Origin of the sequence: Amycolatopsis saalfeldensis (assembly GCF_900110575.1) — a bacterium.
GTDB classification, from domain to species: domain Bacteria; phylum Actinomycetota; class Actinomycetes; order Mycobacteriales; family Pseudonocardiaceae; genus Amycolatopsis; species Amycolatopsis saalfeldensis.
Window position 1 is genome coordinate 112,540 of record NZ_FOEF01000022.1, and the last position, 57,671, is coordinate 170,210.

Consider the following 57,671-nt stretch of genomic DNA (forward strand, 5'->3'; position numbering starts at 1 on the left):
CGCTCGTGCCGCCGCCGCGCGCCACCACCGGCGCGCCCCGCTCACGCGCCGCCGCGACGGCGGCGATCACGTCGTCCACCGTCTCCGGCAGCACCACGCCGAGCGGCACGTGGCGGTAGTTGGACGCGTCGGTGGTGTACAGCGCGAGCGTGGCGGTGTCGGTGAGGATCTCCACACCCCCATTCAAGACACTCCGTCAGACCGCCGCCGTACGCACCCCGCCGAGACGACGCCGGGACAACGCCGCCGCCTCCGCGAGCGGCGTCGTGCCACGGGCGGCGGAATCGGACAACAAGGCCGAGACCACGTCGCCGATCGCCGCCACCCGCGCGGCCGCCGTGGCGTGGTCCAGGCCCTCGACCTCCCGCGCCACGGTGTAGACGACGCCGCCCGCGCTCGCCACGTAATCGGGCACCCAGACGATGCCGCGCGCGGCCAACGATGACGCCACGCCGTCGTCGACCAGCTGGTTGTTGGCCGGGCCCACGATGAGCGGCGCGTTGAGCACGGTGTCCGTGCCGAGCACCCCGCCGACGGCCGCGGGCACCAGGATGTCGGCGTCGAGTGCCAGCGCCTCGGCCGGCTCGGCCCAGGCGTAGCCGAGGTAACGGGCGTCCGCGCGGGCCCCCTCCGTCACGTCGGAGACGGTGACCTCGGCGCCGGCGTCGGCCAGCCCGCTCGCGACCAGCCGCCCGACCGAGCCGAACCCGCACACCACCACCCGCCGTCCGGCCGGGTCCGGGGTGCCGAACACCGCCCCGGACGCGGCCCGCAGCGCGGCGAGCACGCCCTGTGCGGTCGGGCCGCTGGACGAGCCGATGCCGCCCGCGGATTCCGGCAGGCAGAACGCGGGCGCGCCCTGCTCCCGCAGCACCAGCATGTCCTCGGGACCGGTGCCGATGTCTGGCCCGGCGAGGTACTGGCCCTCCAGCGAGGCGATCAGCTCGGCGTGGTCGAGCAGCACCGCGTGCCGCTCCTCCGCATCGAGTTGCTGCCCGGGCCGCAGGGCGATCACGCTCTTGGCGCCGCCGAAGTCCATGCCCGCGACGGCGCACTTGTCCGTCATCGCGGCCGAGAGCCGGAGCACGTCACGCTCGGCCTCGTCCAGGCCGGCGTAGGCCTTCATCCGGCAGCCGCCGAGCGCGGGCCCGAGCGCAGTCGAGTGGATCGCGACCATCGTGGTGACGCCGGAGCGACGGCCGCGGCGCACCACCAGCCGGTCGTGGTCCCAGGGCAGGGGGTGGACGGTCATCGAGGTCACCTTCCGCATGTCCGACACTGTCTGCCGGATGAAGTTAGAGTCGTGCCCGGCGATTTCGGGTCGGCGGCGAACATAATTCGGCAGCGGAGGCGACAGGGACGTGCTGGACGAACTTGATTCGGCGATCGTGCGGCTGCTGCAGGAAGACGCCCGGCAGACCAACCGCGACCTCGCGCGGAAAGTCGGCATCGCGCCGTCGACCTGCCTGGAGCGCACGCGGCTGCTGCGCGAGCGCGGGGTGATCCGGGGCTACCACGCCGAGGTCGACCTCCCCAGCCTCGGCCGCTCGGTGCAGGCCATGGTGTCCGCGCAGGTGCGCCCGCTCAGCCGCGCCGTGATCGACGCCTTCCAGCGGTCGATGGCGGAGCGGCCGGAGGTGCTTTCGGTGTTCGTGGCGGCGGGCAGCGACGATTTCCTGATCCACGTCGCCGTGCGCGACATCGACCACCTGCATGCTTTCCTGACCGACCGGCTCGCCCTGCGCAAGGAGGTGGTCGGGTTCCGCAGCTCGATCATCTTCCGGCACCTGCGCAAGTCCACCGTGGAAGAGCTGCCGATCGGCCGTCCGGCGGAGAACCCCTGAAAAGACGCGACATCACCCGGGAAAACACAGGAAATGCCCGGATTCGGGGGTGAGCGGGGCGAAACTGTCGGTGGTCCTTGTTCTACTGGACCACGAAAGCCCGGACCACGGAAACGAGGTACCGCTGTGACTGCCGAACTGAAAGACACCGAACTGAATCATCGTGAGCGGGCCACCCTGGCCGCGGTGGCCGCCGGGCGCGCGCAGATCAGCTGCAGCTGTGAGCCGGACCTGTTCGTCGACGGCCTGAGCTGCTGCGACCAGGGCACCGCCCGCCGGCTGGCCCGGCTGGGCCTGCTCGAACCCGTCTCGGCGGGTGCCCACGGGGAGCGGGTGCTCGCCGTGCTGACCGCCGCCGGAATGGCGGCCCTGAACGAGCCGGGCACGATCGTGGCCGCCTAGCGCCGGGTTCGGAAAACCCGTTGGCCGCCGGGCCCGCGCCCGGCAGCATTACCGGGATGGACGTGTTCCTGGAAACGGAACGGCTGATTCTGCGCCGCTTCACCGGCGAAGACGCGGATCTGCTGTTCGGCCTCTACAACGACCCCGCCGTGATGCGTTATCTCAATGGCGGCGCCCCGGCCGACCGGGCCGAGATCGCCGCCGTTGACCTCCCGGCATTCCTGGGCTATCACCCCCGTTTCCCCGGTTACGGCTTCTGGGCCGCGCTCGACCGGGAGCGTGCGGATTTCCTGGGCTGGTTCCACTTCCGCCCGCAGCCGGGCGACCCGGTGGACGAACCCGAACTCGGCTACCGCCTGCACCGCGCGGCCTGGGGCCACGGCTACGCGACCGAAGGCTCCCGAGCCTTGCTGGCGAAGGGTTTCACCGACCTGGGCGCGAACCGCGTCACCGCCGCCACCCTCACCGTCAACCAGGGCTCACGGCGCGTCCTGGAGAAGGTCGGCCTCCGTTACCTCCGCACCGTGCCAGCCGACGGGCACGACACCGCCGAAGGCGCCGAACACGGCGTGCGCGAGTACGCCATCACCCGCGCCGAATGGGCCGCATTGCAAGATCGACCGCAACCCTGACGCCCGCCGCGTCAGACCGAGCGCACCCATTCCTCCCCCAGCCGGGTCAGCACCGCCTCACCGCCGGTGAGGTCCGCGAGCCAGGCGGCGAACGGCGCCTCCTCGTCTGTGCCGAGGCCGACCTCGAAGTGGGCGGTGGCGTCGAAGCGGGTCTCGTTCAGCGTGTACGACGACGAGCGCAGGTCGTTCTCCAGCCGGCCCGCGCGGGTGTAGTCCACCTCGACGTCGACCAGGCGCAGCCGCCGGTACTCGACCACGCCGACCGCGTCCAGGGCTTCCGACACCGCCTGCCCGTACGCGCGGATCAGGCCGCCCGCGCCCAGCAGCACGCCGCCGAAGTGGCGGGACACCACCGCGACCGTGTCCGTGACCCCGCGGCGCCGCAGGACCTCCAGCATCGGGATGCCCGCGGTGCCGGCGGGTTCGCCGTCGTCGCTGGAGCGCTGGGTGCGGCCGTCCGGGCCGAGGACAAACGCGTGACAGTGGTGGCGCGCGGCCGGTTCGGCCTTCCGCCGGGCCGCGATCGCCTCGCGGGCAGCGGCTTCGCCGGCCACCGGGGCGAGGGCGCAAAGGAAGCGGGAGCGCCGGATCTCGATCTCGTGCAGTCCCGGACTCGGCACGGAGAGATAACGATCAGTCATCGACGGCTCGCCTCATGCGACCAGTCAACCACCCTCGTCGCGCGCATGAGCGCCCGGTCGCGGCGGCGTTTCACCAGCTCAGCGCGGGTGCCGTCCGATCACCGGGAGAGAAGGCCCGACATATGGGAGTACCCCGGGGGGCGTCAACGTAAGCGTGGCATTTCCCACCCGGGCCCGGCGACGTATGTCGATTACAGCGAATTCACACTATCGTCATAAGACCCGGCGAACCCGGGAGTAACACCACGCGCCCGGCCCGCCCCCCACCACACCGGCTGACCGCACCCAGCGCGTGGGCTGCACCGACCACTGTTCGGCCGCCCAACGGCGTGTGGCCCGTGAATAACCCGCAGCCCGATCGACGACGACCGGGCTGGGCCGTCCCGCCTGGCTCTTCCCTCGCGCGAGCAGCAAGCTCCCGCGAGAGGGCAACGGGCGAGCCCGCGGCGAATTCCTTCCCCCGACTGACCATCGCGGTTCCGGACCACTTCGTTAACCGGTTCACTGTCGAACCATCCGATGGAGTGAGTACCGGGCGCGCCAACGCCTTGGGAGGCGGCCAGCCGTGACCCACCGTGCCAGTTCCGGTTCCAGCACACCGGCCCTCGCGGGTCTGTACGACCCTTCTTACGAACACGACGCCTGCGGGGTCGCGTTCGTCGCCGACCTCGCCGGCCGCCGCGATCATCAGATCGTGGCGAAAGCCCTGGTCGCGCTCAGGAATCTGGAGCATCGCGGGGCGCGAGGCGCCGAACCGGACACCGGTGACGGCGCCGGCCTGCTGATCCAGGTGCCCGACGCGTTCTACCGCGAGGTCGCCGGCTTCACGCTGCCCGAAGAGGGCGCGTATGCCGTCGGCACCGCTTTCCTGCCGCAGGACGAAAAACGCCGCGGCCGCGCCATGACCACCATCGAGCGGATCGCCGCCGAGGAGGACATGCGCGTGGTGGGCTGGCGCGAGCTGCCCGTGGACACCGCGCACTGCGGGCCCACCGCCGCCGAGACCATGCCGCACTTCACGCAGCTGTTCCTGGCCGGGCGCCGCCACAACCGCGAGGGCCTCGCCCTGGAGCGCGCCGCCTTCTGCGTGCGCAAGCGCGCCGAGCACGAGCTGGTCGACGATGACGTGTACTTCCCGTCACTGTCCTCGCGCACGATCGTCTACAAGGGAATGCTCACCGAGGGTCAGGTCGAGCGGTTCTTCCTCGACCTGACCGACGAGCGCGTGACGAGCGCCATCGGCCTCGTGCACTCCCGCTTCTCCACCAACACCTTCCCGTCGTGGCCGCTCGCGCACCCGTACCGGTACGTGGCGCACAACGGCGAGATCAACACCCTCAAGGGCAACCGCAACTGGATGGACGCCCGCGAGGCGCTGCTGGAGACCGACCTCGTCCCCGGCGACCTCAAGCGGATCTACCCGGTGATCACCCGCGGCGCCAGCGACTCCGCCTCCTTCGACGAGGTGCTGGAGCTGCTGCACCTCGGCGGCCGGTCCCTGCCGCACTCCGTGCTGATGATGATCCCGGAGGCCTGGGAGAACCATCAGGAGATGGACCCCGCGCGCCGGGCGTTCTACGAGTTCCACTCGACGCTGATGGAGCCGTGGGACGGGCCCGCGCTGGTCGCGTTCACCGACGGCACGCAGATCGGCGCGGTGCTCGACCGCAACGGCCTGCGCCCCGGCCGCTACTGGGTGACCGACGACGGCCTCGTGGTGCTCGCCAGCGAGGTCGGGGTGCTGGAGCTGGACCAGTCCACGATCGTCCGCAAGGGCCGGCTGGAGCCGGGCCGGATGTTCCTCGTCGACACCGCCGAGGGCCGGATCATCGAGGACGAGGAGATCAAGAGCGAGCTGGCCACCGCGCACCCGTACGACGAATGGGTCGACGCCGGGCTGCTGCGCCTGGAAGACCTGCCCGAGCGAGACCGCGAGGTGCCGCTGCACGCCGCGCTCGTACGGCGCCAGCAGTCCTTCGGCTACACCGAAGAAGAGCTGGAGACCATCCTCGAGCCGATGGCCCGCACCGGCGCGGAGCCGATCGGCTCGATGGGCAACGATTCGCCGCTCGCCCCGCTGTCCACGCGCTCGCGGCCGTTGTTCGACTACTTCATCCAGCTGTTCGCCCAGGTGACGAACCCGCCGCTGGACTCCATCCGGGAAGAGCTGATCACCGCGCTCGGCACGCAGATCGGCGCGGAGCCGAACCTGCTGGAGGCCGACGCCGCCTCGTGTCGCCGCATCGTGCTGCCGTTCCCCGTGCTGGACAACGACCAGCTGGCGAAACTGGTGCACGTCAACGACGACGGCACACTGCCGGAGTTCCAGGCCGTCACGGTGCTCGGCCGCTACAACGTGCACGGCGGCGGCGAAGCGCTCGTACAGCGTCTCGACGAGATCCGCAGCGAAGTGTCCGAAGCGATCGAGGACGGCGCGCGGTTGATCGTGCTGTCGGACCGCGGCGTCGACGAGCACCACGCCGCGATCCCTTCGCTGCTGCTGACCGGCGCGGTGCACCACCACCTGGTCCGCGAGAAGACGCGCACGCAGGTCGGCCTCATCGTCGAGGCGGGCGACGCGCGCGAGGTGCACCACATCGCGTTGCTCGTCGGTTACGGCGTGGCCGCGGTGAACCCGTACCTGGCGATGGCGACGGTCGAGGAGATGGCGCACCAGGGCCTGATCCCGGGCGTCACCGGCAAGCAGGCGACCACGAACCTGATCAAGGCGCTGGGCAAGGGCGTGCGCAAGACGATGTCCAAGATGGGCGTCTCCACCGTCGCGTCCTACACCGGCGCGCAGATCTTCGAGGCCGTCGGGCTGGGCGCCGAAATCGTCGACACCTGTTTCACCGGAACCACTTCACGGCTCGGCGGCGTCGGGTTCGACACCATCGCCGACGAGGTCGAGCAGCGCCACCGCCGGGCCTTCCCGGCCGACGGCGTCCGCCCCAGCCACCGTGAGCTGGAGACCGGCGCGGACTACCAGTGGCGCCGCGAGGGCGAGCCGCACCTGTTCAACCCGCAGACCGTGTTCAAGCTGCAGCACTCCACGCGCAGCGGGAAGTACGAGGTCTTCAAGGAGTACACGAAGGCCGTCAACGACCAGTCGGAGAAGCTGCAGACGCTGCGCGGGCTGTTCGACTTCAAGTACGGCGAGCGGACGCCGGTGCCGATCGAGGAGGTCGAGCCGGTCTCGGAGATCGTCAAGCGGTTCGCCACCGGCGCCATCTCCTACGGCTCGATTTCGATGGAGATGCACCAGACCCTGGCCATCGCGATGAACCGGCTGGGCGGCAAGTCGAACACCGGCGAAGGCGGCGAGGACGCCGAACGGCTGTACGACCCCGAGCGGCGCTCCGCCGTGAAGCAGGTCGCGAGCGGCCGGTTCGGCGTGACGAGTGAGTACCTGGTCAACGCCGACGACATCCAGATCAAGATGGCGCAGGGCGCGAAGCCCGGTGAAGGCGGGCAGCTGCCCGGCGCGAAGGTGTACCCGTGGATCGCGAAGACGCGGTACTCGACGCCGGGCGTCGGCCTGATCTCCCCGCCGCCGCACCACGACATCTACTCGATCGAAGACCTGGCGCAGCTGATCCACGACCTGAAGAACGCCAACCCGGCCGCGCGCATCCACGTGAAGCTCGTGTCCGAGGTCGGCGTCGGCACGGTCGCGGCCGGGGTGTCCAAGGCGCACGCGGACGTGGTGCTGATCTCCGGTCACGACGGCGGGACGGGCGCTTCGCCGCTGTCGTCCATCAAGCACGCCGGCGGCCCGTGGGAGCTGGGCCTGGCCGAGACCCAGCAGACCCTGCTGGCGAACCGGCTGCGCGACCGCATCGTGGTGCAGACCGACGGCCAGCTCAAGACCGGCCGTGACGTGATGATCGCGGCGCTGCTCGGCGCCGAGGAGTTCGGCTTCGCGACCGCGCCGCTGGTGGTTTCGGGCTGCATCATGATGCGCGTCTGCCACCTCGACACCTGCCCGGTGGGCGTCGCGACGCAGAACCCCAAGCTGCGGGAGAAGTTCAGCGGCAAGGCCGAGTACGTGGTGAACTTCTTCCAGTTCATCGCGCAGGAGGTCCGGGAATACCTGGCGGAGCTGGGTTTCCGGTCCATCGCCGAGGCCGTGGGCCACGCCGAGGTGCTCGACAAGCGCCAGGCCGTCGACCACTGGAAGGCGGCCGGGCTGGACCTGTCGCCGATCTTCCACGTGCCCGGGCTGGCCCCGCGCGCGGCGCGCCACCAGCAGGTGGCGCAGGACCACGGGCTCGACAAGGCGCTCGACAACACGCTGATCCAGCTGGCCGAGGGCGCGCTGTCCTCGGGTGACAAGGTGCGGCTGGAACTGCCGGTGCGCAACGTCAACCGCACCGTCGGCACCATGCTCGGCTCGGAGCTGACCAAGAAGTGGGGCGGCGAGGGCCTGCCGGACGACACGATCGACGTCACCTTCACCGGCACCGCGGGCCAGTCGTTCGGCGCGTTCGTGCCGAAGGGCATCACGCTGCGGCTCTACGGCGACGGCAACGACTACGTCGGCAAGGGTCTTTCCGGCGGGCGGCTGATCGTGCGCCCGGCGAAGGAGGCGGTCATCGCCGCCGAGGAGCACATCATCGCGGGCAACGTGATCGGTTACGGCGCCACCAGCGGTGAGATCTTCATCCGGGGCAAGGCGGGCGAACGGTTCTGCGTGCGCAACTCCGGCGCGCTGGCCGTCGTCGAAGGCGTGGGCGACCACGGCGTCGAATACATGACCGGCGGCCGGGTCGTGGTGCTCGGCGGGGTCGGGCGCAACTTCGCGGCCGGCATGTCCGGTGGCATCGCGTACGTGCTGGACCTGCCGGTGCACCGGGTGAACCCGGAGATGGTCGACATCGACCCGCTCGACTCCGAGGACGCCGACTTCCTGCGTGAAACCGTCGAAAAGCATTACAACGAAACGGAGTCCGCGGTCGCGCGCACGCTGCTCGCCGACTGGGACGCCGCCGTCGACCGCTTCGGCAAGGTCATGCCGAAGGACTACAAGCGTGTGCTCGCCGCTCAGGTGCAAGCCGAGCGGGATGGGCGTGACGTGAACGAGGCGATCATGGAGGCCGCACATGGCTGACCCCAAGGGCTTTCTGACCACCACCCGCGAAGAGCCGAAGCGGCGTCCGGTCGATCTGCGGCTGATGGACTGGCGTGAGGTCTACGAGGACTTCGCGTCGACGAAGCTGGAGAAGCAGGCCGGGCGCTGTATGGACTGCGGCATCCCGTTCTGTCACCAGGGCTGTCCGCTGGGGAACCTGATCCCCGAGTGGAACACGTTGGTGTGGCGGGAAGACTGGCAGGAGGCGGCCGAGCGGCTGCACGCCACGAACAACTTCCCGGAGTTCACCGGCACGCTGTGCCCCGCGCCGTGCGAGACCGCGTGTGTGCTGGGCATCAACGACGACCCGGTGACGATCAAGCGGGTCGAGATCTCCATCATCGACCGGGCCTTCGCCGAAGGCTGGGTCACGCCGCAGGTGCCGATCGCGAAGACCGGCAAGAAGGTCGCCGTGGTCGGCTCCGGCCCGTCCGGGCTCGCAGCGGCGCAGCAGCTGACGCGCGCGGGCCACAGCGTGGTGGTCTTCGAGCGGGCCGACAAGATCGGCGGGCTGCTGCGTTACGGCATCCCCGCGTTCAAGATGGAGAAGCACCGGCTCGACCGGCGGATCGAGCAGATGCGGGCCGAGGGCACGGAATTCCGGACCTCGGTGGACGTCGGCGCCGACCTCACGGTGGACGAGCTGCGGTCGTCCCACGACGCCGTGGTGCTGGCGGGCGGCGCGACCGCGTGGCGCGACCTGCCGATCGACGGCCGTGAGCTGACCGGCATCTACCAGGCGATGGAGTTCCTGCCGCCGGCGAACCGGGTGGCCGCGGGCGAGCTGGACGTCTCGCCGTACTCCGCCGAGGGCCTCGACGTCGTGGTCATCGGCGGCGGCGACACCGGCGCGGACTGCGTCGGCACCTCGCACCGCCAGGGCGCGAAATCGGTGACCCAGCTGGAAATCATGCCGCGGCCGCCGGAGTCGCGCGCGGACGCGCACCCGTGGCCGACGTACCCGATGATCTACCGCGTCTCCTCGGCCCACGAGGAGGGCGGCGAGCGGCTGTACTCGGTGAACACGCAGGAGTTCCTGAGTGACGCCGACGGCCGGGTGCGGGCGCTGAAGCTCGTCGAGGTCCGCAACGAGGGCGGCAAGTTCGTCCCCGTCGAGGGCAGCGAGACCGAGCTGCCGGCCCAATTGGTGTTGCTGGCCATGGGTTTCCTGGGCCCGCAGCGCGAGGGCCTGATCGAGGACCTCGGCGTGGAGCTGGACCAGCGCGGCAACGTCGCGCGGGACCAGGACTTCCGCACAAGCCTCGACAACGTCTTCGTGGCCGGCGACATGGGCCGCGGCCAGTCGCTCATCGTCTGGGCCATCGCGGAAGGCCGCTCCTGCGCCGCCGGCGTCGACTCCTTCCTCACCGGCCGCGGCTTCCTGCCCGCCCCGATCGCGCCGACGGACCGGCCGATCTCCTGAGTTTCGGGCGGGTGCGTCAACGGTGCCGCACCCGCCCGATCTTTTTGCCACCCCTCAATCACCGAGCGAAACCGTTATTGCGCTATCCGGGTGAATTCCCGACGTAGGTGGCATCTGCGATACCACTGAGCGCAACCTGGAACCAAGGGAGGAACACCGCCGGTCGCCGAGGGGGCTCGGGTGCCGGTGGTGGCCGCCGGCACGGCGGGAACGGGGAGGGGACCCTGGCATGGCTGTCGATCTGACCAGCACTCTGGCCTGGACCACGGCGAGCGGTGACGCCGCCACGATGCTCGACGAGCTCCAGCCCAACATCCTGAAGGCGCACGCCCGCGATCACTTGTCCGTGCTTTTCCTGCGGTTCGGCGAAAACCGGAAGGACGCGGCCGCGGCGAAGGGCTTCCTGGCGGCGCTGGCGAACCAGCAGATGAAGTCCGCGAAGACGCAGCTGCAGGAGATCAGCGCGTTCAAGGCCGCGGGCACCGGGGGAACGCCGTACGTGGGGGTCGGGCTGACCGCCGCCGGGTATCACGCGCTGGGCGTGAAGCAGGTGCCGCAGGACGAGTCGTTCCTGCGCGGCATGCGTGACCCGGCGACGCGGCAGAAGCTCGCCGACCCGCCGCGGTCCACGTTCGATCCCGGCTACCACGGTGAGATCCACGCCGTGGTCCTGATCGGCGACGCCGCCGACGGCGCGATGACCGCGCGCCGCAACGAGGTGCTGGCCCTGCTGCCGGATTCCGTCACCGTGCTGGCCGAAGAGGCGGGCCTCGGCCGGACCAACTCGCGCGGCGAGGGCATCGAGCACTTCGGTTACGTCGACGGCCGCAGCCAGCCGCTGTTCCTGGCCGAGGACGTGGACGCGGAGAAGAACTCCACCGACGGCATCAACGTCTGGGACCCCTCGGCCCCGCTCTCGCAGGTGCTGGTCGCCGACGTGGCGGCGCCGGACCCGGCCGTGCACTTCGGCAGCTACTTCGTCTTCCGCAAGCTGGAGCAGAACGTGCGGCGGTTCAAGCAGGCCGAGCTCGACCTGGCCGGCGCGCTCGGGCTCACCGGCGACGACCGCGAGCGCGCGGGCGCCATGATCATCGGCCGGTTCGAGGACGGCACCCCGCTCACCACGCAGCGCGAGGACGGCGCGGAAAGCCCGGTGTCCAACAACTTCACCTACGACAGCGACCTCGCGGCCGCCAAATGCCCGTTCCAGGCGCACATCCGCAAGACGAACCCGCGTGGCAGCGGCGGGTTCGAGGAGCCCGCGGACGAGCGCCTGCACCTGATGGCGCGCCGCGGCGTGCCCTACGGCGAGCGAGCCGACGACCCGAACGCCGACGTGCCGCCGGCCCAGCGCCCGTCCGGCGGCGTCGGGCTGCTGTTCATGGCGTTCAACTCGGCGCTGGGCAACCAGTTCGAGTTCACGCAGGCGACCTGGGCCGACAACCCGGGTTTCCCGAAGGCGCCGGTGAAGCCGGGCCTCGACCCGGTGATCGGCCAGGGACCGCGCGAATCGTCGGAGTACGTGCCCGGCTGGGGCGGCACCACCACGGTCACGGCGCCACCGGTGCCCCAGGCCGTCACGTGCAAGGGCGGCGACTACTTCTTCATGCCGTCGCTCGCCTTCCTGCGCTCGCTCGCCTGAGCAAGGCCGACGGCCACTGGGGGTAATGGCCCCTTCGCGACCCGCGCGAAGGGGCCACTCGGCGCCCGGAGTGCTTGACTGACGCGCATGGAGAGGACACCGCAGAAAGTCACCACGTTCCTGATGTTCGAGGGCCGGGCGGAGGAGGCGCTCACCTTCTACCTGTCCTTGTTCGAGGACGCCGCGATCGTGGCCATCCGCCGATACGGCGCGGGCGGGCAGGGTCCGGAGGGCACCGTGGAGCACGCCACGTTCACCCTGGCCGGCCAGGAGTTCATGGCCATCGACAGCCCGGTCGCCCACGGGTTCGGCTTCACCCCGGCAGTCTCGCTGTACGTGCAGTGCTCCGACGAGGCCGAACTGGACCGGCTCTACGCGGCGCTGGGCGAGGACGGCAAGGAACTGATGCCGCTGGGCTCCTACGGCTTCAGCACCAAGTTCGGCTGGGTGAACGACCGGTTCGGCGTGTCCTGGCAGCTGAACCTGGCCTGACCGGTCAGCGCCCGATCAGTCAGCGCCGGGTGCCCAGCAGGTCGAGGGCGAGCAGTCCGGCGCCGAGCCGTCCGGCCTCGTCGCCGAGTTTGGCCAGGCGCAGCTCCGGCATCCGCTGGAAGGTCAGCGCGGACGAGAGCCAGTCGCGCACCGGCTCCAGCACGTAGTCGGCCGCGGTGAACAAGCCGCCGCCGAGTACGACGACCTCCGGGGCCAGCAGGGTCAGCAGGGTCCGGATGCCGTGGCCCAGCCCGTCGAGGGCGTCGGAGACGACGGCGACGGCCGCTTCGTCGCCGTGGCGGGCCGCGTCGACCACGGGCTGCGCGCCGTCCACGGCCCGGCCGGTGTGCTCGGTGTAGCGCCGCGCGATGGCCGCCGCCGAGGAGATCGCCTCGAGACAGCCCGTGGCGCCGCAGCCGCAGACGATGCGGTGGCCGACGTCGATGTGCCCGACCTCGCCGGCCAGCCCGTGCGCCCGGTACAGCCGGCCGTCCAGCATCAGCGCGGCCGCGATCCCGGTGCCGACGGCGATGAACGCCGCGTCCGCGCAGCCCTGCCCGGCGCCGACGCGGAACTCGGCCAGCCCGCCCGCGCTCACGTCGTGCCCGAACGCCACCGGCAGCCCGAGCCGGCTCTCCAGCAGGTCGCCGAAGGGCACGTCGCGCCAGTCCAGGTTCGCGGAGAACCGCGCGACCCGCGCCTGCTCGTCGACGATCCCCGGCACGACCACGCCGACCGCGCCCGGCGCGCCCGTGCCGGCCTGCTCGGCGAGCACCGAGACGACCTCGGCCACCTGCTCGGCCAGCGCCGTGCCGTCCGCGCTGCGGGCGGTCGTTACCCGCTGCGTCGCGAGCACGTTCAGGTCACCGTCGAGCAGGGCCGCCTTCACGGTCGTGCCGCCCACGTCCAATGCCGCCACCAAATCAGCCATGCCCGGATTCTCACACCCCCGGCCTCACATCGAGGTGACGTTGACTGCGGGTAGCCGCCGGAGTCACGGACGGTGCCAGGGTCAGGCCTTCCAGTCCGGGTGCCCGGGCATCGCGGGGGGTTTTCGCCGTGTACAGCCAGTCGTGGAAGAACCCGCCGAGGTCCCGTCCGGAGAGCCGCTGGGCCACGTCGACGTAATCCTGCGTCGAGGCCGAACGGCCGCGGTAGGTGTCGTAGAAGGTCCGTTCGATCCGGTCGAACATCGGCTGCCCCACCAGGTTCCGCAACGCGTACAGCGTCAGCGCGCCGCCGTTGTCGGTGCCGGAGAGCACGCCCCAGGCCGAGTTCAGGTGCGCGACCGGGCCCTCCTGGTCGAGCTGCTGGTTGTTACTGGTGTAGCGGCCGTGCATCTGCTCGTCGAACGGCTTCCCGCCGTGGGCGGAGGTGTAGAGGTCCTGGTAGTAGACGGCGTGGCCTTCGCTCAGCCACATGTCGTCCCAGTCGTGCACGGCCACCGCGTCGCCGAAGAACTGGTGGGTCAGCTCGTGGGCCTGGATCGGAGCCTCCCGCGGGTCGGCCAGGAACTCCGCGCCGTACGTGGGGATCGCGGCCGTTTCGAGCGCGACCCCGCCGTAGACCGTGTCGACGCCGAGGGCACCGGCGCTCGCGTACGGGAAGGGGCGGCCGATCGCCTGCTCCAGCCAGGCGACCTGGGCCGGCGTGTCCCGGACGCGGTCGAGCGCGCCGGGCTTGGCGGCCTTCGTGACGTAGCTGCGCACCGGGAGCCCGTGCGGGCCGGCCTGGTCGACCTCGGTGAAGTGCCCGGTGGCGAGCTGCACCACGTCGGTGGCGGCGGGCCGGTCCAGCCGGAACACCGAAGTCGACCGGTCGCCCTCACGCTGTTTGCCCACGAGAGTCCCGCTCCCGACGGCGTCGACGTCGGACGGCGTGGTGATCCGGAGGGTGTAGGTCGCCGGGTCGGCGGGCACGTCGTCCGACGGGAACACGGCGTGCTCGCGGTCGGGCTGGCCGAGCACCGCGAACCCGTCGGGCGTGTTCTCCCAGACCGGCATCGGGTTCTCGAACCCGGGCGGCAGCGGCATCGCCGGGGAGACCGGGCTCTTCGCGCGGTCCACGACGTAGTCGATCTTGACGCTGAACGCGCGGCCTCGCGCCACCGCGCGCGCCGGCGTCACGATCAGCTTCTCCCCCTTGACTTCGAACTTCGCCGCGCGGCCGTCGACCGTCACCGAGCGGACCTGCGGCACGGCCGAGTCGAGGCCGAAGGACGAGAGCGCCTGCGTCGAGACCGCCCGCATGGTCACCGAAGCGTTCATCGTGGTGACGCCGGGCCGGTAGTCGACCGCGACGTCGTAGTCACGCGCGTCGTAGCCGCCGTTGCCCAATTGGGGGAAGAGCCGCTCGCCCGCGCTCAGCGCGCCGGGGGTCCCGGGTTCGGCGTTCGCGGCCGCGGCCGTGCCGGTGGCCAGCACGACGGTGATCCCCGCGACCACGGCGTTCTTCAGCATCCGTTTCGTCATGTGTCCACAGTGCACTCCTCAGGAGGCGGCCGCATCGGCTGAGCAGCCCGAGCCGCGTAACCGGAAAGTCGTACTCGCGAATGCGAGGCACGGGCGACGCGCGGGAAACCGCCGGGGCCTACGGTGATCAGCGTGCGGAACCGGCTGATCGACCTGTGCGTGGCTCTCCTGGTCACCGGGGTCCTCGTGCTGGACGGGATCCACCGGGTCCGCACGCCGCCGTTCTGGCAGTTCGCGACCGCGGCGGTGTTCGTGGTCTTCCTGCTGCGCCGCCGGTACCCGCTGACCACCGCGCTCGTCGGCGTCGCGCTGTCATGGTTCGTGCCGACCACACTGCTGCCGCCGACCTTCTTGCTCTACAACGTCGCCGCGCGGCGCGGCCCGAAGTGGCCGACCGCCGTCGCCTTGGGCGGCAGTCTCGCGCTGCAGCTCGCCTTACACCCGCTGACGAGCCTGGCGGCCCTGGAATCCACGGGGGTCGTCTCCGTGGGCTTCATCGTGCTGCCGCTGCTGGCCGGGCTGTGGATCTACCAGCGGGCGGCGCTGCTCGACGCCTTGCGCGGGCGCGCCGATCAAGCCGAACGCGAGCGCGACCTGCTCGCCGAACGCGCGGTGGCGGCCGAGCGACGCCGGATCGCGCGGGAGATGCACGACGTCGTGGCCCACCGGGTGAGCATCGTCGCGCTGCAGGCCGGCGCGCTGTCGGTGCGGGCGCCGGACGAGGAAACGGGGCAGCTGGCCGAGGTGATCCGCGAGTCCAGCGCCGCCGCGCTGACCGAGCTGCGCGACATCCTGCGGGTGCTGCGCGATGACGTGCCCGAACCGAGCGCCCTGCCCAGCCCGACGCTGGCCGGCGTGGCGCGGCTGGCCGGAGACCTCACCGCGGCGGGCGCCCGGATCGTCGCCGACCTGCCCGAACCGCTGCCGCAGGTGCCGGACCAGGTGGGCCGCGCGGCTTACCGGATCGTGCAGGAATCGCTGACCAACGCCACCAAACACGCGCCGGGCGCGGCCATCCACCTGCGGCTCGGCCAGGAAGACGGGCGGCTGGTCGTCGAGGTGGCCAACCCGCTCGGCGCCTCCGCCGGGCTGCCGGGCTCCGGCTACGGGCTGATCGGCATGCGCGAGCGCGTCACCCTGGCCGGTGGCACGCTGCACACCGGCCCGGACGGCGCGGGCCGCTACGTGGTCCGGGCGGTTTTCCCGCCCGAGAAGGGAACACCGTGATCAAGGTCCTGCTGCTCGACGACGAAGCGCTGGTCCGCAGCGGCATCCGGATGATCCTGGAGTCCGACCCGGAGATCCGCGTGGTCGCCGAGGCCGGTGACGGCGAGGGCGTGGCGGAGCTGGTCGAGCGGCACCGGCCCGACGTGGTGCTCACCGACATCCAGATGCCGCGGGTCGACGGGCTGGAGGTGACCCGCGTGGTGGCCGCCGGGCCGGGTGCGCCGCAGGTGGTGGTGCTCACGACGTTCGACCTCGACGAGTACGTGCACACCGCGCTGCGCCACGGCGCCACCGGCTTCCTGCTGAAGGACACCCCGCCGCGGGACCTGGTCCGCGCCGTCCACCTGGTCAAGCGGGGCGAGGCGATGCTGGCCCCGTCGATCACCCGCCGGCTGCTGGCGCATTTCGCCGCCGGAGAAGCCGTCCAGGGCGCCAAGACCCGGCTCGAAGTGCTGACCCCGCGCGAACGCGAGGTGGCCGTCGCCGTCGCCCACGGCTCCAGCAACGCCGCGATCGCCGCCGCGCTGGGCCTGAGCGAGGCCACGGTGAAGGTGCACGTGGGCCGGATCATGTCCAAAGTGGACGCCACCAACCGCACCCAGGTCGCCATTCTGGTCCACGACGCGGGCCTGGCCTGAGCACCGGATCAGGGGTGGCCGCCGGGGCGCGGCGCAGGGCAGAATCGGCCCATGGAGTTCACGGAAGTGCTGCGGGGCCGCCGGATGGTGCGGGGCTACCGGACGGACCCGGTCGACGAGGACGTGCTGCGGCGCATCGTGCGGATGGTGCACCGGGCGCCGAGCGGCGGGTTCAGCCAGGGCCACCGGCTGGTGGTGATCACCGCGCCGGACGTGCGGCGGCGGATCGCCGAGGCCTCGGAGCAGCCGTATCTCGACGCCGGGTTCGCGCCCTGGATCTCGCAGGCACCCGTGCACATCGCCGTCGGCGTGCGCGAGGAGTCCTATCACGAGCGTTACCGGCAGCCGGACAAGCTGGAGGCGGACGGCACCGAGACCATCTGGCCGGTGCCGTACTGGTGGTTCGACAGCGGCGCCCTGCTCACCCTGCTCCAGCTCGCCGCGGCCGACGAGGGCCTCTCGACCGGGTTCTTCGGCCCCGACGACCCTGAGGAGATCGCCGCACTGCGCGCCGCCATCGGGTTCCCGGACGACGTCGGCCTGTCCGGTGTGCTCACGCTCGGGTACGAGGCGACCGGCGCGCCGGGCCCGTCCAGCCTGAGCCGGCAGCGGCTGCCGCTCGACGAACTCGTGCAGTGGGCGCGCTGAAACCCGGGTGGGAACGCGCGCGGCCTCCGGCGGGGTCGCTTCGGTGTTCGCCTCGGGTGGCACCGTTCACAGCAACGGCGGCACCGCCGGATCGGTGGGAATCTCGAACAGGGCGGGCTTTCGCGCGGCGAGCGCGTCTTTCACCAGCGCGGCCAGCATCGCGGGATCCTCGACGCGGCGCCCGGGCACGCCGTAGCCCTGGGCCAGGCTGACGGCGTCGAGGCCGGGCAGCTCGAGGCCCGGCACCCCGCCCGCCACGTGGTTGAACCCGGCGAACGCCTTGAGGATCTCGTACTCCCGGTTCGCCATCACCACCGTCACGACCGGGGCGCCGGCCTGGGCCGCGGTCCACAGGGCGGACGAGCTGTAGTGCAGCGAGCCGTCGCCGATGATGGCCAGCACCGGGCGGGACGGGTCGGCGATCGCCGCGCCGACGCCCGCCGCCAGGCCGTAGCCGAGGCCGCCGCTGGGCGTGGTGAGGAAACTGTCCGGAGTGGACAGCCGGACCCGGTCGTGGAATTCGGCCAGATTGGACGGTGACTCCTGCGTCACCCGCACCTGCGGGGTGATCACGCCGGCCAGGTGCGCGTACACACTGTCCGAAGTGGGCCGTCCCGTTGCCCCGACAGAAAGGACCGGGGGGACGGGCCGAGGCTCCGGCGGCGTCCGTTTGCGCTCGGCGACCCGGCCGGCCAGCTCGGCCAGCGCCCGGCCCGGATCGCCGAGCACCGAGGTGCCCAGTGGCGCGCGGGCGGCTTCGTCCGGGTCGTCGGTCAGGTGGAACAGCTTCGCGCCCGGCGAAATGTAGCGCCCGGGCGAGTACGGATAGCAGGTGAACGCGGGCGCGCCGACGACCAGCACCACGTCGTACCCGGCCAGCCGCTCGCCGATCTGGCTGGCCCCGAACGGCAGGAAACCGCGGAACCACGGGGAAGTCTCGTCGAACACGTTCCGGCCCGAGGACGGCGCGGTGAACACCGCCAGCCCGGCCCGCTCGGCCAGGCGGTGGGCGTTGTCCCAGTCCCCCTCGGCGGTCGCCGCCGCGCCCAGCACCAGCGCCGGCCGCGAAGCGCCGTCCACCGCCCGCACCACCTCCGCCACGGCCTCCGCGGCCGGCGCGGCGCGGTACCGGACCACGCGGACCGCCAGATCGTCCACTTCGGACTGATCGGCGACGGCGGACCAGTCGTCCATCGGCAGGCTCACGAACACCGGGCCCGAGGGGGCCGCTCGCGCCGTGTGCACCGCCCGCGCCAGCGCCGCCGGCACGTCCTGCGGCCGCGGCGGCTCGAACGACCACTTCACCGCCGGCCGCGGCACCGTCGTGGCGTCCACGTTCACCAGCCAGTTCTGCTGCGTGATCATCGCCCGCACCTGCTGGCCCGCCGTCACCACCAGCGGCGCCCGGCTCCACGCCGCGGTCAGCAGGCTGCCCACCGCGTTGCCCAGCCCGGGCCCGGTGTGCAGGTTGACCAGCACCGGCTTGCGCGTGACCTGCGCGTACCCGTCGGCCATCAGCACCACGGCCGCCTCCTGGAGGCCCAGGTAGTACCGCAGGTCCGGCGGGAACCCGGCCAGCATGGTCAGCTCGGTCGAACCCGGGTTGCCGAACACCGCGTCCACCCCGAGTGCCCGCAGCATCGCCCAGACCTGCTCACGCAACGCCACGGCTATCGCCCGCCCTCCTCGTACCGCTCCTTTCCGTTACCTTCGCACGCGATCCGGTCCGGTGCCGATCGGGTCAGCGCCGGTTCAGCGTGGCTCCCTGCGGGCCCGCGGTGTGCGAGAGCAGCTTGGCGAAGCAGTTGTCGGCGTCGATCCCGGCCGCGTCGCACCACGCGTTCGCCGCCGTGCCTGAGCTGTAGCCCTGCGGCAGCACGATGACCCAGTAGCCCGCGTTCTTGAACGTCGAGTAGTCGGCCGAGGACAGCAGCAGCGCGGTCGGCCGCAGGACCTTCAGCTGCCGGTAGTGGGCCAGGATGGCGGCGTTGTCGTAGGTGATCCCGTTGTCCTGGGTGCCGACCGCCTTGGACGACAATTGCGGCACCCACTGCCCGGCCAGTGCCTCGACCTGCGGGTAGTCCGCGGCCGCCTGCGCCCGCAGCACCGCCTCCGGGTCGGCGTCCACGGTGGCGGGAACGGTCTCCGTGGTGGTGACGGGCGCCGGCGTGGTGGTGCTGGGATCGGGAACGTAGTAGCCGGGGTCGCTTGGGGACGTCCCTGCGGTCTGCGCCGTGCCGGCTGTGGCGCTGCCGCGGGAGACCGCGTACGTCACCGTCGCGCCGACCAGGACCACGAGGAGGCCCAGCGCGACGACGGCCGCCACGACGTACGAGCTGCGAGAAGCCGACGGCTGCACCATCGCGGGTTGGTGCGGGCGATACTGCGGCGGGTAAAGCGGCTGTTGCGCTGCCGGCGGGAGTCGAGAGACTTCCCTCAGCGCGTGCACCCACTCCGCGGGCGACACCATTCCCTTCTCCGACAAGGGATTCGACAAGGCTCGGTGCAGCAGCTCGGTCAGCGGTGCAGGGCTCTCCGGCGCGAGCGGCAGGCCGCGGTACATGATCAAGGCGAGGGCGTGCCAGTCGTTGTAGTGATCGTGCGAGGGCTGGAGCCGGTCCGCGTCGATCAGCAAAGCTCCCGGAGAAGGAGCCTCGCGCCAAACGAAGCCGGCCTCCGAAAGGCCCCCGTGCGCCAGGCCGTTCGCCGACAGCCAGGCGAAGATCTCCGCCACGCGGATCAGCACCGAGACCCGCAGGTCCGCCCGCGCCGTGCGCAGGGAGGCGAGGGGGCGGGCGTCGCCCGGTACCCGGGGCAGGACCACGCCGGTCACGGCGCCGGCCGAGTCGAGTTCGACGTCCGTGGGCCAGCAGACCGAGGCCTGCGGCGAACTGCCGAGAGCCACCGCGCGGCCGGGGAACACGGTCCGGCCGACGTCGACCACGCTGAGCAGCTTCCGGCGCGACTCCGGGTTGCGGACGGGGGTGAGGTAACGCTGGTAGACCAGGCCGAAGTCCCGCCCACGACCGTGGAAGAGGTGGGCGCCCCCGCCGGTCGCGAAGACCGCGTCGTCGAACTCGTAGGACCCGTGCCTGCCGTCGATCCTGAATTCCGACATGCCGCTACCTGCGATTCCGCTCATGGTTTTCCGACGCCATCCGGGGTCGCGTTTCCGCCGGAGGCCGTTACGGAACGGTGCCAAGTATTGGGGCAGGCCTCGAATTGGTTACCGCGGACCGGACCGCCTCGGCTAAGCTCGGCGCTCGGGTCGGGGGATGCCACGAGGGGACCCGTATGACCGAGCACGTGCTGCCGCCGAGACCGTCCGGGCCGAGTTACCAGGACGCGCCGCCGCCGCCAGTGGCGGTGACGACCAGTGGGTTCGCGATCGCGTCGCTGGTGCTGGCGATCCCGGCGATCAGCCTGCCGCTGAGCATCGGCTTCGGGATCGCCGCGCTGGTGCGGATCCGCCGGACCGGGCAGAACGGCCGCGGCCTCGCCGTCGCGGGGCTGGCGGTCAGCGGCGCGTGGCTGCTGGTGGTCGTGGCAGGCGTCGTGCTGTCACTGCTGGGCTTGAAGACCGCGAGCCCCGCCGACGGGTTCCTGAACGCCCACCAGGGCGACTGCCTGATCAGCCTGGACGACCAGCGCACCGACCTCCGCACCACCTCCTGCGACGACCCGCACGACATCGAGGTGTTCGCCACCGTCCCGCTGACCGGCGACGCCTACCCGGGCGAGGACACCCTGCGCCCGCTCGCGCAGAACGCCTGCGAGGCCGCCCGGAAGACGTACTTCACCAGCACCGATCCGCCCGCCTACGTCCACCCGGCGGCGCACTACCCCGGGCCGTCGGACTGGTCGGCCAACGCGCGCACCGCGGTCTGCACCCTGGAGAGCGACCACGCGCTGGCGGGCCGCGTCGTGCACTGAGGTCACGGTGCGCCGGGCGGGACGAAGGGCAGCCCGTCCGGAGCACCGGAATCCAGCAGTGCCAACAGCTTGCCGGTGTCCAATTCGGACTCGACGGCGTCCGCGAGCCGTTCCAGCATCTCCTCGCGCAGTTCGGCGAAACCCGGCGCGCCCGGGACCGGCGACCACGGCACCCCGGCCTGACCCGCGATCTCCGTGAGCCACGCTCGCCGGAAGCCGTCGTTCTCCAACGCGCCGTGCCACGTCGTGCCCCACACCGCGCCGACGCGATGACCGTCCAGAAAGGACTCCACGTCGGCCGGACCCGCGGTGCCGTGGTGGATCTCGTAGGCATCGACACGGTGTCCGCGCCAGCTGCCGGACGGGCGGCCGAGCACCTTCTCCCCCGCGAAGGTCACGTGCGTCGGCAGCAGGTCCAGCCCTTCGACGCGGCCGGCGCCGGATTCGACGTCGTCCTCAATGGACTCCGCCAGCATCTGGTAACCGCCGCAGATCCCCAAAACCGGCCGTCCCGCGGCGGCGCGCGCCACCACGGCGCCGGCCAGTCCCCGTTCGCGGAGCCAGCGCAGATCGTCCACAGTGGCCCGCGACCCGGGCAGCACCACCAGGTCCGCCGCCGCGACCGCGTCCGGATCGGCGGTCAGGCTCACGGTCACGCCGGGCTCGGCCGCGAGGGCGTCGACGTCGGTGGCGTTGGACGCGCGCGGGAACCGCACCACGGCCACGTGAAGGCCGCGCGCACCGTCACGCGCCTCGCGCCGCCAGCCCGCGGCGGCGAGCGCGTCCTCGGAGTCGATCCAGACGCGGTCCAGCCAGGGCAGCACGCCCAGGACCGGGCGGCCGGTCATCTTCTCCAGGCTGTCGAGGCCCGGGCGCAGCAGGCCCACGTCGCCGCGGAACTTGTTCACCACCCAGCCCGCGACCAGCGCTTGGTCTTCGGGCGAAAGCAGGGCGAGCGTGCCGAACATCGACGCCAGCACGCCGCCGCGGTCGATGTCGCCGACCACCAGCACCGGCAGCGAGAACCGCCGTGCCAGGCCCAGATTCACGTAATCGCCGGCCCGCAGGTTGATCTCGGCGGGGCTGCCCGCGCCCTCGCAGACGACCACGTCGAACCGCGCGCTCAGCCCGGCGAAGGCGTCGAACGCGATCCGCGCCAGCCCGGACCGGCCGGTGGCGTACTCGCCGGCCTCCAGCGTCCCGAACGGCTTGCCGAGCGCGATCACATGGCTGCGCCGGTCGCTGCCCGGTTTGAGCAGCACGGGGTTCATCGCCGCCTCGGGCTCCACCCGCGCCGCGCGGGCCTGGAGCCATTGCGCCCGGCCGATTTCGGCGCCGTCCGCGCACACCATGGAGTTGTTGGACATGTTCTGCGCCTTGAACGGCGCCACCCGCACGCCCCGGCGTGCCAGCCAGCGGCAGATTCCAGCCGTGACCAGGCTCTTGCCGGCGTCGGAGGTGGTGCCGGCGATCAGCAGCCCGGTCATCGCGCCACCACCGCGGCGACGGCGAGCGCCCCGACCCCGACCGCGCGCGAGAGCCGCACCGCACGACGCAGGTCGGCGGGTTCGGGCGCCCGGCCGTCACCCAGCGTGCCGCGCCGCTCGACCTCCCCGCCGTAGCTGTTCGTGCCGCCGAGCCGCAGGTCGAGTGCCCCGGCGAACGCCGCCTCGACCTGGCCGGCGTTCGGGCTCGGATGCCGCGCGCCGTCGCGCCGCCAGGCCTTCCACGATGCCCGCGCCCAGCCGCCGGCGAGCGGCGCGCAGGCCGCCGTCAGCACGGCCCCCGCCCGCGACGGCAGCAGGTTCACGACGTCGTCGGCCCGGGCAGCGGCCCAGCCGAAGTTGCGGTGCCGCGGCGAGCGGTAGCCGACCATGGCGTCCAGCGTGTTGAGCGCGCGATAGCCGAGCAGCCCGGGGATCCCCGCGACGGCCCCCCACAGCAGCGGCGCGACCACGGCGTCGGAGGTGTTCTCGGCGATCGACTCCGTGGCCGCCCGCGTCAGCTCCGCGCTGTCCAGCTCCGTCGCGTCGCGCGCGCAGAGGTGCGAAAGTCGCGCTCGCGCCGCGGGCACGTCGCCGGCTTCGAGCAGCCGAGCCATCTCCTGGCCTTCGGCGGCGAGACCACGGCCGCCGAGCACCACCCAGGTCGAAGCGGCCGTCAGCGCGAAGCGAGCGAAGGGGCGTCGCCGTGTCGCAGCCTGCGCGACCAGCCCGAGCCCCGTCGCCGCGCCCGCACAGAGAGCCGCGTACACCGCTCCGCGCGGTTTCGAATCGGCCCACAACCGGCGTTCGACGGCGGCCGAAGCCGTCCCGAACAGCGCGACCGGGTGCGCGCGGCGCGGATCGCCGAACAGCGTGTCGGCGGCGAATCCGGTGATCAGCCCGGCCGCGGTGACAGCTAGTCGGAGTGGCACGTGGCGAACGTTAGCGCGTGCACGACAATGCCGGGTATGACTGTGCCCAACGCCGCCTCCCCGGGGAAGAACACGTCGGCGGGGCTGACCCACCGCCTAGCCACCTACTGCGAGACTCTCGCGCGAGCCCTGCGCCGGTACCGCCGCGACGACGCCAAGGTGCTGGTCCTCGGCGGCGTCCGCTCGGGGAAGTCGCGGCACGCGGAGCGGCTCGTCGCGCACCACCCGCACCTCGTCTACGTCGCGCCCGGCCTGCCGCCGAGCGAGGACGACCCGGACTGGGCCGCGCGCGTCGCCGCGCACCAGGCCCGCCGTCCCGCGCACTGGACCACGGTGGAGACCACCGACCTGGCCACGGTGCTGCGCACGGCGACCGGCCCGCTGCTGATCGACTGCCTCGGCACCTGGCTCTCCCGGGTGCTCGACGAGGTCGGCGCGTGGCGGCAGAAGCCCGGCTGGGAGCGCCGCCTCGACGACCGGCTGGAGGACTTCCTGGCCGCGTGGACGCAGGCGCGGGTGCCGGTGGTCGCGGTCAGCAACGAGGTCGGCAGCGGTGTGGTGCCCGCGACGTCGTCCGGACGGCTGTTCCGTGATGTGCTGGGCGCACTCAACAACCGGGTGTCCGCCGAGTCCGACCGGGTTTCATTGGTCGTCGCGGGACGGGTGCTCGACCTGCCGTAAGGAGAACACCGTGCCGCGCTTCGACATCCCCGCGCCCGACGCCACCGCCCGGGCCGCCGCGTACGAGCGGCTCGACGGCCTGGTGAAGCCGCTCGGCGCGCTCGGCCGCCTGGAAGAGCTGGCGGCCTGGCTGTGCGCCGCGCACGGCGTGGTCCCGCCGCGCCCGCTGGACGACGTGCGGGTGGTCGTGTTCGCGGGCGACCACGGGGTTTCGGCCTTGTCGGCCTACCCGCGCGAGGTGACCGCGGCGATGGTGCGGGTGTTCCTGGCCGGGCGCAGCGGGGTGAACGTGCTCGCCGCACAGGCCGGAGCGCGGGTGCGGGTCGCCGACATCGCCGTGGACTGGGACGGCTCGGACGTGCCGGCCGCGGTCACGGCGCACAAGATCCGCCGCGGCTCGGGCTCGATCGACGTCGAGGACGCGCTGGCCCCCGGCGAAGCGCTCGCCGCGTTCACCGCCGGCCGCGAGATCGCGGCCGAGGAGGACGGCGCCGACCTGCTGATCCCGGGCGACATGGGCATCGGCAACACGGCCGTCTGCGCGGCTGTGGTTGCGGCGTCGCTGGGCCTGCCGGCGGCGGAGGTCGTCGGCACCGGCACCGGCGTTTCCGAGGACGGCCTGGCGGTGAAGACCGCCGCGGTTTCGGCCGCGCTGTCCCGTTCCGCCGACCGCGTCGAGGATCCGTTCGACCGCCTGACCGCGCTGGGCAGCGCCTGCCTGGCCGCCACCGCGGGCTTCCTGGTCGAGGCCTCGACGCGCGGCATCCCGGTCCTGCTCGACGGCGTCTTCTCGGGCGCGGCCGCCCTGGTCGCGCGCGACCTCGCGCCGGGCGCCGAGCAGTGGTGGCTCGCCGGTCACCGCTCGACCGAGCCGTCGCAGGCGTACGCGCTGAAGGCTTTGGGCCTCACGCCGATCCTCGACCTGGGCCTGCGCCTCGGCGAGGGCAGCGGCGCCGTCCAGGCCGTGCCGACCCTGCGCGCGGCCCGGGCGATCATCGCGGACATGGGCCTGCTGGCGGATCTGGCGTGACGCCCGGCCGGTTCGGCGACGCGGTACGCCTCGCCGTCGGCACCCTCACGACCGTGCCCGTGCCGGCCCCGCGAGTCATCGACCGGCGAGTGGCCGGGGCCGCGATGGCGCTGGGCCCGATCGCCGCGGTCCCGCTCGCGGTGGTGGCGGGCCTGGTCGTGGCGGGCGGCGACGCACTCGGCCTGCCCGCTCTGGCCGTCGCGGCACTCGCGCTGGGCGCCGTGGCGCTGGGCAGCCGCGGCCTGCACCTCGACGGTCTGGCCGACACCGCCGACGGCCTGGGCGCCTCTTACGACCGCGCGAAGGCCCTCGACGTCATGCGACGCGGCGACTCCGGCCCCACCGGCGTCGCGACGCTGGTGTTCACCCTGCTGGTCCAGGTCGGCGCGCTGACCGGCGCCGTCGCGGCCGGACACGGGGTGGTCGCCGTGGTGATCGCGGTGCTGGTGGGACGGTGCACCCTCTCGATGTCCTGTGCGCGAGGGGTGCCGTCGGCCCGGCCCGAGGGCTTGGGCGCGACGGTCGCGGGCTCGGTGCCGGTGCTCGTCGCCGTCGCGGCCGGGCTGCTCGCGGCGGTGCTCGCCGGGCTGGTCCTGTCCGGGCCGGCCCCGGGCCCGGCCTGGTGGCGCGGACCGGTGGCCGTCGCCGCCGGATACGCCGCGGCGGCCGCCCTGCTCACCCGTTGTGTCCGGCGGCTGGGCGGTATCACCGGCGACGTGCTCGGCGCGGGCGTCGAGGTCGCGGTGGCCGCCGCGTTGCTCGCGCTGGCCGCCTGAGCCGCCACCGGCCTGGTACCGCAAGGGCAGTCAGGTGAGCGACGTCATGGGCTTCCGGCCACTGCCGGACGCCTGGGCGGCTGAGCGATCAGCCGAGTGCTTGAACCTCGGTCGCCGGCTTCTCCCGGCCGGCCGCCCACGACGCCAGCAGGGCCAGGCCGTCCGCGGTCGCCGTGCCGGCGGGCGCGGTGTAGACGTTCAGGTGCAGGCGGGGTTCGGCAGGCAGCTCCATCGACTCGACGTCCAGGTCGAGCCGGCCCACGACCGGATGGCGCAAACGCTTGCGGCCGGACCGGTGGAGCCGGACGTCCCGAGATGCCCACCGCTGCCGGAACAGTTCGCTGCGGGCCGACAACTCACCGGCCAGGGCGATCAGCTCCTCGTCGTGCGGATTGCGGCCGGCTTCCATGCGCAGCTTCGCGGCCAGATCGCCGGCGATCCGGTCGTAGTCGACGAAGAACGTTTTCGCCGCTTCGGGATCCAGATACACGAACCGCGCGGTGTTCGCCGGCCGTCGGGGGTCGGCCAGCACCGGTGAATACAGCGCGCGGGCAAGGTGATTCGTGGCCAGCACGTCGTAACGGGCGTTGCAAATCCACGCCGGCGCATCGGTGATGGCGTCGAGCACCCGCTGAAGCGCCGGGCGCACCGTCACGGCGGGTCGCGGGCGGCGTGGACCGCCGGGCGCCCGGGACTGCCGCGCAAGGTGGAACAGGTGATCGCGCTCGGCCTCGTCAAGTTGCAAGGCCGAGGCCAACCCCTCGAGCACCCCGTCGGAGGCGCCGGCCAGGCCGCCGCGCTCCATCCGCACGTAGTAGTCGACCGATACCCCGGCCAGCAGAGCCACCTCCTCGCGACGCAGGCCTTTGACCCGGCGGTTGCCGCCGTACGCGGGCAGCCCGGCCCGCTCGGGCGCGAGCCGCGCGCGACGCGAGCTCAGGAATTCCTTGATCTCGGTGCTCGGATCGATCATGGCCACCCCCTCACCGTAGGCCCCGTCCGCAGGCGAAGGGAGGTACTGCCGGTACCCCCGACGCCTAGGTGCCCGTCGCGGTCGTGGCGATGCCGCCGTCGACCGGGATGATGGTGCCGGTGAGGTAGGAACTGGCCCGGCTGGCGAGGAACACGGCGATACCGGCCATGTCGTCGTCGCGGCCGAGCCGGCGCAGCGGGGCCTTCGCCGCGATCGTGTCGCCGATGGCATCGAGCGTGGCCGCCATCATCTGCGACGGGAACGGTCCCGGGGCGACCGCGTTCACCGTGACGTGCTGTGGGCCCAGCTCCCTGGCGAGCACCCTGGTGAGCTGATGGAGTCCCGCTTTGCTGCTGGCGTACGAGTAGTTGGGCGACTCGGCGACGTGGACGGCGGCGATGCTGCCGACGTTGATGATCCGCGCGGGATCGTCGGCGGCGCCCGCCCGGCGAAGGGCCGGCAGCAGCGCCTGCACCAGCCAGAACGGCGCCTTGAGGTTGAGGTCGAGCACTGAGTCCCAGGCCTCGTCCGGGAAGGTCTCCAGCGGCTCGCGCCACATCGACCCCGCGTTGTTGACGAGGATGTCCAGGCGTTCCGAATCGGCCTGGACAAGATCAGCGAGGCGCCGGCACTCGTCATGCCTGGACAGGTCGGCGGGAATTGCTTGAACGTCGCCGAATTCGGAAAGCAGCTGCTGTGCCTCCGCGCACGCGTCCGCATTGCGTGAACTGATGACGACGCGGGCGCCCGCCTGCAGCAGGCCGCGCGCCATCATCACGCCGATGCCCCTGGTGCCGCCAGTGACGAGTGCGTACTTCCCGCTCAGATCGAAAAGGTCCGGGTGAGTGGTGAACCGGCTGTCCGCCATGGGTTTTCGTTCCTTATGTCGTGGAAGCACTGACTCCACCAATCTGGCAGGCGCCCCGGACGCCCGGGAGGCCCTGGTGTCACAGGTACCGCGAGAGCCCCCCGAACTCCCGGAGGATCCCCGCGAGTTCGGCCGGTGCTTCCAGCGGCACCAGGTGACCGCTGCCGGGGATGACCCGGAACTCGGCGTTTCCCAAGTAGGGCACCAGGTTGTCGCGAAGCACCTCGGGTGGTTCGACGCGATCGAGCCCACCGGCGAGCACGAGGGCGGCGACCTCGATGCCCCGTGCCTCGCGGGTGATGTCCTCGGCGATGCCGCGCAGTGGCCATTCGAGCCGGGCCTCGGGGGCACTGGCCCGGGAGTCGGCCACGACCTGGTTCTTGAGGTCCTCGTCGAGCGGGGTGGCGGTGAGGACGGTGTCGCGGGCGGCGGCCGCGGTTTCGTCGGTTTCGTAGGCCTGGGCCAACGTTTGCCGGTACTCGGGGGTGACGAAGGCCGCGGGCCGCGCGGGGCCGGGCGCGACGAGCACGAGCCCGGTGAGCCCGGCCGGCCGGGTGGCGGCGACGAGCTGAGCCACCTTTCCGCCCATGGAATGGCCCACCAGGACGTAGTCGCCGAGCCCGGCGTCGGCGACGATGTCGTGGGTGTCCTGGGCGAGCTGCCGCAAGGTGTACGGGCCGGGCAGCCGGCGCGAGCGTCCCCATCCGCGGGCCTCGATCGTGAGCGTGGCGCGCCCCGGAAGCCGGTCTAGCACCGGCTGCCAGGTGCGCGCCGAGCCGCCCCAATAGTGAAGAAATACCAACGTCGGCGCGCGCCCGGTGCGGTGGTCGTAAGCGGGTATGGCTGCTCCCTGATCTCTCATGGTTTCCAGTCAACCGATCAGGCCGGGCGAAGGCATCGTCGCGGCCGGACCGGTGATGGTGAAAAATGGACACGTGACCGCGATCAGACAGCTCGCCTATCAGCCTCCGGACACGGTCTCCCCGGTCGAGACGATGTCGTTCTCGAGGCTGCGCCACCTCGACACCGGCTCGACGCAACGCGGTGACTTCCACGTGCTCGCGGTGGTCCGCCGTGGACAGGGCCGGGTGTCGATCGACTTCTCCGAGCACTCGCTGGCGGCGCGGACCGTGGTGTGGATCCGGCCCGGCGTGGTGCACCGCTGGGACCGGCTCGGCACGGTGTCGGGCGAGCTGGTCCTGTTCGTGCCGACCGCACCGCTCACCGCCGCCAGCCGTGACCTGGCCGCCGCGTCGGGCACTTCGGCCTGCTGGCTCGCCGGCGATCCGGAGTGGCCGCTGATCACGGCCGCGCTCGGTCATCTGCGCGTCGAGGCCGGCGCAAAGCCCGACGGCCGGACCGGGGAACTCCTCGGCCTGCTGCTGTCCGCGCTGGTGCTTCGCGCGGCCCCGCCGTCCGGCGCCGACAAGCCCCGGAACGACATCTTCCGCCGCTTCCGCGACGCCGTGGAGGAGGAATTCCGCGCTCATCACGACGTCGGCCACTACGGGAGCAGGCTCGGCTACTCCTCGCGGACGCTCTCACGCAGCGTCCACGCGGCCACCGGCCGAGGCGCCAAGGACTATCTGAGCGAACGGCTCGTCCTCGAGGCCAAGCGGCTGCTCGTGCACGACCGCCTGAGCCCGGCCCGCTGCGGGCACCGGCTGGGCTTTCCCGATGCCTCGAACTTCTCGGCGTTTTTCCTTCGCGAGGTCGGGTTGCGCCCGGGCGCGTGGCAGACAGCGAACCGTGGCTAGCTCAGAGCAGCCGAGCCAGCGCGGCCAGGAACCCGTCGGTCACCTCAGGCGCGCGGACGGCCAGCCGGAAGTGCTCCGGCCCCAGGCCGGGGAAGGTGTCACCGCGGCGGACCGCGTAACCGGCGTCGCGCAGGCGGGCGCGCAAGGACGGGTCGGGGTGGCGCACCAGGACGAAGGGGCCCCGCGGGTCGCCCAGGACGGCCGGGCCCAGCGCGGCGAGACCCGGTGCGGTGAGGTCCGATGCAGCGAGGCCCGGTGTCGTGAACCCCAGCGCGGCGAGGCCGGACACCAGGTACTCCCGGTCGGATTCCGCGGCGACGGCCAGTTTCTCCGCCTCCTCCACCGCGGCCGGACGGCAGCAGGCGACCGTGGCGACACCGGCCAAAGTGGACACCGACCACGGTGGCTGGACCGCGCGCAGCCGCGCCACGACGTCCGGCGGGCCGAGCAGGTAACCCGCGCGCAGGCCCGCCAGTCCCCACGTCTTGGTCAGGCTCCGCAGCACGACGACGCCGGGCAACGGCTCCCCCGCCAGGCTCTCCGTCTCGCCCGGGACAGCGTCGAGGAACGCCTCGTCCACCACCAGCAGCCGGCCCGGCCGGGTCAGCGCGCGCAGCGTCGACGCGGGATGCAGCACGGACGTCGGATTCGTCGGGTTGCCCACGTACACCAGGTCGGCCGACGCGGGGACCTGCTCGGGGCGCAGCGTGAAACCGTCCGAAGTGGACAGCACGACGCGCGAGACCTCGTGCCCCGCCGCGCGCAGGGCCGCCTCCGGTTCGGTGAACTGCGGGTGGACGACCACCGCGTGCTCCGGCCGCAGAGCGGAAGCCAGCAAGGTGAACGCTTCCGCCGCGCCGGCCGTCACCAGCACCTCCGCGACCGCGCGCCCGTGCCGTCCGGCCACTGCCTCGGCGGCCGCCGTCGGGTCCGGGTACGCGGCCAGCGTGTCCAGCGCCGACGCCAGTTCGCGCCGCAGCCACTCCGGCGGCCGGGGCAGCCGGACGTTCACCGCGAGGTCCGCCAAACCCGGCTCGACCTCGCGGTCGCCGTGGTGGTGCAGGTCGTATTCACCCACCGGAAGCCACCGTCGCGAATGCGCGCACCCGCGCGGCGAACCGCCGCGCCAGCTCCGGGTACCCGGCCCAATGCACATGCAGGTACGAAGCGTGCAAGGAGTCCGAGGCGAACCCGTCCCGCAGGCGGTCCCAGCCCCACGCCGGGGTGGCGCCGTGGCCGGGGGTCACCTCGGTGCGGTGGAACTCGTGGCCGGTGACCCGCGCGCCCGCCGGGGCCACCACATTGTCCGAAAGGGACACTGCGGTCCGGTAGCCGAGCTTGCCGCGCTTGGTCATCACGGCCGTCGCGGGCAGGGCGCCGACCATCGGCAGGCCGTCGAGGGACTCGCACAGGTACAGCAGTCCCGCGCACTCCGCGCTCACCGGCATCCCGCGCGCGATCGCGGCGGCGACCTGTTCGCGCAGCTCCCGGTTCGCCGACAGCTCGGCCGCGTGCACTTCCGGGAAGCCGCCGCCGAAGTACAGCCCGGCGCACCCGTCCGGCAAAGCCTTGTCCCGCAACGGGTCCACGTCCACCACGTCGACGCCCGACGCCGCGAGCAGCTCGACGTTCTCCGTGTAGCGGAAGGTGAACGCGGGCCCGGCGGCCGCCGCCACCACCGCACGCGGCCCCTCCTCGGAGCCCGAGGGAGTCCACATCGGACCGGAGAGCCGCGGTGCGCTGCGCGCGACCCGGACCACCGCCGCCAGGTCCACCCCGCCCGCAACCCAGTCCGCCAGCTCCGGCAGCACCCGCTGTGAGTCCGCCGCACGCTCGGCGGCCGGGACGAGCCCGAGGTGCCGGCTCGGCGCGTGCACGTTCTCGTTACGCCGCAAGGCACCCAGCAGGGGGACGCCGGTCGCCTCCAGCGCGGAGGCGATCTCGTCCTCGTGCCGCTGCGAGCCCAGCTTGTTCAGGATCACGCCGGCGAGCCGCACGCGGGTGTCATAGCTCGCGAAGCCCAGCACGGTCGCCGCGACACTGCGCGAAGCGGCCGAAGCGTCGACGACCAGCACCACGGGCGCGTCCAGCAGCCGCGCGACGTGGGCCGTCGAGGCGTAGCCCTCCGTGCCGAGCGCGCCGTCGAACAGGCCCATCACCCCCTCGATCACGGCGATGTCCGCCCCCGCGGAACCGTGGCGCAGCAAGGGAACCAGCCGCTCGTCGCCCTGCAGGAACGGGTCGAGGTTGCGGGCCGGGCGGCCGGTCGCGAGCGCGTGGTAACCCGGGTCGATGAAGTCCGGGCCCACCTTGTGCCCGGACACCCGGTGCCCGGCCGCGCGCAGGGCCGCCATCAGCCCGGCCGCGACGGTGGTCTTGCCGTGCCCGGAGCCGGGCGCGGCGATGACCACCCGCGCTACCACTCGATCCCCCGCTGCCCCTTCTGCCCGGCGTCCATCGGGTGCTTGACCTTCGTCATCTCGGTCACCAGGTCCGCGGCCTCGATCAGCTCGGGCGGGGCGGACCGGCCGGTGATCACCACGTGCTGGTGCCCGGGCCGGGAGACCAAAGCAGACACCACGTCGCCGACCTCGAGCCAGCCCCACTTGAGCAGGTAGCTGAACTCGTCGAGCACGTAGAAGTCGTACTTCTCCGCGGCCAGGCAGCGCTTGATCTCCGCCCAGCCCTCGCGCCCGTTGGCCGCGTGGTCCTCCTCGGTGCCGGACTTGCGCGTCCAGCTCCAGCCCTCGCCCATCTTGTGCCATTCGACCGCGCCGCCCTCGCCGGTCTCGTCGTGCAGCTTCCCGAGGGCGCGGAACGCGGCTTCCTCGCCGACCCGCCACTTCGCCGACTTCACGAACTGGAACACCCCGATCGACCAGCCCTGGTTCCACGCGCGCAAGGCCATGCCGAACGCGGCGGTCGACTTGCCCTTCATCTCGCCGGTGTGCACGACGAGTAGCGGCCGGTTGCGGCGCTGGCGCGTGGTGAGCCCGTCCTGCGGGACGACGGCGGGTTTCCCTTGTGGCATCAGGCAGCCCTCCCGGTTCGCGCCCGCACCGCCGAGGCGAGCGACTCCGCGGCGACGTCCGCCAGCGGCACGTGCTCGGCCCCGAGGTGCCCGGCCAGCTCCCCGGCGAGCCCGAGGCGCATCCGCCCGCTCTCGCAGTCCATCACGATCGCGGTGACGCCCGCGAGCAGCCCGGCGGCGGCCTGCGAGCGCGCGACGGCGTCCGCCCCGCTCGTCGCCCGCCCGTCCGTGACCACGACCAGCAGCGGACGACGGCGCGGATCGCGGATCGCCTCCACCTTCAGTACCCGCGCGGCCTCCAGCAGTCCCTCGGCGAGCGGCGTGCGGCCACCCGTCGGAAGTCCTTCGAGCCGGGACGCGGCGGCATCGACGCTGATCGTCGGCGGCAGCGCGAGTTCGGCCGAGTCGCCACGGAACGTCACCAAGCCGACCTTGTCACGCCGTTGGTAAGCGTCCATCAGCAATGACAGGACCGCTGTCTTCACTTCGCGCATCCGCGTCCGCGCGCCCATCGAGCCGGACGCGTCGACGCAGAAGAGCACGAGGTTTCCTTCGCGCCCTTCGCGCAACGCGAAACGCAAGTCCTGCGTACGCACCTTCAGTCCGGGGCCGCTGCGGCCTCGCGAACGCTGATACGGCGCCGCCGCGCGCACGGTCGCCACGAGGTGCGGCCGTCCTTCGCGCACACTCGGCGGCTGGACGCCGATCGTGCGCCCGCTGTCCGTGATCGCCCGCGACCGGCGGCCGCGCTCGCCCTCGCCGGTGCCCTTGACGCGGAACACGCGGGCCCGGAACGTGTCCCCGGCGCCGACCGTCTTCTGTTTGCCGGAATCGTTTCCCGGCTGGGACTGGGGTTGCCGAGCGCCGTCGCCGGGCGCCTGGTCTGCCTCCGCGGGCGGCGCCGAACCCGAGCCGGGACCGTCGTCGGGGCCGTCACCGGGGCCGTCGTTGTCCGGACCGGCCGGCGGCTGCGCGTCTTCCAGCGCCTGCTCCAGCTGCTCCTCGGAAATCCCCGGCGCGTCGAACGGGTTGCGCCGCCGGCGGTGGGGCAGCGCGAGCCGCGCGGCGACCCGGATGTCGTCGGTGGTCACCTCGTCGCGGCCGGCCCAGGCGGCGTGCGCGACGGCCGTGCGCGCCGTGACGATGTCGGCCCGCATGCCGTCCACCTCGAACGACGCGCACACCTCGGCGATCTGCCGCAGCGCGTCGTCAGGCAGCTTCACAGCGGGCAGAAGCCGTTGTGCCGCTTCGATGTCCGCGGCCAGCGAAGCGTCTTCGTCCGCGTAGCCCGCCGCGAAGCCGTCCGGATCCGCTTCATAGGCGAGACGGCGTCGGACGACCTCGACGCGTTGCTCCGGGTCCCGGCTGGACGCGACCTCGACGGTCAGCCCGAACCGGTCCAGCAGCTGCGGCCGCAGCTCGCCCTCCTCCGGGTTCATCGTGCCGATCAGCACGAACCGCGCGGCGTGCGAGACGGACACGCCCTCGCGTTCCACGGTCGCGCGCCCCATCGCGGCGGCGTCGAGCAGCGTGTCCACCAGGTGGTCGTGCAGGAGGTTGACCTCGTCCACGTACAGCAGGCCGCGGTGCGCGGCGGCGAGCAGGCCCGGCTGGTAGTCCGTGACGCCCTCGGCCAGCGCCTTCTCCAGGTTCAGCGAGCCCACCACCCGGTCCTCGGCCGCGCCGACGGGCAGCTCCACCAGCCGCGCGGGCCGCTGGTGCGCCGCCGCACCGGCCGCGTGCGTGCCGTCCGGGCACAGCGGGTCCGGCGCGGCCGGGTCACACGAGAAACGGCAGCCGTCCACCACCTCGACGCCCGGCAGCAGGCCCGCGAGCGCCCGCACCATCGTCGACTTCGCCGTGCCCTTCTCGCCCCGCACGAGCACCCCGCCCACAGCAGGCGAGATCGAGGACAACACCAGCGCCAGGCGCAGGTCCGGCATCCCGACGACGGCGGTGAACGGGTACGGCTTCAACAGCACTCCTCGTGGTCGGCGTCCGGCCGATCATCGCACAGGAAACCGGTCGTCTAGCGTGAGCCGATGTGCGCGGAGAAAGGTCACACCGACCCGCCGAGGCGAGGGCGACACCCGACGTGACCGGCGGGGGGTCCGGGGGCGTGCCCCCGGCGTGGGGTCCGGGGGCTCGGCCCCTGGGCAGCACAGCACGCCTGACGGTGGTCGGCATTGGGGCTGACGGCTGGTCGGGACTCTCGGACGCGGCACGCGACAGAGTGCTCGCGGCCGACGTCGTGCTGGGCGCGCCGAGGCAGCTGGCCTCGCTGCCGGACGAGGTCCGCGCCCGGCCGTGGCCCAGCCCGCTGCTGCCCGCGCTCGACGACGTCCTCGCCGAGCACTCCGGCCAGCGGATCTGCGTCCTGGCCAGCGGTGACCCCCTGCTGTCGGGCATCGGCACCACCCTGCGGGACCGCGGTCACGACATCGAGGTCTTGCCCGCGCTGTCCAGCGTCACGCTGGCGCGGGCCCGGCTCGGCTGGTCCGCCGAAGAGACCGAAGTGGTCACCGTGGTCGGCCGCGCGGTACAGCGCGTCGCCCGCGCGCTGGCACCGCGACGAAAAGTGCTCGTGCTCGGCGCGAACGCCGCCGACCTGCGCGAACTGCTGAAGGCCCGCGGTTACGGCGGCACCACGCTGACCGCGCTGGAAAACCTGGGCGCCGAAACCGAACAAATCACCGGCGGCTGGACGCACAACCCCGGTCCCCTCACCGTGTTCGCCCTCGAATGCGCCGGCCCCGCGCTGCCCCTCACCGGCCTGCCCGACGACGCCTTCGAGCACGACGGCCAGCTCACCAAACGCGACCTCCGCGCGTCCGCCCTCGCCTGCCTCGCGCCGAGCCCCGGCGAGCTGCTCTGGGACGTCGGCGCGGGCGCGGGCAGCATCGGCGTCGAATGGTCCCGCGCGCACCCGTTGAACCGCGCCATCGCGATCGAGCGCGACCCGGCGCGGGCCGAACGCATCGCGCGCAACGCGGACACGCTCGGGGTGCCCGAACTGCGCGTGGTCACCGGCCCCGCCCCCGACGTGCTCGCCGGACTGCCCGAGCCCGACGCCGTGTTCATCGGCGGCGGCCTCACCGTCCCCGGGCTGCTCGACGCATGCCTCGGCACCGGCGCGCGGATCGTCGCGCACGGCGTGACGCTCGAAGCCGAGCAGGTGCTGGCCCATGCGTACACCGAGCACGGCGGTGAGCTGCAACGGATCACCGTCGAACACGCGAAGCCGCTCGGCGGGTTCACCGGCTGGACCCCTTCGCGCACCGTCACCCAGTGGTCTTGGCACAACCAGGAGAACGGGAAATGACCGTCTACTTCATCGGCGCGGGCCCCGGCGCGGCGGACCTGATCACCGTCCGCGGCCGCGACACGCTCGCGCGCTGCGGCGTCTGCCTCTACCCCGGCAGCATGACGCCGACCGACCTGCTGGCGTACTGCCCTCCGGACGCGGAGCGCGTGGACACCGCAGGCCTGAGTCTCGACGAAATCGCGGGGAAGCTCGTCGACGCGCACCGCGCGGGCCACGACGTCGCCCGCCTCTGTTCGGGCGATCCTTCGCTCTACAGCGCGGTCGCGGAGCAGATGCGGCGCCTCGATCTGGCCGGCGTGCCGTACGACGTGGTCCCCGGCGTGCCCGCCTTCGCCGCCTCGGCCGCCGTGCTCCGCCGCGAGCTGACGGTGCCGGAGATCGGCCAGAGCCTGGTGATCACGCGGGCGCAGGCGCGGTCCACCGCCATGCCCGGCGGCGAGACGCTGGCGAACTTCGCCCGCAGCGGCGCCACGCTCGCGTTGCACCTGGCGATCAACCACGTCGAGCGGGTGGCCGCCGAGCTGGCCGGGTTCTACGGCGCGGACTGCCCGGCGGCGATCGTCGCGCTGGCCAGCCAGCCGGGCGAGACGGTGGTGCGCGGCACGCTCGCCGACATCGCCGCGCAGGCCCGGGCGGCCGGGCTGACGCGCGCGGCCACCATCTTCGTCGGCCGGGTGCTCGCGGCCGAGGGCTTCCCCGACAGCTTCCTGTATTCGAGCACCCGTGACCGCGCGAGCCAACCGGAGTCGTTGTGACCAACCTGCGCTGGGGCCTGCTGGCCGCCGGGACCATCGCCGCCGAATTCGCGGCCGGCGTCGAGCAAAGCCGGCACGGCGTCCTCGGCGCTGTCGCCGCGCGCTCGGCTTCGCGGGCGCGCGAATTCGCGACACGCTTCGAGATCCCGAAGGCGTACGGCGGTTACGAAGACCTCCTCGCCGACCCGGACATCGACGCCGTGTACATCGCGACGCCGCACCCGATGCACGCCGAGTGGGCGATCCGCGCCGCCGAGGCCGGAAAGCACGTGCTGTGCGAGAAGCCGCTCACGGTCACCGCGCCCGAGGCCGAGAAGGTCATCGATGCCGCACGCCGCAACGACGTCTTCCTCATGGAGGCGTTCATGTACCGGCTGCACCCGCAGACGCGGCGGCTGGCCGAGCTGATCTCCTGCGGCGCGATCGGCGAGGTCCGGGCCGTCGACGTGGCGTTCAGCTACGACTACGAGACCGAGCGCCTGGGCGATCCCGCGCTCGGCGGCGGCGGGATCCTCGACGTCGGCTGCTACTGCACGTCGCTGGCCCGGCTGGTCGCGCAGGCCGCGACCGGCGAGGCGGTGGTCGAACCCACCACCGTCACCGGCATGGCGCGGCTGTCCGAACGCGGGGTCGACGAGTACGCGATGGGCCTGTTCCGGCTGCCCGGCGGCATCATCGCGCAGCTGTCCTGCGGTTACCGGCTGGCGCAGGACGACCACATCCGCGTCTACGGCAGCGCCGGGCAGCTGTACGTGCCGAAACCCGCGTGGATCCACGAAATGCGCCCGCCGGGCACTTCGTCGATCGTGCTGACCCCCACCGGCGGCGAGCCCGAGGTGATCGAGATCGAGGCGACGCAGGGCCTGTTCACCCGCGAGGCCGACCACGTCGCCGCGCATGTGGCCGACCGGCAGGCGCCCGAGCTGACCTGGGCGGAAACGCTGGCGAACATGCGCACGCTCGACCGCTGGCGCTCGGCCGTCGGTTACGGCGGATGAGCGTCCTCGTCCTGGGCGGCACAGCGGAAGCACGCGCTCTCGCGGCCGAGTTGCACGGCTGGGACTTTCACGTCGTCTCGTCGTTGGCCGGCCGCGTCGCGCGTCCGCGGCTGCCAGTCGGCGAAGTGCGTGTCGGCGGCTTCGGTGGTGTCGACGGCCTCGCCGCGTGGCTGCGCGAGCACGACGTACAGGCCGTTGTAGACGCAACGCACCCCTTCGCTGAACGCATCGGCGCCAACGCCTTCGCCGCGGCGGAGCAGACCGGCGTCCCGCTGCTGCGCCTCGAACGGCCCGGTTGGCAGCAGGGGGAAGACGACCACTGGCACTGGGCCCACGATCTGGCCGAGGCCGCCACGCTACTGCCCGGACTCGGCCGGCGAGTGTTCTTGACCAGCGGCCGTCAGGGCCTGGCGGCGTTCGCGAGCCTCGACGAGCTGTGGTTCCTGATCCGCTGCGTCGACCCGCCGGAGCCGCCGCTGCCGCCGCACCGCGAGGTGCTGCTCGACCGCGGACCGTACGAAGTGGACAGTGAACGCGCGCTGATCACGGAGCACCGCATCGATCTGCTCGTCACGAAGGACAGCGGCGGCGAGATGACCGCCGCGAAGCTGACCGCCGCGCGTGAGCTGGGCGTGCCGGTGGTCGTCGTGCGCCGCCCGCCCCGACCGGCCACCACTGTGGCGGCGGACGTCACCGAAGCCGTGGAATGGGTGCTGCACCGATGATCGAAGAGTTCTACCGCGTCCTGCACAGCCGCCGCGACGTCCGCGGCGAGTTCACCGGCGAGCCGATCGACGACGCCGTGCTCACGCGGGTGCTCGAAGCCGCGCACGCCGCCCCGAGCGTCGGACTGAGCCAGCCGTGGGACTTCGTCCTGGTCCGTGATCCCGGCACCCGCGAAACGTTCGCGAAGCACGTCCGCGAAGAGCGTGACGTCTTCGCCGCTTCGCTCGACGGCGAGCGCGCGGACACCTTCTCCCGCATCAAGATCGAAGGCATCCTCGAGTCCAGCGTCGGCATCGTGGTGACCTACGACGCCGGACGCGGCGCGCCCGCGGTCCTCGGCCGGCACGCGATCGCCGACGCCGGGCTGTACTCGGCCTGCCTGGCGATCCAGAACCTGTGGCTGGCCGCGACGGCGGAGGGCCTCGGCGTCGGCTGGGTCAGCTTCTACCGCGAACCGTTCCTCGCCGAGCTGCTGGGCATCCCGGCCGGCATCCGGCCGGTGGCCTGGCTGTGCGCCGGGCCGGTCACCGCGCTGGCCGAGGTCCCGGACCTGGAACGACACGGCTGGCGCCAACGCACCCCGTTGGCCGACGCCGTGCACCACGAACGCTGGCAAGACGCTTCGGCCCCACGTTCGCCAGGGTCTGCGTAACTGAGGTCGATCACACGCGTTAGCCTCCGCCGATGCGTCCGATTGCCGTAGCGCTGGGGTTGCTTTCGGCTCTTTGCGCCCTGGCTTTCCCCTTCCTGCCGGTCGTGCAGGACACCGCGGAGTTCTCGTGGCCCACCGGCACCGACACCCGTTCCCTGAACGCGCCCTTGACCGGTTACTGGGCCCAGGACCTCGAAGCCGAGCTGCCGTGCCCGGCCATCCGCTCCCTGGACGCGCGCACGAACGGCCCCGCGCTGCTGGTCGCGACCGTCCCGGACGGCCGCACGGACCCGCGCGCGGGCAAGGGTGTGGGCCTCCAGCTGCGCGTCGACAACGGGGTCCTGCTCGCGTCCAGCCAGGGCCAGCAGCTCGTGCAGCAGCCGCTGCCGCAGGAGGGCTGCGCGGTGAAGCTCAGCTCGGACGCTTCGCAGATGACGCTCTCGGTCGCCGGGACCACGGTGTTCCACACGACCGGCGACGTCCGGCCGCGGGTGGTCGGCATCTACTCCTCGATCAACTCCGCGCGCGACCCGATCGCGGGCCTGCACGTGACGGTCGTCCCGGACACGCGCTACCAGACCTCGCCGACGCCGCTGAAGCTCGGCGTCGGGATCCTGGCCCTGCTGGCCTTCATCGGCTGCCTGATCGTGGTGTGGCGGATGGACTCCGGCTTCGCGCGGCGCGCGCCCCGCTGGGCGCCGGTCGGCTGGTGGCGGCTCACCGGGCGCGACGCGACGGTGATCCTCGCGCTCGGCGCGTGGGTCTTCATCGGGCCGGTGACCTCGGACGACGGCTACATCCTGACCATGGCCAGAGTCACCGAGCAGACCGGCTTCCTGACCAACTACCACCGCTGGTTCGGCGTCGCGGAGGCGCCGTTCGGCTGGTTCTACCACGTGTACGAGCTGATGGCGCACGTCAGCGTGGTGCCGCCGTGGATCCGGCTGCCGTCCTACCTGATCGGCGTGATCAGCTGGCTGCTGATCAGCCGCGAGGTGATGCCGCGGCTGGGCCCGCAGGTGCGCGGCAGCCGGGCGGCGGGCTGGGCCGCGGCGGCGGTGTTCCTGGTCTGGTGGATGCCGTACAACAACGGCGTCCGGCCGGAACCGGTGGCGGCGCTGGGTTCCCTGCTCGCGATCTGCGCGGTGGAGCGCGCGCTGGTCACCCGGCGGCTGCTGCCGTTGTGCCTCGGCCTGACCGCCGCCGCGTTCACCCTGGCCGCGACGCCGACCGGGCTGATCGCCGTGGCCCCGTTCCTGGTCGCCGCGCGCCCGCTGTTCAAGCTGGTCCGGCAGCGCGCGACGAACGGCTGGCTGCCGATCCTCGCGCCGATCGCGGCCGCGGGCCTGCTGGTGCTGGTGGTGGTGTTCGCCGACCAGACGTTCGCCACCGTGCAGGAGGCCACGCGCATCCGCACCGCGGTGGGCCCGAACCTGTCGTGGTTCCAAGAGCTGGTGCGCTACCAGCTGCTGTTCGAAAACCTGCCGGACGGCTCCGCGCCACGCCGTTTCCCGGTGCTGCTCGTGTTGCTGTGCACCGGAACCTGCCTGGTCGTGCTGCTGCGCCGCGGCCGCATCCCGGGCGCCGCGCTCGGCCCGAGCCGCCGGCTGATCGGCACCGTCGCGCTGTTCTTCCTGCTGCTCGCCCTGACGCCGACGAAGTGGACCCACCACTTCGGCGCGTTCGCCGCGGTCGGCGCCGCGATGGCGGCGTTGACCGCGCTGGCCACCAGCTCGACGGTGCTGCGCTCGAACCGCAACCGCGCGGCATTCCTGGCCGGGCTGCTGGTGGTCGGCGCGCTCGCCGCGACGGGGCCGAACACGTACTGGTTCGTCTCACGCCTCGGCGTGCCGTGGACCAACGTGGCGCCCTCGCTCGGCGGCATTTCGCTGTCCACCATCCTGCTGGTGGCGGCCGCGATCGCGGGGATCTACGCGTTCGTGGAGAACATCCGCGCGAACCGGCCGGGCGCGGCGGCGGCGTCGCAGGAGGGCCGCAGCCGTTCGCTGCGGCTGGGCTCGCTGTCGCTGGTGGTGGTGTGCGGGCTGGCGGCCGTCGGCGAGTTCTACACGATGGCGATGGCGATCCACACCCAGTCCGGCAGCTACAGCCTGGGCGCGGCGAACATCGGGCACCTGTTCGGCAAGAGCTGCAACCTCTCCGATCACGTGATGGTGGAGCGAGACCCGGCGAAGAGCATCCTGCACGCGCAGGCCGAGCAGCGGACCGTGCCGGTGAAGCCGGAGGAGACCTCGCCGCTGCCCAACCCGGACCTCGACAACGGCCGGGTGCAGACCGGTTTCCACACCCGCCCGATCGACGACAAGGACCCGCTCGCCGAGCCGCCGCACGGCTTCGCCCCGGCGCAGGTGCCGATGTGGAGCAGCTACCTCGACCCGCAGACGCGCGCGGGCCGGCTGCGCAGCGACTGGTACGCGCTCACGGAAAAGCCCGCGGACGGCCAGATCGTCGTCGCCACCGCGGGCCAGGCGCGCCGTCCGACGTCGGTGAGCCTCGACTACGGCGTGAACACCCCGGCCGGGGTGAAGATCCTGCGCAGCCAGTTCGTGCTGCCGCCGGGCGCGGGCACCGGCGGCTGGGGCGACACCCGGATCAACCTGCGCGACCTGCCGCCGGAGACGAACGCGGTGCGGATCAACATCGTCGACAACGACCTGACCGAGGACGGCTGGATCGCCGCGTCCGCCCCGCGCGTGCCGACGTTCACCACCCTCACCGACAAGCTCGCGGGCAAGTCCGTGTACATCGACTGGCCCGCGTCGTTCGTCTACCCGTGCGCGAGCCCGGTCACTTCGCACGACGGCGTCTCGCAGGTGCCGGACTACCGCATCACCGCGGGCAGCCTCGCCGACGAGGCCGACTGGGCGTCCAGCACCAACGGCGGCCCGAACGGCTGGCTGGAGGAGCTGGCCGACGAGCCGGAGGTGCCCAGCTACCTGCTCGGCCAGCCCAGCCAGTCGTGGGGCCAGCTGCTGCAGGTGGAGCCCTTCACCGAGGGCATCGCGCCGACCATCCACCGGGGCACGAAGACCGTCTGGGGCTGGTGGTCGCCCGGGCCGGGTCCCAAGCAGCCCAACGGCAAGGACCCGACCCGCTGAGCGCTCAGCCGTAGCTGCGCGGCGTCCACACGATCGCCGCGCCGCCGGGACCGGCCTCGACGCGGGTCTGCGACGAGCCCACGATCAGCAGGCACCGCATGTCCACAGTGGACGGGTCCAGCCCGCCGAGCGTGGTGACGCGGATGTCCTCCTCCGGCCCGCCCACGTCGCGGGCCACCACGAGCGGGGTGGCCGGGGCGCGGTGGCGCAGCAGCACCTCCTGAGCCGACGCCAGCTGCGTCACGCGCGTGCGCGACGCCGGGTTGTACAGCGCCAGCACCAGATCCGCCGCGCCCGCGGCGTCGAGCCGGCGTTCGATGATCTCCCACGGTTTCAGCCGGTCCGAGAGCGAAAGCACGCAGTAGTCGTGGCCCAGCGGCGCGCCGACGCGGGCGGCGGCGGCCTGCGCGGCCGTCACGCCGGGCACCACGCGCACTCGAACGCCGGCGCCGCGGCCCGCCGAAACCTGCTCCAGCACCGCGGAAGCCATCGCGAACACGCCGGGGTCACCGGAGGAAACGACGGCCACCCGCGCCCCCGCGCGCGCCAGTTCCAGCGCGTCGGCCGCGCGGTCCGCCTCGACCCGGTTGCCCGACGGATGCCGTTGCTGCCCCGCGCGCTGCGGCACGCGCGCGACGTACGGCCCGTAGCCCACCACGTGGTCCGCCGCCGCCAGCTCCGCCGAAGCCTCCGGCGTCAGCCACTCCGGGCCCGCCGGGCCGAGGCCGACGACCACGACTTCGCCACCCTCAGCGGCCGGCGTCGAACCGGCGACGGCAGCGGCGGCCGCACCGTCCACACGGGACGCATACGCCGGGCTTGGCAGCAGTGCCAACGAGAAGTACGGAACCGAGGACGGGTCGACGTCCGCGAGCGGCAGCACCCGCTGCTCGCCCCAGGTCGCGCGCTCGACGTACCACGCGTCGTCCAGCTTGCCCGCCTCCGCGAACGCCTCGCGCACCGAACCGAACGTGCGGCCCAGCTTCAGCACGGCCGCGGACTCCGTGTCGGCCAGCCGGCGCGCCAGCTCCGGCGCGGGCAGCGTGCCGGGCAGCACCGTGAACACCTCGTCGCGCTGCACCAGCGGGCGGCCGAGCACCGAGGACGCCGCGCTCACCGACGTCACCCCGGGCACCACCTCCGCGGTGTAGCGCCCGGAAAGCCGTTCGTGCATGTACATGTAGGAGCCGTAGAAAAACGGGTCGCCTTCGCACAGCACGACGACGTCACGCCCGGCGTCGAGGTGCTCGGCGAGCTTTTTGGCGCTCAGCTCGTAGAAGTCCGCGATCGCGCCCTCGTAGCCGCCGGGGTGGTCGGTGGTCTCCGTGGTGACCGGGTAGACCAGCGGCTCCTCCAGCTGCCCTTCCCGCAGGTACGGGGCGGCCACGGAGCGCGCGATGCTCCGGCCGTGCCGCGCGCTGTGGTACGCGATCACGCCGGCCTCGCCGATCAGCCGGGCCGCCTTGACCGTCATGAGTTCGGGGTCGCCGGGCCCGAGGCCGACGCCGTACAGCTTCCCGGGCTTCATTCGGCCACGCTCGCGAGCGCGTTGACGGCCGCGACCGCCATCGCGCTCCCGCCGCGACGCCCGTGCACCACCAGGTACGGCGCGGGCGAGGCCTTGGCCAGCTCCACTTTGGACTCCGCCGCGCCGACGAAGCCCACCGGCACGCCGATGATCGCGGCCGGCGCGCCGACGCCCTCGTCCAGCAGCTCCAGCAGCCGGAACAGCGCGGTGGGCGCGTTGCCGATCGCGACCACCGAGCCCGGCAGCCGGTCCCGCCACAGCTCCAGCGCCGCGGCCGAGCGGGTCGTGCCCATCCGCTCGGCCAGGCCCGGCACGCTCGGATCGTCCAGCGTGCAGACGATCTCGTTCGCCGCCGGCAGCCGCTTGCGCGTGATGCCGCTCGCGATCATCTTCGCGTCGCACAGCACCGGCGCGCCCGCCTCCAGCGCCGCGCGGCCGGACTCGACCACGTCCAGGCTGTAGCGCAGGTCGTCGACGAGGTCGACCATGCCGCAGGAGTGGATCATCCGCACCGCGACGCCGGCCACGTCCTCGGGCAGGATCGCCAGGTCCGCCTCTTCGCGGATCGTGGCGAACGAGTGCCGGTAGATCTCGGCCCCGTCCCGCAGGTAGTCGATCACGAGTTTTCCTTTCCAACCAACGCTTCCGCCAGGCGGGACACCGGGGTCCACCGCCCGTCGACACGGTAGCCGCCGCCCTCGGCGACCACGTCCAGGTGGGCCCCGGCCGGGCGGCCGCAGCGGCGGGCGCAGCCGGCGACGTGCGCGCGGACACCGCCGGGCACCAACTGCGCGGCGTCGGCACGGACGTCGGCGAGCGACTTCGCGCACCCCGGCCGTCCGATGCACGCGGTGATCTCCAGCGCGGCCGGGTCGGTGCTCAGCCCCGCAGCACTCAACCGGCCGGCGTCGGTCGCGCCGGGCAGCACCACCGAACGCCACGGCGTCACCACGGCGGACGCGGCGACATCGGCGAGCACTCGCACCTGCGCGGCCGTGAGCTGCCCGAACCGGGGCGCGACACCGATCGCCGCACCGAACCGGCCCATCGTGGGATCCACTCGCACCGGCCGTTCGACCGGCTTCTCGCGTGGTCCGGCGGGCAGCAACGCGATCGGGTCGGCCAGCTCGGCGATCCGCCAGGCCGTCCCCCGCGCTTCGGCGAACGCGGTCGCCACGGCGAGCAGCGCGTCAACGGCGTCGGCCAGTGGAACGAGCCAGCCGGTGTCCGCGCCGGCGAGCAGGACCGTGCCGAGCGAAGGCGTCACAGCGCGCCAGCAGACATCGGCGCCTTCGCCGGCGACGTCACCACGGCCGTCGTCGAAGGCGAACAGGAACCGCCCCGGCAACTCGGCGAGCGCGGGCCGCGCGCACAGCTCGACGTCCAGCGCCTGCGCCAGCCCGCGGACGTCGGCGATCCCGCCGTGGATCCCGCTGAGCGGCGACGCCAGGACGTTGCGGACGCGCTCGTGCGAAGGCGAGGGCAGCAATCCGGCCGCTGTCAGCCGCTTCGCCAGCCCCGGACGCGTGACGCCGCGAAGCTGGACGTTGCCGCGAGAGGTGAGGTGGACGTCGCCGTCGCCGAGGTCTTCGGCGCACGCGGCGAGCGCGCGAAGCCGCTCCGCGGAGACGGCGCCGCCCGGCAGCCGGACGCGGGCCAGCGGGCCGTCCGCCGCGTCGTGCGTGGCGAAAACACCGGGGCACGCGTCGGCGCGCACGCGGGCGGGGCTGGACATGACGCTCACTGTAGCTGGCGAATGATTCAGCAATCCTATGATCGAATGTAGTACACATGCTACATTCGATCGCACAGGTGAGATGGGGGTGGTTCCGATGCGGAATCCGGATGAAGTGGTCCTGCGCGTCGAAGACCTGCGGATGCGTTACGGGACGAACGACGTGCTGCACGACGTCGCGTTCACCGCGCACCGCGGCGAGGTGCTCTGCCTGCTGGGGCCGAACGGCGCGGGCAAGACGACGACGATCGAGATCCTCGAGGGCTTCCGGATGCGGTCCGCGGGCCGGGTCGAGGTGCTCGGCACGGACCCGGCGAACGGCGGTGAGGACTGGCGGGCACGGCTGGGGGTCGTGCTCCAGTCCTGGCGTGACCACGGCCGGTGGCGCGTGCGCGAACTGCTCGCGCACCTCGGCGAGTACTACGCGCCTTATTCGACCGAGCGGATCCGCCGGCCGTGGCAGACCGACGAGCTGATCGAGGCCGTCGGGCTGACCCCGCACGCGCACAAGAAGCTCCGGCAGCTCTCCGGCGGCCAGCGGCGCCGGCTCGACGTCGCGATCGGCATCGTCGGGCGGCCCGAGCTGCTGTTCCTCGACGAGCCCACGGCGGGCTTCGACCCGGAGGCCCGGCGCGAGTTCCACGAGCTGGTGCACCGGCTGACCGACGACGAGGACACCACGATCCTGCTCACCACCCACGACCTCGACGAGGCCGACAAGCTGGCGGACCGGATCCTCATCCTCAGCGGCGGCCGCATCGTCGCCGACGGCTCGGCCGACGAGCTCAGCCGCCAGATCGCCGGTGAAGCCGAGGTGCGCTGGACCGTCGACGGGCAGCGCTTCGTGCACTCCACCACCGAAGCGACGAAGTACGTGTACGAGCTTTTCAAGCAGCACGGCGAAGCCGTCGCGGATCTCGAGGTCCGCCGGGCCTCGCTGGAGGACACCTACATGACCCTCGTGCACCAGGCCGAGGCCGGGCTCACCGCCGTGGTCTCCGAAGAAGCAGGTGTGCGATGAATCCCCGCGCCGCCGCGCTCCGGACCGGCCTCCGCCGTGGCCTGATCGAATTCCGCCACCAATGGACCAATCGCGACGACCTCGTCGGGCAGCTGTTCTGGACCGTGACCACCCTGGGCGCACTGCTCTTCATGCGGGGCGACACGCTGCCCGGCACGTCGTTCTCGCTCGGCGCGTCGAACGTGCCCGGGGTGCTGGGCGCCGGGATCGTGCTCAACGGCCTGTCCGGCATGGCGGGCTTCCTGACCGTCGACCGTGAGGACGGCACGCTGCTGCGTGCCAAGGCGACGCCCAACGGCATGCTCGGCTACCTCGTCGGCAAGATGACCTCGGTCTCGCTGATGCAGGTGGCCGGGATGGCGGTCACGCTGATCCCGGGCCTGTTCCTGTTCAGCGGCCTGGCCACGGGCGGCGCCTGGTCCTGGCTGACCCTGCTGTGGGTGCTCGTGCTGGGGCTGGCCGCGACGCTGCCGCTCGGCGCCGCGCTCGGTTCGCTGACCACCAGCTCCCGCTCGATGGCGTTCATCATGCTGCCGGTGTTCGGCCTCGGCGCGATCTCCGGGATCTTCTACCCGGTCACCGCGCTGCCGGTCTGGGTGCAGGACATCGCCCAGGTGTTCCCGATGTACTGGCTCGGCCTGGGCATGCGCTCGGCGCTGCTGCCGGATTCCGCCGTGGTGGTCGAGATCGGCCAGTCCTGGCGGCCGTGGGCGACCCTCGGCGTGCTGGCCGCGTGGGCCGTGATCGGATTGGTGCTGGCCCCGATCCTGCTGCGCCGGATGGCCCGGCGGGAGTCCGGGTCGTCCGTGGCGGCACGACGGGAAAGGGCACTGCAGCGTGCGTGAAGCACCTTGAGCGAAAACGTCTACAACCGGATCTCGGTGCTGCGCGCCGAGCGCGGGATCTCCCGCCGCCAGCTGGCCGACGCGCTGGGCGTGCACTACCAGACCATCGGCTACCTGGAGCGCGGCGAGTACAGCCCGAGCCTGCACCTGGCGCTGCGGATCGCGGAGTTCTTCGAGGTGGCGGTGGAGGTGCTGTTCTCCACCGCCCCGTTCCCCAGGATCGGCGACCGCGAGCACACGGGCTGACCGGCGGGGTATCAAGGACGGTGTGATCGTCCCCGAACACCTGCGCGCCGCCGAGCTGCTGATCGACCACGTGCCGCCCGAGCACAACCGGTACAAGGCCGCCGGCGAGCCCGACGTGGTGAGCTGGGCCGAGCCGTGGCGCAACCACACGCAGTGCGCGTCGTTCCAGACCCAGGTGCTCAAGCAGGCCTACGACTGGGCCGACGACGAGTTCTTCACCGCGCACTTCCGCTCGGTCAGCCCGCCCTCTCGCACGTACTGGTGGGTGTTCAGCCGCCGCGCCGTGCCGCACTTCTCGCCGGTGCGCACGGTCGCGGAGCTGCGGGCGGGCGACCTGGTGGTGATCGACTACGGGCACCGGCGGCCGGTGAACACCGGGCACATCGCGGCGGTCCGCGGCGAGCCGGTGGCGGACGGGACGGGCGCCTACCTGGTGCCGGTCGTCGACTGCACCGCCGATCCGCACGGCACCTCGGCGGAGTTCCCGGACAGCCGCGGCCCCGGCGGGCAGGGCGCCGGGCGCGGGCACATGGTGTTCCACGCCGACCCGGCCACCGGCGGTTTCCGCGGGTACTCGTGGAGCGTCACGGCCCGGCGCAGCCATCCCGTCGGGCAGCGGCCGATCGTCGCGGTCCGCGTGGTCTGACACGTCACCTTGACGGGCGCGCCCGCGCCCGGCGAGAGTGAGGGCGAACACGCGTCGGCAGGTGGAGGAACCCGGTGAGAGTCCGGGACGGTCCCGCCACTGTGACCCGGAGTGATCCGGGGAGCCAGGAACTCCCGCCGGCGCGACCGACGACCCGGGGCGCGGACACCCCGAGTGAGGAACCCCGTGATCCTGCTGCTGTCCACTTCGGACACCGACCTGCTCAGCGCCCGGTCCGCCGAGGGCGAGTTCCGCCTGGCGAACCCGGCCCGCCTGGACCTCGCCGAGCTGCCGGGCCTGCTGGACGGCGCGGCGATCGTCGTGGTCCGGATCCTCGGCACCCCGCGCAGCTGGCAGGAGGGGCTGGACACCCTGCGCGCGTCCGGTTCGCACGTGGTCGTCCTCGGCGGCGAGCAGACGCCGGACGCGGAGCTGATGAAGCTCTCGACGGTGCCGTCGGGCATCGCCGCGGAGGCGCACGCATACCTCGCGCAAGGCGGGCCGGACAACCTCACCCAGCTGCACCGTTTCCTGTCCGACACCCTGCTGCTCACCGGCGACGGCTTCGAGCCGCCCGCCGTGCAGCCCGCGTGGGGTGTGCTGGAGCGGCCCGCGTCCTCGAACACCGGGCCGGTGATCGGGATCCTCTACTACCGCGCGCATCACCTGTCCGGGAACACCGCGTTCGTGCACGCGCTGGCCGACGCGATCGAGGCCGCGGGCGGGCGGGCGCTGCCGATCCACTGCGCGTCGCTGCGCACGCGCGAGCCGGAGATGATGGCCGAGCTGGGCCGGGCGGACGCGCTGCTGGTCACCGTGCTGGCCGCGGGCGGCACCCGGCCGTCGGAAGCCGGCGCCGGTGGCGACGACGAGGCGTGGGACGTCGCCGAGATGGCCGGCCTGGACGTCCCGATCCTGCAGGCGCTCTGCCTGACCAGCGACCGCGAGACCTGGTCGGCCAGTGACGAGGGCCTGACCCCGCTGGACGCCGGCAACCAGATGGCCGTGCCGGAATTCGACGGCCGGCTGATCACGGTGCCGTTCTCCTTCAAGGAAATCGACGAAGACGGCCTGCCCCGCTACGTGCCCGACGCGGAGCGCGCGTCCCGCGTCGCCGGGATCGCGCTGGCCCACGCGCGCCTGCGTCACACGCCTCCGCCGGAGCGCCGGATCGCGCTGATGCTCTCGGCGTACCCGACGAAGCACTCGCGCGTCGGCAACGCGGTCGGGCTGGACACACCCGCGTCGGCGATCAAGCTGCTGCGGCAGATGCGCGACCGGGGTTACGACCTCGGCGCGGACGCGTTCCCGGGCGTCGATCCCACCGGTACGGAACAGCCGGACGGCGACGCCCTGATCCACGCGCTGATCGCGGCCGGCGGCCAGGATCCCGAGTGGCTGACCGAAGAACAGCTGTCGGGCAACCCGATCCGCGTGCCGGCCGAGCGTTACCGCGAGTGGTTCGCGCGGCTGCCCTCGGAACTGCGCGAGGCGATGGAGGAGCACTGGGGCCCGGCGCCGGGGCAGCTGTATGTCGACACGTCGTCGAATCCCGAAGGCGACATCGTGCTGGCCTCGCTGCAGGCGGGCAACGTCGTGATCATGATCCAGCCGCCGCGCGGGTTCGGCGAGAACCCGGTGGCGATCTACCACAACCCGGACCTGCCGCCGAGCCACCACTACCTCGCCGCGTACCGCTGGCTGGAGGAGGAGTTCGGCGCGCACGCCGTGGTGCACCTGGGCAAACACGGTTCGCTGGAATGGCTGCCGGGCAAGACGGCCGGGCTCTCGGCGGCCTGCGCGCCCGACGCCGTGCTGGGCAACCTGCCGCTGGTCTACCCGTTCCTGATCAACGACCCGGGCGAGGGCGCGCAGGCGAAACGCCGCGCGCACGCCACGATCGTCGACCACCTGATCCCGCCCATGGCGCGCGCCGAGTCCTACGGCGACCTCGCGCGGCTCGAACAGCTGATGGACGAGCACGCGAACATCGCCGCGATGGACCCGGCGAAGCTGCCCGCCGTGCGCGCGCAGATCTGGACGCTGATCCAGGCGGCCAAGCTGGACCACGACCTCGGCATCGACGAACGCCCGCACGACGCGGAGTTCGACGACTTCCTGCTGCACATCGACGGCTGGCTGTGCGAGGTCAAGGACGCCCAGATCCGCGACGGCCTGCACATCCTGGGCGAGGCGCCGGTCGGCGAGGCGCGGGTGAACCTGGTGCTCGCCATGCTGCGCGCCCAGCAGATGTGGGGCGGCAAGCAGGGCGCGGTGCCCGGTCTGCGCTCGGCCTTGGGGCTCAAGGAGAACTCCGACACGCCACTGTCCGAAGTGGACGCCATCGAGGCCACGGCGCGCGCGCTGGTCGAGGCGATGGAGACGCGTGCGTGGTCGCCTTCGGCCGTGCCGGCTGTGGTGCAGGACGTGCTGGGCAACCCGGACGAGCAGGTCGCGCACGTGCTGACGTTCGCGGCGACGGAGATCGTGCCGCGGCTCGCGGGCACCGACGCCGAGCTGGACGCCGTGCTGCACGCCCTCGACGGCGGCTATATCCCGGCCGGCCCCAGCGGTTCGCCGTTGCGCGGGCTGGTGAACGTGCTGCCGACGGGACGGAACTTCTACACCGTCGACCCGAAGGCCATCCCCAGCCGGCTGGCCTGGGAGACGGGCCAGGCGCTGGCCGACTCGCTGCTGCGGCGGTACCGCGAGGACAGTGTTTCCCACGAGTGGCCGCGTTCGGTCGGGCTCTCGGTGTGGGGCACGTCGGCGATGCGAACGTCGGGCGACGACGCCGCGGAAGTGCTGGCGCTGCTGGGCGTGCAGCCGATCTGGGACGAAGCGTCACGGCGGGTCACCGGCATCGAGGCGATCCCGCTGGCGGAGCTGGGCCGCCCGCGCATCGACGTCACGGTGCGAATCAGCGGCTTCTTTCGCGACGCGTTCCCGCACGTGATCACGCTGATGGACGACGCCGTGCGCCTGGTCGCCGGCCTGGACGAGCCGCTCTCGGAGAACTTCGTCCGCGCGCACGTCACGGCGGATCTGGCCGCACACGGCGATTCCCGCCGCGCGACGACCCGGATCTTCGGCTCGAAGCCCGGCGCGTACGGCGCGGGCCTGCTCCCCCTGATGGACTCCGGCAACTGGCGAGACGACAAGGACTTGGCCGAGGTGTACGCGGTCTGGGGCGGCTTCGCGTACGGCCGGGACCTCGACGGCCGACCGGCGCGCGAGGACATGGAGCAGTCGTACAAGCGCATCGTCGTCGCCGCGAAGAACACCGACACGCGCGAACACGACATCGCCGACTCCGACGACTACTTCCAGTACCACGGCGGCATGATCGCCACCGTTCGCGCGCTGACGGGCACGGCGCCCGCGTCGTACGTCGGCGACTCGACCACTCCGGACGCCGTCCGCACCCGCACCCTCGGCGAGGAGACGGCGCGGGTCTTCCGCGCCCGCGTCGTCAACCCGCGCTGGCTGTCGGCCATGCGCAAGCACGGCTACAAGGGCGCTTTCGAACTCGCTGCGACTGTCGACTACCTCTTCGGCTTCGACGCCACCGCCGGCGTGGTGGGCGACTGGATGTACGAGAAGCTGTCGGAGTCCTACGTCCTGGACGAGGTCAACCAGGACTTCCTCCGCCAAGCCAACCCCTGGGCCCTGCGCGGCATCATCGAGCGCCTCACCGAAGCCGCCGACCGGGGCCTGTGGTCCGAACCGGACCCGGACCTGCTGGCCCAGCTCCGCGACGTCTACCTGACCCTGGAAGGCGATCTGGAAAGCGAGTGACCGGTTCCCGCCGCTGGACCACCGGCGGTAGTGGTCCGGAAACCGGTTGGGCCGCCAGGGTGAACACGACGTCACCAATCCCGGCATATCGCCCGTAGCCGCCCTACGGACGTCGGAAGGTCCACCCCGCGCCTTGACTTCGTAATGGTCTAGTCCAATGCTGTAGCGCACCTCGCCTCGACAGTTGGAGGACAGATGCGACGAAGCAGACTGGCCGCCGTCGGGATCGCCGCCGCCACCGTGCTCGGGGCTGCCGCGACCTTGGCCGCGACCGCCGACGCCCAGCCGGACGCCGCGGCCGCCCCCGCCGCGCTCGGGAACAACTGGTACGCGTCGGCCCCGTATCTCATGCCCCAGAGCAACAACCCGCCCGACCCGGTCACCGTGATGAACGCGACCGGGCAGAAGGCGTTCCAGCTGGCCTTCATCCTCGCGCCGAACGGCGGCGGCTGCTCGCCCACCTGGGACGGCACGTCCGCGGTGTCCTCGGACACTGCCGTGGCCGGCGTGATCAGCAAGATCCGCGGCGCCGGCGGCGACGTGTCGGTGTCCGTCGGCGGTTACGGCGGCACCAAGCTCGGCCAGACCTGCGGCTCCGTCGCCGCGACGGCCGACGCGTACCAGCAGGTGATCACCAAGTACGGCCTCAAGGCGATCGACTTCGACCTCGAAGAGCCCGAGTACGAAAACACCGCCGCGATCGCGAACGAGCTGGGCGCCGCGAAGACGTTGCAGGCCAACAACCCGGACCTGTTCGTCTCGGTGACCATGCCGGGCACGGCGGCCGGCACGGGCTGGTTCGGCACGCAACTGCTCGACCAGGCCAAGTCGATCGGCTTCTCCCCCAACAACTTCTCCATCATGCCCTTCGACGGCGGCTTCAACGGCGGCTCGTCGCAGGTCTCCGCGCTGGAGGCGTTCCACGGCCTGCTCGTGAGCCACATGGGCTGGGACAGCGCCACCGCGTACTCGCACGAGGGCTTCTCCGGCATGAACGGCAAGTCCGACGCCGCGGAGATCTTCAACCTCTCCGACTTCCAGACGGTGTACGACTACGCGACCAGCCACAAACTCGGCCGCTTCACGTTCTGGTCGGTCAACCGCGACCGCGCCTGCGTGGGCACCACCGACAACGGCGTCTGCTCGAACGTCCAGCAGAACGACTGGGACTTCACGAAGTTCACCACCCAGTTCGCCGGCGCCACCCCGCCGCAAACGGGCCCGCCGACCAGCCCGCCCACCAGCCCCGGCACCTGCGCCGCCGCGGAATGGTCGAAGACGCAGGTCTACACGGGCGGCAACACCGTCTCGCACAACGGCCACAAGTGGACCGCCAAGTGGTGGACCCAAGGCGAGGAACCCGGCACCACCGGCCCAGACGGCGTCTGGTCCGACAACGGCACCTGCTGACCCTCGAGCCCCACGAACGCCGGGTGGCCCCCGACCCACCCGGCGTTCGCCCCGCCCGTCCCACGTCCGCCTCGTCCCACCCGACGTCCGCGCCCCCGACCCGCTCCACCTTCGTCTCGTCCCGACCCACCCGGCGTTCACGCCCCGCCCGACCCGCCACACCCTTCGCTTCGTCCCGACCCACCCGACGTCCGCGCCCCGCCCGACCCCGCTCCACCTTCGCTTCGTCCCGGCCCACCCGACGTCCGCCTCGCCCGGTGCTCGACCCGTCCCGCGTTCGCCCTCTCCCGGCTTCAGCCCACCCCGCGCCCGACGTCTGGTCTGCCCCCGCGTTCGCCTTGTCCCGACTTCGGCCCACCGCGCCCGACCTCCGGTCTGCCCCCGGTTTCGCCCTGTCCCGACTTCGGCCCACCGCGCCCGACCTCCGGTCTGCCCCCCCCGGTTTCGCCCTGTCCCGACTTCGGCCCACCGCGCCCGACCTCCGGTCTGCACCAGTGTTCGCCCTGTCCGTCCGGCTTATCCCACGTCCGGCTGTCTGGCCCAGGCCCCACGGCGGGATCCCCGCGGCGGCTCTGCCTTCGACTCCCGCCCCGCACTTCCCGGGCAGCGACTCCCAGTCCACAGCCGCGTCGGCTCAACCCAGCGCAGCCAAGCAACCGGCGACCACAAAAGTGTTTCGCAGCAACGGAATCGGGTCAGGGACGGACGCCGGGCAGGTGTGTGTTGGCGCGGCGGACGTCCGCGGCGAGCGCAGGGACCTCGATCACCTGGCGGCCGGCAGCCGTCAGCTGCTCGACTCCCTCGGCCTCGACGAAGAGTGACGGTTCGCGCCACGCCATGACCACTCGCGGGATCGCCGTCGCGAGGATCAGCTGGGTGCAGCTGCGCGGGTGTGACGCGCGGGCGCTGCACGGCTCGAGCGAGCTGTACATCGTCGCGGTCGCGAGGCGGGGATCGTCCGGGGAAAGCTTCGCGAGCGCGGCCTCTTCGGCGTGGTTGCGCGGATCGCCCTCGCCGGAATGCCCGGTGGCCAGCACGGTGCCGTCGGGGGCGGCGATCACCGCGCCCACGCGGAACGTCGAGCTGGGCGGGCACTCGTCCGCGAGCGCGATCGCCTGGCGCAGCCGCAGCACGTCGAGCGCCGAGGGCTCGGCGGCCACGCGGTAGTGCAGCACCGCGACGTCGCCCAGCTGCCGCACTTCCGACAGTCGCAGCGGCCGCGGGACGGCGCCGGTTCCCAGGAACCGCGGCGCGCGCGGGTCGCCGACGGTGATCGGCGCGATGGCGAGCCGCAGCTCGTCGGCCAGGCCCGCGGCGAGGAACTGCGTGTGCACGGCGCCGCCGCCCTCGACGAGCAGCCGCCGGACGCCGCGCGCCCCGAGGTCGTCGAGGATCCGCCCCAGCTCGGGCGGCGTGCCGGCGTCGACAAGCGTCGCGAGGTCACGCAGCTCGTCAGCGACCATCGGCGGCGCGTAAACGAGCTTCGTCGTGTCACCGGCGGTGAAGAAGCGCGAGGCCGGGTCGAGCTTGCCGCTGGTGGTCACGGTCACCTTGATCGGCTGCTCCGGCCGCCCCGCGGCAAGCCGCTCGCGGCGCAGCTCGGCCGAGCGGACGAGCAGGCGCGGGTTGTCGGCCCGGACGGTGCCCGCGCCGACGAGAATCGCGTCGGACTCGGCGCGCAACCGGTCGACCTCGGCGAAATCGTCCTCATTGGACAACAACAGCCGGGTGCTGCTCGCGTCGTCGAGATAGCCGTCCAGCGACTGGGCGGCCGAGAGCACGACGTGGGGCCGGGCGGTCATCGAGGCTCAGCGTTCATGCCGGGCTCATAGCGGCAGCACGGCGTACTGGCGGACGTGCAGGTCGGTGTAGGTCACCGGCCCGCGCGGCCCCGGCACCCGGTCCAGGTTGATGCCCGTCTCGGGGACGGCGAGCAGCTTGAAGCCGTCGAGCAGCCGGGTCGGCGCGTTCCAGAACACGCCGGTGCCGGTGTAGCCGTCGAAAAACGCGTCGGCCGCGGCCGGGTCCTCGGTGGCGATACCGGCTGCGAGGCCGGACGTCTGCTCGTTCGCGACCTCCACGGCCTGAGCCAGCCCGGTCACCTTCTCGACCGTGACGGTCGCCTCCCGCTCGGAGTCCAGCGCCCACTCGTACCCGACAGCGTGCTCATGCGGCGCCAGCGACGGCGTCACTCCGCGCCCGGCCAGCGCTTCCGCGATGGAAGGCCAGACCGCGTCGTGCGCGCCCTCGTGGATGAGCAGCAGGTTCAGCCGGTTGCAGACGCCGAGCCGGTCGAGGCTGGCGGACACGAGGTCGCGCACCTTGCCGGGGTCCGCGGCCGCGTCGACGTACAGCACGCCGCCGCCGTCCGCGTGGGCCAGCGTGCCCACGCCGTGCATCGCCGCTTCCCTGGCCAGCTCGCGTGTGCTGTCACCGCTGCCGCGCAGGATCACGAGCGGCACCAACGAGGGCAGCCGCACCAGCGCCGAAGCAGCCTCCCGCTCGACCCGCGGCACCAGCTGAACCACGGCCGGGTCGATCCCGGCATCGGCGAGCGACGGCGCGATCACGGTCTCCCGCAGCCGCTGCGCGGACCCCAGCGCCGCCGACCCCGTGCGCAGCACCCCGGCATTGCGCGACTTGACCAGCTGCGAAGCCACGTCCACGGTCACGTTCGGCCGCGCCTCGTAGTTCGCCCCGATCACGCCGACCGGCCGCCGCCGCTCCACCAGCCGCAGCCCGCCGTCCAAAGTGGACACATCAATGGACCGGGCCTGGTGCGGCGCGCCGGACAGCAGCTCGAGCTGCTCGGCCATGCCGGTGAGCCGCTCGGGGGTGATGGTCAGCCGGTCCAGCAGACCGGCGCTCATCCCCTCCGCACGCGCCTTGGCGATGTCGGCACCGTTGGCTTCGAGGATCTCCTCGCGGTACGCGACCAGCCGCTCGCCCATGCGAGCCAGCGCCGCGTCCACCACCTCGTTGGTCGCGGCAGCCAGCGACGGCGCAGCCCGCTTCGCCGCCCGCGCGCAACCCTCGACGGCCTTCGTGACCTCGTCCAACGTTACGTCTCCCTCCGCGCGATCCAGCAGAGGTCCAGTCTGCCGCACCCGCCCACATCGGAAGACGACGGGCTCAGCCCTCGGGAAACACCGGCCCCGCGCACCACCCCGCGACAGGCAGCTCGCAGCACACCCGCGTCGGCTCGCCACCAACCGTGCCAGCCAGCTCGCAACACGCCGACACCAGCTCGCAGCAGCTCCCGCGTCACGCCGCACCACGCCCACACCGGCTCGCGCACCAGCCCGCGTCACGCCGCACCACGCCCACACCGGGCTCACGCGTCAGCCCACGTCACGCCGCACCACGCCCACACCAGCTCGGGCACCAGCCCGCGGCAGCCCTCGTATCAGGCCGCACCGCCCGGACCAGCTCGCTCATCAGGGCGCGTCAGGGCGCACCACGTCCGCAGCAGCTCGCAGGTCAGCCCGCACCGCGCCCGGTCAACTCGCGCAGCAGCCGCTCGTACGCCCGGGTCGGCTCGCGGCCAGCCGTGCCAGCCAGCTCGCGACAGGCAGGGCCGCTCGCAACACGGCCGGGTCAGCCGGCTCGCAACAAGCCGGTCAGCTCGCGAACGGCCCAGACCCGCGTCAGCTCGCGACGGGCTCCAGCAGCCACAGCGCACCCGCCAGCAGGCAGCTCACCGTGAGGACGGCGAACACCAGCACCCACAACACCGCGGGCACGCCGGTGAGCCGGCCCAGCTGGTCGGCGTCGGAGTCGCGCGCCGCGCCGCGCCGCCGCTTGACCTGCAGCTCCACCACCGGCCGGACCCCGCCGAACAGCAGGAACCACGTCAGCAAGTACGCGAACGGCGCCTGCACCACCGACGGCGCCACCAGCGCCACGAGCCCCAGCACCACGGCACTCGCGACCACGGAGAACACCCCGTAGGCGTTGCGCACCATGATCAGCACGCCGAGCAGCAGCAGCGCGACCACCACGAGCACCGCCGTGATCAGGTCGGACCCCAGCAGGCTCGCGAACAGCAGGCCCAGCACCGACGGCGCCACGTAGCCGGCCATCGCGGTGAAGGCCATGCCCGGGCCCTCGGGCTTCCCGCGCGACACCGTGACGCCCGAGGTGTCCGAGTGCAGCTTGATCCCGCGCAGCCGCCGCCCGACCAGCACCGCGGCCAGCCCGTGGCCGGCCTC

At 72.5% G+C, this 57,671-nt stretch carries 49 protein-coding genes and 1 riboswitch (2 of these 50 only partly in view); of the genes, 27 read left to right on the forward strand and 22 right to left on the reverse strand.

Annotated features, from left to right (window positions below; genetic code table 11):
* Both BMY97_RS36850 and BMY97_RS36855 read right to left on the reverse strand, forming a co-directional pair.
* Positions 1–175, reverse strand: partial view of an FAD-binding and (Fe-S)-binding domain-containing protein gene (locus tag BMY97_RS36850; protein ID WP_091626707.1) — the 5' end (the start) only. The gene continues 2,621 nt to the left of window position 1, outside the view; only the first 175 of its 2,796 coding nucleotides appear in the window; its start codon is at positions 173–175; its stop codon lies beyond the left edge, outside the window.
* A 21-nt stretch (positions 176–196) separates the two neighbouring features.
* Positions 197–1,252 carry a Glu/Leu/Phe/Val dehydrogenase dimerization domain-containing protein gene (locus BMY97_RS36855; protein ID WP_091626874.1) on the reverse strand — a complete coding sequence of 352 codons (1,056 nt, stop codon included), beginning with the start codon at positions 1,250–1,252 and terminating at the stop codon, positions 197–199.
* A gap of 112 nt (positions 1,253–1,364) precedes the next feature.
* Between BMY97_RS36855 and BMY97_RS36860 the strand changes: the two genes are divergently transcribed.
* The 3 genes from BMY97_RS36860 to BMY97_RS36870 all read left to right on the forward strand — a co-directional run bounded on the left by BMY97_RS36860 (position 1,365) and on the right by BMY97_RS36870 (position 2,878).
* Positions 1,365–1,844 (forward strand): Lrp/AsnC family transcriptional regulator, encoded by a 480-nt coding sequence (locus tag BMY97_RS36860; protein ID WP_091626876.1) that lies wholly within the window; start codon positions 1,365–1,367, stop codon positions 1,842–1,844.
* Positions 1,845–1,970: 126 nt separating this feature from the next.
* Positions 1,971–2,246, forward strand: a complete 276-nt coding sequence (locus BMY97_RS36865) for a hypothetical protein (protein WP_091626710.1) — start codon at positions 1,971–1,973, stop codon at positions 2,244–2,246.
* A 56-nt stretch (positions 2,247–2,302) separates the two neighbouring features.
* Positions 2,303–2,878 carry a GNAT family N-acetyltransferase gene (locus BMY97_RS36870; protein WP_091626713.1) on the forward strand — a complete coding sequence of 192 codons (576 nt, stop codon included), beginning with the start codon at positions 2,303–2,305 and terminating at the stop codon, positions 2,876–2,878.
* Positions 2,879–2,889: 11 nt separating this feature from the next.
* On the opposite strand, the gene BMY97_RS36875 is transcribed toward BMY97_RS36870, so the two are convergent.
* Positions 2,890–3,519, reverse strand: a complete 630-nt coding sequence (locus BMY97_RS36875) for a YigZ family protein (RefSeq protein WP_091626716.1) — start codon at positions 3,517–3,519, stop codon at positions 2,890–2,892.
* A gap of 565 nt (positions 3,520–4,084) precedes the next feature.
* On the opposite strand from BMY97_RS36875, the gene gltB reads away from it, so the two are divergent.
* From gltB to BMY97_RS36895, 4 genes are all read left to right on the forward strand, one after another.
* Positions 4,085–8,629: a glutamate synthase large subunit gene (gene gltB, locus BMY97_RS36880; RefSeq protein ID WP_091626718.1), complete on the forward strand. Its 4,545-nt coding sequence runs from the start codon at positions 4,085–4,087 to the stop codon at positions 8,627–8,629.
* A complete protein-coding gene (locus BMY97_RS36885) occupies positions 8,622–10,073 on the forward strand; it encodes a glutamate synthase subunit beta (RefSeq protein WP_091626721.1) in 1,452 nt (483 codons plus the stop codon). Before gltB ends, BMY97_RS36885 begins: the two co-directional genes overlap by 8 nt.
* Before the next feature lie 229 nt (positions 10,074–10,302).
* Entirely contained in the window at positions 10,303–11,715 is a 1,413-nt protein-coding gene (locus BMY97_RS36890) for a Dyp-type peroxidase (protein WP_091626723.1), read from the forward strand.
* Between the two features lie 87 nt (positions 11,716–11,802).
* Positions 11,803–12,207 (forward strand): VOC family protein, encoded by a 405-nt coding sequence (locus BMY97_RS36895; RefSeq protein ID WP_091626726.1) that lies wholly within the window; start codon positions 11,803–11,805, stop codon positions 12,205–12,207.
* 19 nt (positions 12,208–12,226) lie between these two features.
* Here the strand turns inward: BMY97_RS36895 and BMY97_RS36900 are convergent, their stop codons facing one another.
* Both BMY97_RS36900 and BMY97_RS36905 read right to left on the reverse strand, forming a co-directional pair.
* Entirely contained in the window at positions 12,227–13,138 is a 912-nt protein-coding gene (locus BMY97_RS36900) for an ROK family protein (RefSeq protein WP_177231712.1), read from the reverse strand.
* A gap of 10 nt (positions 13,139–13,148) precedes the next feature.
* A complete protein-coding gene (locus BMY97_RS36905) occupies positions 13,149–14,678 on the reverse strand; it encodes a M1 family metallopeptidase (protein ID WP_091626729.1) in 1,530 nt (509 codons plus the stop codon).
* Positions 14,679–14,810: 132 nt separating this feature from the next.
* On the opposite strand from BMY97_RS36905, the gene BMY97_RS36910 reads away from it, so the two are divergent.
* The 3 genes from BMY97_RS36910 to BMY97_RS36920 are packed head-to-tail and all read left to right on the forward strand — an operon-like array spanning position 14,811 to position 17,191.
* Positions 14,811–15,905, forward strand: a complete 1,095-nt coding sequence (locus BMY97_RS36910) for a sensor histidine kinase (protein WP_143086384.1) — start codon at positions 14,811–14,813, stop codon at positions 15,903–15,905.
* Positions 15,902–16,543, forward strand: coding sequence for a response regulator (locus BMY97_RS36915; protein ID WP_091626734.1), 642 nt, complete (start codon positions 15,902–15,904; stop codon positions 16,541–16,543). The genes BMY97_RS36910 and BMY97_RS36915 overlap by 4 nt, the downstream gene beginning before the upstream one ends.
* Positions 16,544–16,594: 51 nt before the next feature.
* A complete protein-coding gene (locus BMY97_RS36920) occupies positions 16,595–17,191 on the forward strand; it encodes a nitroreductase family protein (RefSeq protein ID WP_091626737.1) in 597 nt (198 codons plus the stop codon).
* Positions 17,192–17,257: 66 nt separating this feature from the next.
* Here the strand turns inward: BMY97_RS36920 and mdlC are convergent, their stop codons facing one another.
* Both mdlC and BMY97_RS36930 read right to left on the reverse strand, forming a co-directional pair.
* Positions 17,258–18,859: a benzoylformate decarboxylase gene (mdlC, locus tag BMY97_RS36925; protein ID WP_218156959.1), complete on the reverse strand. Its 1,602-nt coding sequence runs from the start codon at positions 18,857–18,859 to the stop codon at positions 17,258–17,260.
* Positions 18,860–18,932: 73 nt separating this feature from the next.
* Positions 18,933–20,309: a hypothetical protein gene (locus BMY97_RS36930; RefSeq protein ID WP_091626740.1), complete on the reverse strand. Its 1,377-nt coding sequence runs from the start codon at positions 20,307–20,309 to the stop codon at positions 18,933–18,935.
* Between the two features lie 176 nt (positions 20,310–20,485).
* On the opposite strand from BMY97_RS36930, the gene BMY97_RS36935 reads away from it, so the two are divergent.
* Positions 20,486–21,124 (forward strand): DUF4190 domain-containing protein, encoded by a 639-nt coding sequence (locus tag BMY97_RS36935; RefSeq protein ID WP_091626743.1) that lies wholly within the window; start codon positions 20,486–20,488, stop codon positions 21,122–21,124.
* A 2-nt stretch (positions 21,125–21,126) separates the two neighbouring features.
* Here BMY97_RS36935 and BMY97_RS36940 read toward each other — a convergent pair whose 3' ends face one another.
* Together BMY97_RS36940 and BMY97_RS36945 are read right to left on the reverse strand one after the other, a co-directional pair.
* A complete protein-coding gene (locus tag BMY97_RS36940; protein WP_091626746.1) occupies positions 21,127–22,611 on the reverse strand; it encodes a cobyric acid synthase in 1,485 nt (494 codons plus the stop codon).
* Positions 22,608–23,540 carry a cobalamin biosynthesis protein gene (locus BMY97_RS36945; protein ID WP_091626748.1) on the reverse strand — a complete coding sequence of 311 codons (933 nt, stop codon included), beginning with the start codon at positions 23,538–23,540 and terminating at the stop codon, positions 22,608–22,610. The genes BMY97_RS36940 and BMY97_RS36945 overlap by 4 nt, the downstream gene beginning before the upstream one ends.
* Positions 23,541–23,576: 36 nt before the next feature.
* Between BMY97_RS36945 and BMY97_RS36950 the strand changes: the two genes are divergently transcribed.
* From BMY97_RS36950 to BMY97_RS36960, 3 genes are read left to right on the forward strand one after another with little or no spacing between them, the layout of a single operon-like run.
* Positions 23,577–24,221, forward strand: a complete 645-nt coding sequence (locus BMY97_RS36950; protein WP_091626751.1) for a bifunctional adenosylcobinamide kinase/adenosylcobinamide-phosphate guanylyltransferase — start codon at positions 23,577–23,579, stop codon at positions 24,219–24,221.
* 10 nt (positions 24,222–24,231) lie between these two features.
* On the forward strand, positions 24,232–25,251 hold the full coding sequence (gene cobT / locus BMY97_RS36955; RefSeq protein WP_245787693.1) for a nicotinate-nucleotide--dimethylbenzimidazole phosphoribosyltransferase: 1,020 nt from the start codon (positions 24,232–24,234) through the stop codon (positions 25,249–25,251).
* On the forward strand, positions 25,248–26,027 hold the full coding sequence (locus BMY97_RS36960) for an adenosylcobinamide-GDP ribazoletransferase (protein ID WP_091626756.1): 780 nt from the start codon (positions 25,248–25,250) through the stop codon (positions 26,025–26,027). The genes cobT and BMY97_RS36960 overlap by 4 nt, the downstream gene beginning before the upstream one ends.
* 88 nt (positions 26,028–26,115) lie before the next feature.
* Here BMY97_RS36960 and BMY97_RS36965 read toward each other — a convergent pair whose 3' ends face one another.
* The 3 genes from BMY97_RS36965 to BMY97_RS36975 all read right to left on the reverse strand — a co-directional run bounded on the left by BMY97_RS36965 (position 26,116) and on the right by BMY97_RS36975 (position 28,730).
* Positions 26,116–27,006 (reverse strand): helix-turn-helix transcriptional regulator, encoded by an 891-nt coding sequence (locus BMY97_RS36965; protein WP_091626759.1) that lies wholly within the window; start codon positions 27,004–27,006, stop codon positions 26,116–26,118.
* Positions 27,007–27,064: 58 nt separating this feature from the next.
* A complete protein-coding gene (locus tag BMY97_RS36970) occupies positions 27,065–27,868 on the reverse strand; it encodes an SDR family oxidoreductase (protein ID WP_091626761.1) in 804 nt (267 codons plus the stop codon).
* 79 nt (positions 27,869–27,947) lie between these two features.
* Positions 27,948–28,730 (reverse strand): alpha/beta fold hydrolase, encoded by a 783-nt coding sequence (locus BMY97_RS36975; protein ID WP_091626764.1) that lies wholly within the window; start codon positions 28,728–28,730, stop codon positions 27,948–27,950.
* 73 nt (positions 28,731–28,803) lie between these two features.
* Here BMY97_RS36975 and BMY97_RS36980 point away from each other — a divergent pair, with 73 nt between their 5' ends.
* Positions 28,804–29,625: a helix-turn-helix domain-containing protein gene (locus BMY97_RS36980; protein WP_218156960.1), complete on the forward strand. Its 822-nt coding sequence runs from the start codon at positions 28,804–28,806 to the stop codon at positions 29,623–29,625.
* Between the two features lies 1 nt (position 29,626).
* Here the strand turns inward: BMY97_RS36980 and cobC are convergent, their stop codons facing one another.
* The 4 genes from cobC to BMY97_RS37000 are packed head-to-tail and all read right to left on the reverse strand — an operon-like array spanning position 29,627 to position 34,632.
* Positions 29,627–30,703 (reverse strand): Rv2231c family histidinol phosphate aminotransferase CobC, encoded by a 1,077-nt coding sequence (gene cobC, locus BMY97_RS36985; protein ID WP_091626766.1) that lies wholly within the window; start codon positions 30,701–30,703, stop codon positions 29,627–29,629.
* A complete protein-coding gene (locus BMY97_RS36990) occupies positions 30,696–32,048 on the reverse strand; it encodes a cobyrinic acid a,c-diamide synthase CobB (protein ID WP_091626769.1) in 1,353 nt (450 codons plus the stop codon). The genes cobC and BMY97_RS36990 overlap by 8 nt, the downstream gene beginning before the upstream one ends.
* Positions 32,042–32,656, reverse strand: coding sequence for a cob(I)yrinic acid a,c-diamide adenosyltransferase (gene cobO, locus BMY97_RS36995; RefSeq protein WP_091626771.1), 615 nt, complete (start codon positions 32,654–32,656; stop codon positions 32,042–32,044). Before cobO ends, BMY97_RS36990 begins: the two co-directional genes overlap by 7 nt.
* Complete coding sequence (locus BMY97_RS37000) at positions 32,656–34,632, reverse strand: putative cobaltochelatase (protein ID WP_091626887.1); 1,977 nt, start codon at positions 34,630–34,632, stop codon at positions 32,656–32,658. Before BMY97_RS37000 ends, cobO begins: the two co-directional genes overlap by 1 nt.
* A 200-nt stretch (positions 34,633–34,832) precedes the next feature.
* Here BMY97_RS37000 and cbiE point away from each other — a divergent pair, with 200 nt between their 5' ends.
* The 6 genes from cbiE to BMY97_RS37030 are packed head-to-tail and all read left to right on the forward strand — an operon-like array spanning position 34,833 to position 42,231.
* Positions 34,833–35,978 (forward strand): precorrin-6y C5,15-methyltransferase (decarboxylating) subunit CbiE, encoded by a 1,146-nt coding sequence (gene cbiE / locus BMY97_RS37005; RefSeq protein WP_218156961.1) that lies wholly within the window; start codon positions 34,833–34,835, stop codon positions 35,976–35,978.
* Complete coding sequence (gene cobM / locus BMY97_RS37010; RefSeq protein WP_091626774.1) at positions 35,975–36,736, forward strand: precorrin-4 C(11)-methyltransferase; 762 nt, start codon at positions 35,975–35,977, stop codon at positions 36,734–36,736. The genes cbiE and cobM overlap by 4 nt, the downstream gene beginning before the upstream one ends.
* Positions 36,733–37,734, forward strand: a complete 1,002-nt coding sequence (locus BMY97_RS37015) for a Gfo/Idh/MocA family protein (RefSeq protein ID WP_091626778.1) — start codon at positions 36,733–36,735, stop codon at positions 37,732–37,734. The genes cobM and BMY97_RS37015 overlap by 4 nt, the downstream gene beginning before the upstream one ends.
* On the forward strand, positions 37,731–38,459 hold the full coding sequence (locus tag BMY97_RS37020; protein ID WP_091626781.1) for a cobalt-precorrin-6A reductase: 729 nt from the start codon (positions 37,731–37,733) through the stop codon (positions 38,457–38,459). The genes BMY97_RS37015 and BMY97_RS37020 overlap by 4 nt, the downstream gene beginning before the upstream one ends.
* Complete coding sequence (gene bluB, locus BMY97_RS37025; RefSeq protein ID WP_091626784.1) at positions 38,456–39,112, forward strand: 5,6-dimethylbenzimidazole synthase; 657 nt, start codon at positions 38,456–38,458, stop codon at positions 39,110–39,112. Before BMY97_RS37020 ends, bluB begins: the two co-directional genes overlap by 4 nt.
* 32 nt (positions 39,113–39,144) lie before the next feature.
* Positions 39,145–42,231, forward strand: a complete 3,087-nt coding sequence (locus BMY97_RS37030; RefSeq protein ID WP_091626788.1) for an arabinosyltransferase domain-containing protein — start codon at positions 39,145–39,147, stop codon at positions 42,229–42,231.
* 4 nt (positions 42,232–42,235) lie between these two features.
* Here BMY97_RS37030 and BMY97_RS37035 read toward each other — a convergent pair whose 3' ends face one another.
* From BMY97_RS37035 to BMY97_RS37045, 3 genes are read right to left on the reverse strand one after another with little or no spacing between them, the layout of a single operon-like run.
* Positions 42,236–43,759, reverse strand: a complete 1,524-nt coding sequence (locus BMY97_RS37035; protein ID WP_091626791.1) for a precorrin-2 C(20)-methyltransferase — start codon at positions 43,757–43,759, stop codon at positions 42,236–42,238.
* The gene (locus BMY97_RS37040; protein WP_091626795.1) at positions 43,756–44,379 is read right to left on the reverse strand and encodes a precorrin-8X methylmutase; all 624 of its coding nucleotides are present in this window, start codon (positions 44,377–44,379) and stop codon (positions 43,756–43,758) included. Before BMY97_RS37040 ends, BMY97_RS37035 begins: the two co-directional genes overlap by 4 nt.
* Positions 44,376–45,494: a precorrin-3B synthase gene (locus BMY97_RS37045; RefSeq protein WP_091626797.1), complete on the reverse strand. Its 1,119-nt coding sequence runs from the start codon at positions 45,492–45,494 to the stop codon at positions 44,376–44,378. The genes BMY97_RS37040 and BMY97_RS37045 overlap by 4 nt, the downstream gene beginning before the upstream one ends.
* Positions 45,495–45,591: 97 nt before the next feature.
* Here BMY97_RS37045 and BMY97_RS37050 point away from each other — a divergent pair, with 97 nt between their 5' ends.
* The 6 genes from BMY97_RS37050 to BMY97_RS37075 all read left to right on the forward strand — a co-directional run bounded on the left by BMY97_RS37050 (position 45,592) and on the right by BMY97_RS37075 (position 53,460).
* A complete protein-coding gene (locus tag BMY97_RS37050) occupies positions 45,592–46,515 on the forward strand; it encodes an ABC transporter ATP-binding protein (protein ID WP_091626892.1) in 924 nt (307 codons plus the stop codon).
* A complete protein-coding gene (locus tag BMY97_RS37055; protein ID WP_091626799.1) occupies positions 46,512–47,360 on the forward strand; it encodes an ABC transporter permease in 849 nt (282 codons plus the stop codon). The genes BMY97_RS37050 and BMY97_RS37055 overlap by 4 nt, the downstream gene beginning before the upstream one ends.
* A gap of 6 nt (positions 47,361–47,366) precedes the next feature.
* Positions 47,367–47,606: a helix-turn-helix transcriptional regulator gene (locus tag BMY97_RS37060; RefSeq protein WP_091626801.1), complete on the forward strand. Its 240-nt coding sequence runs from the start codon at positions 47,367–47,369 to the stop codon at positions 47,604–47,606.
* Positions 47,607–47,628: 22 nt separating this feature from the next.
* Positions 47,629–48,252, forward strand: a complete 624-nt coding sequence (locus tag BMY97_RS37065; RefSeq protein WP_091626804.1) for a hypothetical protein — start codon at positions 47,629–47,631, stop codon at positions 48,250–48,252.
* 64 nt (positions 48,253–48,316) lie between these two features.
* Positions 48,317–48,386, forward strand: a riboswitch (cobalamin riboswitch).
* A gap of 52 nt (positions 48,387–48,438) precedes the next feature.
* The gene (gene cobN / locus BMY97_RS37070) at positions 48,439–52,050 is read left to right on the forward strand and encodes a cobaltochelatase subunit CobN (protein WP_091626807.1); all 3,612 of its coding nucleotides are present in this window, start codon (positions 48,439–48,441) and stop codon (positions 52,048–52,050) included.
* 195 nt (positions 52,051–52,245) lie between these two features.
* The gene (locus BMY97_RS37075) at positions 52,246–53,460 is read left to right on the forward strand and encodes a chitinase (protein ID WP_091626810.1); all 1,215 of its coding nucleotides are present in this window, start codon (positions 52,246–52,248) and stop codon (positions 53,458–53,460) included.
* Positions 53,461–54,155: 695 nt separating this feature from the next.
* Here the strand turns inward: BMY97_RS37075 and BMY97_RS37080 are convergent.
* The 3 genes from BMY97_RS37080 to BMY97_RS37090 all read right to left on the reverse strand — a co-directional run.
* Positions 54,156–55,262 (reverse strand): dihydrofolate reductase family protein, encoded by a 1,107-nt coding sequence (locus BMY97_RS37080; RefSeq protein WP_091626812.1) that lies wholly within the window; start codon positions 55,260–55,262, stop codon positions 54,156–54,158.
* Positions 55,263–55,286: 24 nt separating this feature from the next.
* Positions 55,287–56,519: an aldehyde dehydrogenase family protein gene (locus BMY97_RS37085; protein ID WP_091626815.1), complete on the reverse strand. Its 1,233-nt coding sequence runs from the start codon at positions 56,517–56,519 to the stop codon at positions 55,287–55,289.
* A gap of 588 nt (positions 56,520–57,107) precedes the next feature.
* On the reverse strand, positions 57,108–57,671 hold the 3' portion of the coding sequence (locus BMY97_RS37090; protein ID WP_245787695.1) for a M50 family metallopeptidase. It continues 132 nt past the right edge of the window; the window shows 564 of its 696 coding nt (coding positions 133–696); its start codon lies beyond the right edge, outside the window — the gene reads right to left on this strand; its stop codon occupies positions 57,108–57,110.

Bases quoted from the DNA above. Each gene is read 5' to 3' on its own strand.
- BMY97_RS37080 (WP_091626812.1), bottom strand. From the start codon at position 55,262: ATGACCGCCCGGCCCCACGTCGTGCTCTCGGCCGCCCAGTCGCTGGAC.
- BMY97_RS36885 (WP_091626721.1), top strand. From the start codon at position 8,622: ATGGCTGACCCCAAGGGCTTTCTGACCACCACCCGCGAAGAGCCGAAG.
- BMY97_RS37035 (WP_091626791.1), bottom strand. From the start codon at position 43,759: ATGAAGCCCGGGAAGCTGTACGGCGTCGGCCTCGGGCCCGGCGACCCC.
- cobO (WP_091626771.1), bottom strand. From the start codon at position 32,656: ATGCCACAAGGGAAACCCGCCGTCGTCCCGCAGGACGGGCTCACCACG.
- BMY97_RS36900 (WP_177231712.1), bottom strand. From the start codon at position 13,138: ATGGCTGATTTGGTGGCGGCATTGGACGTGGGCGGCACGACCGTGAAG.
- BMY97_RS37075 (WP_091626810.1), top strand. From the start codon at position 52,246: ATGCGACGAAGCAGACTGGCCGCCGTCGGGATCGCCGCCGCCACCGTG.
- BMY97_RS36870 (WP_091626713.1), top strand. From the start codon at position 2,303: ATGGACGTGTTCCTGGAAACGGAACGGCTGATTCTGCGCCGCTTCACC.
- BMY97_RS37050 (WP_091626892.1), top strand. From the start codon at position 45,592: ATGCGGAATCCGGATGAAGTGGTCCTGCGCGTCGAAGACCTGCGGATG.
- BMY97_RS37045 (WP_091626797.1), bottom strand. From the start codon at position 45,494: ATGTCCAGCCCCGCCCGCGTGCGCGCCGACGCGTGCCCCGGTGTTTTC.
- BMY97_RS36920 (WP_091626737.1), top strand. From the start codon at position 16,595: ATGGAGTTCACGGAAGTGCTGCGGGGCCGCCGGATGGTGCGGGGCTAC.
- BMY97_RS36855 (WP_091626874.1), bottom strand. From the start codon at position 1,252: ATGACCGTCCACCCCCTGCCCTGGGACCACGACCGGCTGGTGGTGCGC.
- BMY97_RS37020 (WP_091626781.1), top strand. From the start codon at position 37,731: ATGAGCGTCCTCGTCCTGGGCGGCACAGCGGAAGCACGCGCTCTCGCG.
- BMY97_RS37055 (WP_091626799.1), top strand. From the start codon at position 46,512: ATGAATCCCCGCGCCGCCGCGCTCCGGACCGGCCTCCGCCGTGGCCTG.
- BMY97_RS36940 (WP_091626746.1), bottom strand. From the start codon at position 22,611: ATGACCGGGCTGCTGATCGCCGGCACCACCTCCGACGCCGGCAAGAGC.
- BMY97_RS37030 (WP_091626788.1), top strand. From the start codon at position 39,145: ATGCGTCCGATTGCCGTAGCGCTGGGGTTGCTTTCGGCTCTTTGCGCC.
- BMY97_RS36935 (WP_091626743.1), top strand. From the start codon at position 20,486: ATGACCGAGCACGTGCTGCCGCCGAGACCGTCCGGGCCGAGTTACCAG.
- cobM (WP_091626774.1), top strand. From the start codon at position 35,975: ATGACCGTCTACTTCATCGGCGCGGGCCCCGGCGCGGCGGACCTGATC.
- BMY97_RS36875 (WP_091626716.1), bottom strand. From the start codon at position 3,519: ATGACTGATCGTTATCTCTCCGTGCCGAGTCCGGGACTGCACGAGATC.
- BMY97_RS36975 (WP_091626764.1), bottom strand. From the start codon at position 28,730: ATGAGAGATCAGGGAGCAGCCATACCCGCTTACGACCACCGCACCGGG.
- BMY97_RS36905 (WP_091626729.1), bottom strand. From the start codon at position 14,678: ATGACGAAACGGATGCTGAAGAACGCCGTGGTCGCGGGGATCACCGTC.
- BMY97_RS36890 (WP_091626723.1), top strand. From the start codon at position 10,303: ATGGCTGTCGATCTGACCAGCACTCTGGCCTGGACCACGGCGAGCGGT.
- BMY97_RS36970 (WP_091626761.1), bottom strand. From the start codon at position 27,868: ATGGCGGACAGCCGGTTCACCACTCACCCGGACCTTTTCGATCTGAGC.
- bluB (WP_091626784.1), top strand. From the start codon at position 38,456: ATGATCGAAGAGTTCTACCGCGTCCTGCACAGCCGCCGCGACGTCCGC.
- BMY97_RS36950 (WP_091626751.1), top strand. From the start codon at position 23,577: ATGACTGTGCCCAACGCCGCCTCCCCGGGGAAGAACACGTCGGCGGGG.
- BMY97_RS36895 (WP_091626726.1), top strand. From the start codon at position 11,803: ATGGAGAGGACACCGCAGAAAGTCACCACGTTCCTGATGTTCGAGGGC.
- BMY97_RS36930 (WP_091626740.1), bottom strand. From the start codon at position 20,309: ATGTCGGAATTCAGGATCGACGGCAGGCACGGGTCCTACGAGTTCGAC.